Below are 57,671 nucleotides of genomic sequence, written 5' to 3'. Positions count from 1 at the left end.
TTCTTCCCACCATTGTTTTTCTACAGAATGTATCCAGCGCAATTGAAAGTCAGGCTCGACGAAATAGCAAACCTTGTCATTAGCACCGTCAACACCTGCGACGCGAACTTCCACCACAGGCTGACGGACAAAGAGATGCCACAGCATAAAAAAAACCAGCGCAGCAATGAGCACTGCGCCAGCTATTAGCCATAATGTCTTATTTTTAGTAACCATAACTGCTTATTTAGCGGCTTGTTCATCATAGTATTTTTTGGCGCCAGGATGGATAGGTGCAACCATGCCTTCACGAGCCGTTTCTAAGCTAATATCATTGGCCGCTTGGTGCGCTGTTTTTAAACCGTCTAAATTGTCAAATAACGCTTTGGTCAGCTTGTAACCATCAGATTCAGACAAATCAGAGCTAACCAATAATGCATTCATAATCGCTGCGGTTGGAATCGCGGCGTCATTGCCATAAGTGCCAGCAGGAATCTCAAAGGTTTTAAAGTAAGGCTTACTTGCAATGATTTCTTTTAGCTTGTCTTGATTAATGGTGATTAACTGTAAGTCCAAGCCCTGCTCTAGCTCCATCAATGAAGAGTTCGGTAGACCACTACTAAAGAAAGCTGCTTCAATTTTACCCGCTTTCATGCCATCCGCCGCTTCAGAAAAACCCAAATAATCGACAGTGATATCATCGTACGTGATACCGAAACCTTCTAATAACGTTCGAGCATTGACTTCTGTGCCAGAGCCTTGATCGCCCACAGCGATACGCTTACCACGTAAGTCTTCAATATTTTTGATGCCAGATTTTTTGGTGGTGACGATTTGCACCACATTAGGGTACAAGACCGCAATTTGTTGGATGTTGGTAATTGGCTTATCAAAGTTGTTTTTGCCTTCGATCGCGTCGGTGACCACATCACTGAGCGCCAATACCATGTCGACTTTACCTTGGGTCAACAGATTGACGTTTTCGACTGAAGCGCCGGTGGTTTGCGTCTTTGAGTTCACCCCAAAGGTTTTGACATAGACTTCTGATAATGAAGTACCAATGATGTTGTAAGGGCCAGATGCTCCGCCAGTAGCGATGGTAAGAAACTTGGTATCCAGCTTGTCGGCAGCAGTGTCAGTAGCAGCGCTATCTGTTGCCGTACTGTCAGTATTTTCTGAACTTGGTGATGAGCATGCGGTTAAGCCTAAAGTGGCGCTTAGCATCGCTGATAAAAATAACGGAGATTTTAGAGAGTTGAACATTGCATTCATCCTTGAAATAATCGATTTAATACCTCTAACGGCATCACTATATAAATATTAATGCGTTACAGACTTGTAATAGTATAGCAATTCCCACCATAAATAAACCAAAGCCTTTTATGTCTCAAAACCTTGTAGATAAAGCAACTTGAGTTAAAAATAGCGATTCGGAGTATTGATATTTGTTTAGTAAAGTTCTGCTATGCGAAACAAAGTTTCATTATTAAAGCTATTTAAACAAAAATTAAGCACAGTGTAAACCTTTATCATCGTCTTAATAGCATCAAGGTTATTTATTACGGAGTCAAAAAATGCTTACCAAGAATGAATAGGGCGTGTCTTCAGTTCACTCGATAGTCATCTAAATGGGTTAAAAATGGCTAAATCTTGCCAAACATCGTCAAATAGCTAGTTAGTATCCCGATATTGTCTGCATTATTTTGCTTGTTTGACGGCAATTTATCTCATTTTTACTACCATTTTTGAAATGAAGACACGCTTTAAACTATATTTCTGCATTTATTTTGTGTCTGTAATAGATAGTCTCTTAGGATTAACTGTACCTTAGAAAAACATTCTAAATAACTGAAAATCAACGAATAATAATTACTACCCTTATCGAAAGCGGCTACACTAGCAAGCTAGGATATGGTCAATACCATATAAGTTATATAAGCTGTCAGGCTCAATTAATCTACTATTGCGAGTACTTTCACTCGTCTTAATAGTCTCCAAGTTATATAGAACTGACTATCGTGCTATATTTTGAAACCATAGTTTAGAATCGAAAATAATGATATCTCTCTTATAAAAAAAGGATTGACCGATGAGCACCGAATTTACGCCGCAAGAAGGCTCTTGCTCTTGTTATAGCAACACTTATACGATTAACCATACTCCGATAGCTCGCTTTATTTGTCACTGCACTATCTGTCAGGACTATACGGGTAAGGCTTACAACGATGTTACGGTTTTGCTTAAGTCGGATGTCAGCGAACTGGATATCAATAAAACGCGTTTTCGTCGTTGGAAAATGCCACCGAATATCAGCCGCGGACTGTGTAAGCGCTGTCATAAGCCTAGTATAGAGATGGCTGTGGGCGGTGCTCTGGTTTTCATTCCTACCGATAATTACCCTAATGCAGCCGCTCTACCTGAGCCGACGATGCATCTGTTTTACAATCGCCGTGTTAAAGATGTGGACGACAATCTGCCTAAATATAACGGTGTTGTGCAAAGTCAGACAATGGCGGTTAAGGAGCTGGCTCAAGGAATGTATAAGAGAGTCACTAAGCGCTAGCAGTATCCGTTCAAAAAACTAGTTATCTTCCTTATTAAGTTTTTTTAGTTAAATACCTATTGTCAAACATCTGGAAACGTTTTATGACTTTAAAAGAAGAATACACTGTAAAACACTCTGCTGACATCGCTATCATTGGCGGCAGCGGTCTGTATCAAATGCAGGACTTAACGAATAAACGCAGCATTAGTGTCGCAACCCCTTATGGCAAACCTTCTGACGATATCGTCTTAGGGGAATTGAATGGTGTGACCGTTGCTTTTTTGACCCGTCATGGTCAAGGGCATAAATTTACACCTTCTAAAGTACCTTATCGCGCCAATATTTATGCGCTAAAAACTCTAGGCGTGCGCTATATCATTTCAGTATCAGCGGTGGGTTCATTGCAAGAAGAGCTTAAACCGTTAGACATGGTCGTCCCTGATCAAATGATCGACATGACTAAACATCGTGCCAGCACATTTTTTGGTAAAGGTGCAGTTGCGCATGTCTCGATGGCGGATCCTTTATGCCCGAAAGTCGCTGATATTCTGAATCGCGCTTACACTCAAGCGAATATCAATGAAGGGCAATGTCATGCACAATCGACTTATGTGTGTATCGAAGGCCCGCAATTCTCGACTCGTGCAGAGTCACACTGGTATCGCCAAATGAACGCTGACATCATCGGCATGACGAATATGCCAGAAGCCAAGCTGGCGCGGGAAGCTAGCATCGCTTACGCAACGCTCGCATTAGTGACAGATTTTGATTGTTGGCATCCGACTGAGGAAGCCGTTAGCGCTGATTATGCTATTCAAAATTTGATGAAAAACGCCGATAATGCGCAGCACGTTATTAAGCAAGCAGTCGCCCTACTCGCAGCAGAACAGCCCGACTCTATTGCTCATACGGCTTTAGCTCAAGCGTTAGTCACGCCAGTAGAGGCGATGAGCGATGAGACTAAGGCCAGACTTTTAGTATTATTACCTTAGCAGTACGCATTTATGGTCAACAAAAAAGCCATCAAACTATCGCCAACCTAATAGGGTCAACCAAATAGTTTGATGGCTTCTTAATATCATTTAGCTTTTAACCATCAAGCCAGCCTTCAGGTAAATACTGTAAATCTTCAGGCTCATCAATATCAGGCAAAGGCGCTAACAACGCTATAGACCAGCTCAATTCTACCAAGCGCTGTTGAGTAATCTTTGCTACGCTCGGCGTGCTCCATTGGATATCATTAAATAAACGAGCAGCAACTTGTTTAAAGCCAAACAGCACATAACCGCCATCAAAGGCTGGTATCATCACGCTATCCTGAGTGTCTAATCGCTGTGCAGCCCGTTGAATGATGATAGAACTAAGGCTAGGACAATCTGTGCCTATCAAAATCACTTGCTTAAAACGCGCTAATGCTTGTTGACTCGCCGTGAACATACGCAAACCCAAATCACCATCTGCTTGCTCTGACCATCGCAGCGAGTCAGGCAAACCAAGCGTTTGCCAGCATGGATCGCTTGGCGCAGGGCTGACACACAGCTCAATGCTAAAGCCCGTAGCCACAGCTTGCTCGATACTATGTAAAAGTAATTGCCGTGCCATTCTCGCTGCACCATCAATGCCAAGCGCAGGTTGCAAACGGGTCTTTGCCATGCCCTGTGCAGGGAATTTTGCAAAAATAATAATGCAGGTTTTTTGATTTTGAGTCATATTGAAATTTTTCTATTATTTATAATAACGCGCGTTAATGTTATCAGCCGACACGCCACGCCAATAATCAAAACGTAACTGCCACATTAAGACAATCGTCCGCCATGTGCCATACTGCTGCCAACGTCTTGCTGATGTGATGACTTTATTTTTCAGACAAGCAGGTTTAGCAATACCTTTTAGTTGCTTGCATAATTCAACATCTTCCATCAACGCTTGATTAGGATAGCCGCCCATTTGCGCAAATAAAGATTGACTGATAAAAATAGCTTGGTCGCCTGTAGCGATATGAGTTAAACGTGAGCGCCAATTAATCAGGGCACTGACCACCCAAAGCATCGGCTGACGACTATTTAGCTGCACATCAAAACGTCCCCAGTTTGCTAGTGTCATCGCCCTAGAAATACTATCGATAGCGTCAATTGGCAACCGCGTATCGGCATGTAAAAATAGCAAAACATCGCCAGTGGCTAATGCTGCACCCGCATTCATTTGCCGCGCACGCCCTGCTTTGGACGTAATAACTTGCCAATCAATTTTACACTCACTGCCAAGCACTAACTCATTAATAAAACTTCGAACGATGCCAATAGAATCATCGTTTGAGCCCCCATCGACCAAGATAACTTGCTGTGGCATTGGCTTTAGACTGTTAATATTGGCAAACAAATGAGGCAAATTATTCGCCTCATTTATTACTGGAATAATAATAGAAACCGTAGCTATAGCGGTCATAATTGGCAGTGCTCGCTGTTATGTTTTATCAGTATTATTTCTTATTCAGATTCCAATTATAGCTAGTATAGTCGATCTTAGTTTTGCCACTTTTTAAATCAGCGCTTTGCGATTTATTAAGCCCTAAAGATGAGCTATAACGAGCTAAGAATCCTTCCAAATCTTTGGTACCGCGCCAATTCGACTCAAAGTCTTCTTTATACCATTTAAAAATTGGCGATATCTCTAAGGTATTACCTTTGAGACGATTACGACTATTATCCGAGAGGAATTTACTCGTAACTTGCTCTAACTGTTTATCTAATTTACTACCTGTAAAAGCATCATCCAATAATGCTGGACAGCCAATACTCGCGCAGTTTACGGCAAAGTGAATACGTGGTTCGTTATAGCGTTTTGAGCCACGGATTAGATTGTGCTCGATGTCATCAAGCGAGCGCTTTTTGCCTAATAGCGTGACAAAATCTTGTTTCCATGGCGAGCCAAATATCCCACCGATATCTTTGATCGATTTGAGATTCGGATACTTAGTCAGTATCAACTCTACCGTGCCAGCATTGTAGACGTTAATCAAAAATGCCAACTGCTCATCTTTGCTCCAACCATTGAACTCTGATTGACTGACTTTGCTAGTTGCTGCCATGTAGCTATCAAGCTTGCTTTGATCCGCTTTCATACCGTTATAATTAACGACCGAGGCTTTACCACCATTGGTCATAGTGACATTTTTACTCAGCAAGCTATCCCAAGTACTATGATTAAAATCAGCATAACTTGCCATACTAGCCAATAGCACAGAAGTAGCTACTGCTGTCTTAATCAGTAAACGCTTGCTTGAAAAACTACCTGTACTCTTACTTATGTTATTAAAGATGTTCATAATTAACTCCGTTTAGATCGAGGATGTTTTTGCTATTGTCTGCCCTGCTGTCTCTTCTTCCAGCGCGCCACCGCAGCTACTTCCCTGTCCTGCTGTACAGCCATAGCAGTGATCTGCAATCGCAATATCATCGCCAGTAGGATTTTGCGTTAATAAATCGCTCAGATGCCGACGGGACTTGTTGGGTACTGGAATCTCTAACTGCTGGTTAAAGTCACAATCAAATAACTCTCCCAGCCAATTGACACTGATCGTCGAGCGGCACATGACTTCGGCTAAATTGCCAGCCACGTAATTGGCCTTGAGCAAGTCCATATAGGGATGGAATTGTTTTTTGGCCAATAGCACCGCACCAAAGCGCTGAATCGGCATATTGGTCAAAGCAAATAACTGATGAAATTCGATATCGAAATGTTCTTTTAGCTCACGTTTATAGTCCGCCTCTAGCTGTTGCTGATTGGGCGGTAGCGTGGCGCCTTGCGGGTTATAAACGAGGTTCAGCGTTAAGTTTGAGCCAGCTTTGCCATAACCTAAGGCATTGAGCTTATGCAGTCCCAATATACTGTCGTCAAACGCACCCTTGCCGCGCTGCTTATCGACGTTTTCTAATGAATAACAAGGCATTGATGCCACCACGTCGACTTCATTGTCTGCCAAAAACTGCGCCATATCCTCATAGCCTTCTGCCATCAGAATCGTTAAATTACAGCGATCAATCACTTTGACACCCAAAGCGCGCGCGGCGGTAACCAGATACTTAAAGTCTTCATGCATCTCAGGCGCGCCACCGGTTAAATCAAGCGTATCCATATCTTGTACTTTTAGTACGTCCAGTATCAGCTCGACCAGCTCACGCGACATCATCTCCGTACGATAAGGACTGGCTGCCACGTGGCAATGTACGCAGGACATATTGCACAAATAGCCCATGTTCACTTGTAGCGTAGTTAACTCACGACGTTTGATGGCTGGAAAGTCAGTAAATTCGAGTAGTTCAATGGTAGATTTCATAAAATTATAGAATCCGTGTTGTGATATTTACTCAACTGCTTAGAGTCTGTTTACTATTCTTCTAATCGATTTGCAGTTAATATCAAGTTTATCTAATCAATGATACCCTATTATGTCACTAGCATTTTTAATCATTGTGTATTCAATAAATATATCCAATCTTTATAAGCTATCGAAAATATGTTGAGAGAATAGCTCACAGTATTAGTGCCAGTCATAGTTGAATTCAAATTATTACGATACAAGGAAGCTGGGTGTAAGCGATACATGAGCACGCTTAGCGAGGATAACGGTGTGGCGGATTTATATGGATTTGACTATAGCTTAATTTGCATTGACGAAACGCTTATCAATATAGCGTTTAAGATACCAAACCCAGCGACCTTGCAAACTCACACTGCCCCAACTGGCAATGGCATACTTATCGCCACAAGATAATAAATACAAAGTACGATTTTTGGGCTGATAGCTTTGTAAGGGTTTATTTTGATCTACCATAAAAGTTAACAAATTATCTGCTGCGACTGCACCGCCATGTACGGCATGAACCCCTGAGTGCGCGACATCTTTATCCACGCGCGTTGCCACATCACCGACGGCGAATACATTATTATGAGAGACACTTTGCTGCAGCGCGTTTACTGCGATAAAGCCGTTGTCAACTGTGGCAATATCCGTACTGGCTGTACTGGCTGTCCACGCTGCACCAGTCACGCCAGTGGCAGCGATAACCGCATCCATTAAAAAGGATTGCTGCAATGACGCTCTCTCAGTAATCAATGTCCCATTCTGATAGGCGATGGCGCGCTCGTAGATAACTTCAATACCCAGACGATTAAGCTGCTTGATAACACGATGTCTAAACTTTTGATTAAAACCAGCCAATAGCACATCACCGCAGATTAAAAACACTTGATGATTCGGGTGAATACGCTGCAAGGCGACTTGGGCAGCCATAACCAGCTCGATTGCCGCTGCGCCAGCCCCGATAATAGCCAATTGATAATGTGCTGAGCGCTGAGCGGTAGCAAGCACTTGCGACCACTGATTCACAAAGCTATGTAACGGACGAATCGCAATGACACTATTAGTGTCAGCATTATTAGTGTCAGCATTATTTAACCAGTGCATATCCGTATCCGCGCCAGTGTTTAACGACACTACCTCATAGCTATGATCATAGTCGTCAGCGGTCATGACTCGCTGTGATTTGGCGTCTATCTTTACGATTGGCTGCTGAATGAAATGCACGCCAGCCTGCTTGCATTGTGCCGCAATATCTATACGGATATCATCTAGTATATAGTGCCCCGCCATCCAGCCAGGCAACATACCTGAATAGATCGACTGCGGTTGCTCGCTGATTAATGTGATATCCGCATTTATTAGAGGCGTCCCACGGAGTCGACGCAACAGACCAATATGCGCATGACCAGCACCTACCAAGAGCAACTTTTTTAAGGGCATTATTTTTATAGGTATATTTTTTATGGGCATTTTATCGCTCAATGTTTTTGATACTTTTAAATAGTTTTGACTGGTTTACTAGGGTGTACCAACGCTGGAAACTTAGGAAAGATAAAAACGCTATCGAAATTAAAACATAAGTTAAAAGCATTTAAAGCAAGACTATTGTACGATAACGACGCCGCAGTAAATAATATTGACCTGATAAGGCTTTATGATTAAATTGATGGTAGCAATCATTCATCCCAATTATAAAACCTGACTGGCTGCTTAATTTGTAAATAAGTCATATTGACCATGCATTTAGCACCCATCGCTCAATGCTTAAAAAATTTAGAAACAGTCTGTTTTCATTCTCTAACCATGCAAGGATTCTACGCTTATGAGTACCTCTGACCAGATCACCTCTTCTGACAATACCCACTATCTGAATCATACATTTTTTGAGCCGCGTGATAGTGATAAAAAAATTAAGGCCACTTTACTAATCGTCCACGGCATGTCAGAACACAGCGGTCGCTATGCAGACTTTGCTCAGTTTTTGGCTGATAATGGTATTGCAGTAGCAACCTACGATCAGCTCGGTCATGGTCAAACGGTAAAAACAAAGGCTGATTTGGGATTTTTTGGCAGTGAGCATCCAGTGCAGTCTTTATTACAAGACGTCATCGTTATGGCTGATAGCCTAAAATCGCGTCATCCCCATGTGCCGCACTTTGTTATGGGTCACTCTATGGGCTCGTTTATCGTCCGTAATGTACTCAAACATCACGCCCAAGACTTTGCTGGGGCCATCTTAATGGGCACTGCAGACGCCAACCCATTGACCAAAGTACTATTACCTATTAATAAACTATTGGCCAAAGCGGCACCAAAAAAACCAAATACTGTATTTGCTAAAGTAATGAACAAAGTACTGAATAGCAAACTTGATAACCGTATTTCTGACTCGCAGTTTGCGTGGATCAGTGAAAATCCCGCCAATATCGCCGCTTATGAAGCCGATCCACTCACCGGTTTTGACTTTACTAACAATGGTTTTATGACGCTATTCACCTTGATGACAACAGGTCTCCATAAAGGCTGGGCTGCGACGATTGCAAAAGACTTTCCCCTGTTCTTTGTCAGTGGCAAAAGTGATCCCATCGGTGATATGGGCAGCGGCATTCGCAACATTGTCAGTCGCCTAAAGAAACAAAACTTCAATAATGTGGAAGTAAAGCTCTACCCAAACATGCGCCATGAGCCCCTTCACGAGCAGGCGAACAAGGTGGTCTATCACGATATCTTAGAATGGATAGAGCGCAATAGCTCATCGTTCTAAATGGCATTACTTATTATCAATACAGACCTTTGCGCCCAACTTATTTGCTAAAAGTCGTCAAATTAGCGACAATGTGGCAGGCAATATTTTTAGTCGATTTTTGACGCTATCTTTAACTATAAGATTCATTTATTTACTTTTCATTCATCTTAGGAATTTTTATCCATGTCATTACAACAAACCATCGAACAAGCCTTTGAAAACCGCAACGAATACAGCCCATCTACTATGCCACAAGATGTGCGTGATGCTATCGAGCAAGTGCTTGAGCAGTTAGATAACGGTACACTGCGAGTTGCAGAAAAAAAGGATGGCGAGTGGGTCGTCAATCAGTGGGCAAAAAAAGCCGTCTTACTATCGTTCCGCTTAAACGATAATTACGTGCAAGCCGCTGGTGAGCACATACAGTTTTATGACAAGGTGCCAACTAAGTTTGCCAACTGGACCGAAGCACAGTTCAAAGAAGCTGGCGTACGCGTAGTGCCACCAGCCGTGGCCCGTAAAGGCTCATACATCGCAGCCGGTGCGGTATTGATGCCGTCGTATGTTAATATTGGCGCGTATGTCGATCAAGGCGCGATGGTAGATACGTGGGCGACCGTAGGTTCATGTGCTCAAATCGGCAAAAACGTGCATCTGTCAGGTGGTGTTGGTATCGGCGGTGTATTAGAGCCATTACAAGCCAATCCAACGATTATTGAGGACAACTGCTTTATCGGTGCGCGTTCTGAAATCGTTGAAGGCGTTATTGTTGAAGAAGGCTCAGTCATCTCGATGGGTGTATTTATCGGTCAGTCAACGCGTATTTATGATCGCGAAACGGGCGAGATTCATCGTGGCCGTGTACCAGCAGGCTCAGTTGTCGTACCAGGTAGCCTACCATCAGAAGATGGCACACACAGCTTATATGCAGCTATCATCGTCAAAAAAGTCGATGCACAAACCCGTGCTAAAACATCAGTAAATGAGTTATTACGTTTAGCCTAAATATGTACAGCGTATAATCATTTAGCACGTACAATCATTTAGCACGTACAATCATTGTTTTACATAAAGATGCTGGAGTCATCCTCCAGCATCTTTTTTGCAGCTTAATATAGGCTGTTGCGTTATAATCCATTTTTTTGGTTTGGCTTTATCCAAACGCAAAACTCCCATACCAGAACCTGCCTTTTTATTACGATTGATAAATGCTTAATCTCATTATCAATCTTTAACTGTATTTGACATATTATGAGTGAATCACTATTACGCACCGCCGCCATTCCTGTCACTGATCCTGAAGCGGGTCTACGTTTGACAGAAATCTTTTATTCTTTGCAAGGTGAAGCACTGACCTCAGGCTTGCCGACGATATTCGTACGCTTGACCGGCTGCCCGCTGCGCTGTGTTTATTGTGATACCGAATATGCCTTTACGGGCGGCGAACGTCAGTCGCTAGAAGCCATTATAGAGACCATCAAAAGCTATCCTTGCAAGCGTATTTGTCTGACGGGTGGCGAACCATTAGCACAGCCGAATGCCATTGAACTGATGAAGCGCTTACTGAGTGATGATTATGAAATCTCGCTTGAAACTGCAGGCGCGCTCACGGTAGAAAACGTACCGCCAGCAGTCAGTAAAGTGATGGATCTCAAAACGCCAAGCTCAGGCGAAGTCGATAAAAACCTATGGTCAAATCTGGACTATCTGACTCAGCATGATCAGCTTAAGTTCGTCATCATGAACCATGCCGATTATGAGTGGGCAAAAGCCATGTTGATCGAGCATAAGCTAAATGAATTGGTCAGCACCGTTTGGTTTTCTCCGATGTTTAATGTCGCAGACGATATTGACGAAGAGGCCAGCCCCGATGTGCCAGTATTGGCGCGCGAGTTGGCTGAATGGATATTGGCCGATGCCCTGCCCGTGCGCTTTCAATTACAACTGCACAAAATCATCTGGGCAGATGCCAAAGGCAAATAGAAAAGCACATAAAAAAGCAGGTAAAAACCGCTAAACGAACCGACATATAGCCGACGGTAAGGATTCAGGGATGGTCAAACTCATTTTACTCGGCTTGTTGGCGGGTGCGTTCTTTAGTTCCACTTTTATTTTAAACGAGCTGATGAGTGATGCAGGTGGTCACTGGTTTTGGTCAGCCAGTCTCCGCTATGTCTTTATGTGGCTGATTATCACCGCTATTATCGTTATGCAGCATGGTTTTAGTCGTATCAAAGAATTGGCGATTATCTTTCGTCAGCATTGGCGTTTTTGGTGTATCACTGGCAGTATTGGTTTTGGTATCTTTTACACGGGCATCTGTTATGCCGGTGATCATGTCGCCGGTTGGGTGGTGGCGGCGACATTTATGTTTACCGTGGTGACTAGCCTCCTCGTCCTACTGGCATTTGGGCAACGCTTTGACAAAAAATTCATTTTTTACGCCATGCTGGTATTCATCGGAGTGATACTGGTCAATGTCAGCGAAGGTCTGCGCGCTGCTGCGCTCGGAGGTATAAATGCCACCCCAATGGCAGAGATGCTACTGTATGGTGCGCTGCCTGCACTGATAGCCGCTTTTAGCTATCCAATCGGCAATCAGTTGGTCTGGCAGGTGTCTCACAACGCTCGCAAGCATAGCGCTGCGCAGCGCAAGGTCAGAGAAAACAGCCTTCTGCAAAGTACTATTGACACTCACAACCAACCACTCGTCACAGAAGCCTACGCTTTACCTGTCGATAGCACTCACTCAGCGGATGCTGATAGTTCTAGTATCAAAACCGACACTGATATTGACCCTGAAAAGCTAAAAGCCAAAACGGCGGCTGAAACGCACTCACCCTTACAAACCTTGATTGCTCGTATCCCCGCTATCGAAACGGTGCTGCTGCAAAATGCCTTTAATAAAGTATGGCTAATGACTCTAGGTAGTTTGCCATTTTGGCTGGTTTTAGGCATTATAGTGCGTCCTGAGTTACCCGAAAGCACACAGCTGTTCAATACTTTGCTCGTGGCTCTGTTAGCAGGGGTAGCAGCAACCAGTATTTTTTTATATGCGCGCGAACAAGCCGTCACCTCCAGTGAAGTGGCGGGCGTTGATTCTACCCAAGCCAGCGAGGTGATATTTGCCTTGATTGGCGGTATATTGTTGCTCAATAATGAGATACCTTCGGCACTGGGGTTGGTAGGTATTGGATTGATTATGTTGGGATTGGTACTATTTGCCAAAGATGGATGAGACCGAAATAACGCTATGATGAATAATTTTATTTTTCCTGATATTCTGCTGTATTTGCTCGATATGGTTGGCGTGATTGCTTGTGCTATCGCCGGTACTTTGCTCGCTCAGCATAAAGGCTTTGATATTGCTGGCTGTATCTTAGTTTCAATGGTCAATGCCATTGGCGGTGGTACGCTACGTGATATGGCGCTAGATCGCCATCCGCTATTTTGGATGTCCGATCTCAACTATGTGATTGTCATCACTATCACCTCCCTTGTCCTGCAAATCTTTTTTCATCTCTATCATAAGATTGATAACGCCCTCAAACTCTTCGATGCCATTGGGCTAGCAGCCTTTAGTGTCATCGGTTTTAAGATAGCATTGACCCAAGGTATGTCACCAGTGATTGCCATTATGATGGGCGTTTGGACAGCCATTATTGGCGGTATGCTGCGTGATATTATTTGTAATGAGATACCGTTGGTGCTGCAGCGCGAGATTTATATCTCTGCCAGTATCGCAGGCTCGGTCACTTATCTGCTGCTTGACAGTTTGGGCATGGATGCTGGATTAAATGAATTCGTGATGCTAGGCGTTATCTTTGCGGTGCGTATGTTAGCGCTGCGCTTTGATTGGCATCTTCCTTCTATTCGCTTGGTTAAATAAGACCAGTTTATAGGGTTTAAAAAGTAAGCGCTGTTGTATTGGGGTCTGTTGAACATTCAAATGTGGCACTGGCAGTGGCTATTTTTTAGACAATACGCAGTGAAATTTTTGAGGCCTAGTCATTCTAGGTTAGATAATTTCGCCATGTATTGGCAAAAAATAGCCCTGCCCTGAAAGTCTGGTACTAAAATCACCCCAAACGTTGTTGTAAACCTAGCTAAGGTCTCGACATTATCGTCGGTTTACGCCTGATTTGATAAAAGGTTTGGGACGATTTTAGCAATCAGCAGTCCTAATATTTGAATGTTCAACAGACCCTGATTTACAATGATTATATAATTATCATAAAAACTTACTGAGACTCGCTCATGTTGACTATCGCATTGGATCCTACGGAACTGATCACGACGTTCGACCCGCGTTCTTTGCTCTACTTGTTTGACATGATTGGCATTGTGGCCTGTAGTATTTCAGGGACGATACTGGCAAAACATAAAAAGTTCGACGTCTTTGGCTGTTTATTGGTGTCGATCGTCACTGCTATCGGCGGCGGCACCGTCCGTGATGTGATTTTGGATCGTCATCCGCTGTTTTGGATGGTAGATATGAGCTATCTGACCGTTATTACCTTCTGCTCATTAGCGACGCAAATATTTTTTCATCCCAACTCAAGGCGCGTCGATAGATTCCTCAAGCTCTCCGATACCATCGGTCTGTCTGCCTTTACCCTAATTGGTATCAAGGTTGCTGATAGCATGGGCACCAATGTACCCGTGGCATTATTACTTGGGGTGATTACGATTATTGTCGGCGGTATCATCCGCGATATGATCTGCAACGAGATTCCGCTGGTATTGCAGCAAGAGATTTATATCACGGCGGCTTTAACGGGCGGCATTCTCTACTTTGCCCTGCACAACCTAGGCGTGACTGATTGGGTTGCTGACATCTCTGCCATGATGACGATTTTTACGATAAGAATGCTCGCCATTCGCTACGATTGGCAGTTTCCTGCTCTTGAATGGAAATACTAAACCCTAGGGCGTGTCTTCAATTCACTCGATAGTCATCTAAATGGGCTAAAAATGGGTAAATATCGTCAAATAGCTTGTTAATATCCCGATATTATCTACGCTATTTTTCTTGTTTGACGGCAATTTATCTCATTTTTATCGCCATTTCTGAAATGAAGACACGCCCTAGAATGCAAATATTAAAAAAGCGTCAACTTTAAACTCAGTTGACGCCTTATTATTGTCTATTCGTAGTCTTATAATAAAGCAATATGCTTATTCACTGACCACAGCTAAATCCCTTACCATCAGCTGTAAGCTTTGTTTGCCGTTCCACTCGTTGATGTCTAGCTGAAACAATACGTGCACTTTTTCGGCACGATAATCCCATACCTCGCTATCGAAGTTAAAATAAATCGCTTCAATCGGATACTGCACATCAGGATAACGCAGTGATAATTTGAGGTGCTTGTCCTTTAGTATCTTAAAGCTCAATACTTCGAACACCCCATCAAATATCGGCGGTGCAAAGCCATGACCCCAAATACTGGCATTGGCCAAATGCTCAGCAAACCATAAGCTAAAGTCGCCTGCTTGCAAGGGGCCATCGGTGAATTTTTGCTCGGCAAAAACCTCATCCTCCATCTCTGCCATAACAGCATCGAAAGCCGTCACGAAGGCGTCAAAGTTGCGACGCTTCAAGGTTAGCCCAGCAGCCATCGCATGACCACCGAAATGGCTGATTAGATCAGGATAGCGTTCAGCAACTTGCTCAATCGCATCACGAATATGCACGCCAGCGATAGACCGCGCCGAACCTTTAATGGCATCGTCGTCACCTGTACGCTCTGTATCTGCTGGTGCAAAAACGATACTGGGCAAATAATGACTTTCTTTCAAACGTCCAGCGACGATACCGATAACGCCTTGATGCCAGTCATCTTGATATAAAACAATGCTGCGGGTTTGATTATTCACAGTCTCTTTATCAGTTTTAGACTGAATAAGGATTTCATCGCTCTCGTCAGTAGCAGTATTCTCATCGTTTTCATTTGCAACAGTAGCTAATGCTTGCACAATATTATCTGCTTGCGCGCGCATCTCGCCTTCTACGTGACGACGGGTACGGTTTAGCTGCTCAAGCTCTTGCGCCAAGCGCTGCGCCGTACTCCAGTCTTCGGTCAATAAACACTCGATACCAATGCGCATATTGTCCATACGTCCGGCAGCATTGATACGAGGTCCTAACACAAAACCAAAATCTTGCGCCTGCATTTTTTTGGGATCACGGCCCGCTTGCTCAAGCAATGCCAAGATACCCAGACAGCAGCGCCCTTGGCGGATAGCCGTCAGTCCATGATGCACCAAGATGCGATTGTTCTTATCAAGCACTCCAACGTCCGCAATCGTTCCGAGCGCCACCAAATCCAAATATTGGCTGACTTGCACGGTAGATTTATTGGCTTCACGGCGCAGCTTGGCTAAACGTCCGAGCACATAAAAAGCCACACCGACCCCTACGAGCGCTTTACTAGTAAAACTGCAATCGAGTTGATTGGGATTGACCACCGCTTCTGCAGGTGGTGTCTCTTTGGTCGTCAGATGATGATCCGTAATGATGACAGTGATGCCGTCGGCCTGCGCACGCGCCACGCCTTCATGACTTGAGATACCATTATCTACTGTGACGATCAACTCTGGCTGATACGTCTTAATGCCTAATTCGACAATTTCTGGCGTCAAACCATAGCCGTACTTAAAGCGATCAGGTACTAAAAAATCGACGACTGCACCCATTTTCGTGAGTGCACGCATCATCAGCGCGGTACTGGTCGCGCCATCACAATCAAAATCACCAACGATTAGGATACGCTGACCCCTATCAATAGCGACATCTAATAGCCGCACCGCCTCAGTGACACCGTGCAACATCTCAGCGGGCAGAAGACCAGAAAGCCCAGTCTCAAGCTCATCAGGCTGGGTAATACCGCGAGCGGCATACAAGCGAGCGAGCGTTAATGATTGGGCGGCAAGTGGTTGCAACGCGGTGGGCAGCTCGTCAGTGCGAGTGCTGGTATAACGGGGGGTTAAATTTAGCATGGTGCTATTCTACTGGCTTTGGCAGAGGGTCACAATGATAAAATTTAGCGGCTTGGTTTATCATTTTTTATTGCATTACATTGCAATAAATCATACTCTACTGCCTGCATAAACCAAGTTATCCATGCTTACCTGTCTAGCGCACATAACTGCGCATTTACAAAAACGGTGCATAGTGACCGTATTTTTCTGCATTTTGCTACAAAGCAATGATTGTATGCCGCTTATAAATCCATAAAATAGTAACCAACTGAGAGACTTGTTATCTATTGAGACTTTTAATCTGATTTTTTTATTTTAACTATTTATAAGGATGCGTTATGAAAACCACACCACTGGCTGAAAAACTACCAAATACCATCGATCCTAGCTTAGACTTGGAAAAAGTAAAGAAAGACTGCCAAAAGCTGGTCAAAAAACGTGCCAAATATTCTGCTGGTGTCGCCATCGTTCCTGTACCCTTCTTTGATGTCGCTGTGGATGCAGGCATGCTTACTCAGCTATTGCCAGAAATCAGTGAACGCTTTGGTTTGATTGAAGGCCGTCAATCAGCAGTTGATCTAGAGTCGCGCGCGATTCACTGGGGCGCGCTGAAAGATCGTACTGTCGATTTTGCAGGCTTAATGGCGACACGCGGTATCGTCAAAAAGACGGTACAAGGTTTCGGTGGTCGTATCGCTGCCAAGCAAGTGACGAAGTTCATCCCGCTGGGTGGTCAAATGGTTGCAGCCACCATGGGCTATATGATTTTCAAAAAAATCGCCAATGACCATATCAATGAGTGCTACAAGCTTGCAAAAGACATTCAGCAAAAGCAACACGGTAAGAATGTCTAACGCTATTAAACAATAGAAAATAGCTTTATAAAATAAACCCGCTAAGACTTATTGCCTTAGCGGGTTTTTTGTATTTGTTGATACTGTTATAAATGCATTCGGTATTTTTTCACTTTAAACGACGATATCCCTAATCTTGTTCCGCTATGTTGATTATCACACTGGCATTCTCAAAACCGCGCTCGATATGTACCTGCCCCGACCAATTGTCTGACAAGCTCATTACCTCGCCAAATACAATTTGCGATTGTTGATCCATTTTTAATAATTCTCTAAGTGGCTTATGCTGAGACGTCACTGGAATCAAGGTTTGCAAAATATCTGCTAAAACTGGCAAGTTGTGTCCTGCACTCGGCTGAATGCTAAAGCGCACACTTTTGGTATCGCAGCCACCCAGTTCGGCGGACACTTGCATATTATTTATATGCAGTTTTTCTTCGACCAGCTGGGTATAGTCATGAATATCAATGGTAGCAATGCGCTTCACACTAGGTGCATTGGCAAATATCCGCTTATCCGTTTCTTCTGACAATTGGCAGTTGTCCCGATAATACGTGCTTATTGGAACGCCTTTTATCCAATTAATATCGAAACTTATCGTTGGCTCTATCAGCTCACCATTGTCATAAGCCTCAGGATGTGAGCGATAGTTAGGCACAGCTGCATAATGTATGCGATTGCCCTTCACCTCGTACTCGACGATATGTTCACTAAACGGCGCGTACAGTAGCACTTCATGTTCGTTAATAACGCGATTATTCTTATCTAAGAGCAGATAATGCACCGCACTGTTGGTCGTTGCACTGCCACCCAAAGGGCCGGAAGACTCAATTTCTACTACTACATCCTCAACCCCATCGCGGTTAAAATCTTGCGTCATCAAAGACAATAAGCGCAGACTATAATCCATGCTTTGCTCAGTGCCATCGGCATCGTCATACTTATCGGAGCAATCATACTCAAGGTCAAGACTTGCCTTAGTTGCCTTATTTACCTCAGGATTTGGTTGTGGGGACGAGCAATGCTGCTCTACTAAGTCCACAATCAATGAATCCGGCAATACCACATCAGCGGCATGAGTAAACGAAACCGCACTTATAGAGAGCATATATAATACAGATAGGCGTAATAACATAGGATTACCCGTAGCAGCCAATTATTGTTAATCATACCCAAAACTTCAGGACAAGATATAGTAATGAACGGTTATTTAAAAATAAAACCTATCCAGATTAGCTATTTAAACCATTTATTATTTTAAAGAATTGGTGAATATTTATAAAAACCACGCAAGTCAGAGGTAAGGTGAGGTTTAAGATAATGGTTGATGGTGTCATTGATAAGTTTTGCTGATAATATACGACCTGCTTGGACAAAACACGTTTCGCCTAGCGATTATCCCTTGCTACCAATGTCAGTTTTATCAAACAGACACTTTAAAATCAATCAAGACCTTAAAGGACTAACCCATGAAAAAAATCTTAATTTCAACGGCTATGCTTGCTACCTTCGCCCTAGCGGGTTGCACAACGACTGACGGTATGAATACTAATGCTGGCAATGCGATTGGTACAGCAAATAATATCGGTATGAACGTATTTAAAGCAGCAGTTGATAATCAGTGCCGTAGTCAGATCGAAAAACAAAGTGCCTGGCGCATTGCCAGTGTAGCCATGACTGAAACACAAGAAGAAGCGATAAAAAGCAATGTCTGTGGCTGTGTCAGTGAGCAAGCACCGCAGCAAGTGACCCTTGTTGAATTGGGTAATGCAGCGATAGACACCCAATACCGCACACAGTTGGTGACCAGAGTCGTCGCCAAATCTCTACAAACCTGTTATGCAAATTTCACCAAATAAATTAAAACGCTTTGTATTTTTGGAGCTAACATAAGCTGGGTTAGCGATTGCTTAACTCAGCTTATTTATATAGATTATTAAAATATAGCCAGCCTTATATAAATCGGATAAGTTGTCAAAATCAGTCGACTATTAGCAGTACTTTTAGCTGAATTGCTGTTATCCTAGTTATTTTAAGCTGACTTTAAATGGTCATTACTTTTAACAGATATCAAGGATGATAGATGAAAAGACGTGCGTTTATAAAACTAGGTAGTCAAGTAACGGTGGCGGGTACTTTGTTGACCCAGCTAAGTGCTTGCTCATCAGACGATGACTCCACCAACTCGAATACCTTAGATAAAGTAGACGACTTGGGCTATCAAGGCGCATCACCCTTTGTACATGGCATCGCCAGCGGTGACCCTTTACAAGATAGAGTAATACTCTGGACGCGCATCACCAATGACGGTAGCATCAATGCTACCAGTATTCCTGTCAGCTATACGGTGGCTACCGATCCTGAGCTAAAAAACATCGTCACTCAAGGCCGAGCGTTGGCTACTTCAGAGTCTGATTTTACCGTCAAAGTCGATGCCAAGTCCCTAAAATCCGACACCACCTACTATTATATTTTTGAAGCCTTAGGCTACCTCTCTCCTACTGGTCGCACACGCACTATTCCACAGCCAGACTTGCCTGCGAGCGCAATAGACCGCGTGCGCTTGGCAGTGGTATCCTGCTCCAATTATGGCTTTGGCTACTTTAATGGCTATGCAGATATCGCTAAGCAAGCAGATATATCAGCTGTCCTGCATTTGGGTGATTATATTTACGAGTATCCAGAAGGCTTTTATCGTGACCAGTCACTGATCGAAGAGCGTCCGATAGAGCCCAAAAACGAAATTATTAGCTTAGAAGATTATCGTCGTCGCTATGCCTGCTATCGTACTGATATTGACTTGCAAGAATGCCACCGTCAACACCCCTTTATCGCCGTTTGGGACGATCATGAGATTGCAGACAACTCATGGAAAGGTGGTGCTGGATTCCATACTGAAAGCAAAGGCAGCTATATAGAACGTAAAATGTCAGCGGTTCGCGCCTATCACGAGTGGATGCCCATTCGTGACGATAGCAGCAATGAACTGGATAGCCAGCTGAGGATTTATCGACGCTTTGAGTTTGGTAAGTTGTTTGATCTAAATATGCTAGACACGCGTATATTTGGTCGAGAAAAGCTCGATGCGAAAGCCAGCAATGAGCCTGAACGTCAACTGTTGGGACTTGAGCAAGAAAACTGGCTCTATCTAAATATGAAAGAAGGCAAACGCCGCAAAGCGACATGGCAGATACTGGGACAACAAGTCATTCTAGCGCCCTTTAGAGGCACTTTTGCGACCAACTCTGGCGATATCTGGAATGGCTATGCGAGCGCACGTACTCGCTTGCTCGACTTTATCGAAGACAATCGTATCGACAATACCGTCGTATTAACTGGCGATTATCACGCCTCTTTTGCCTTTGATATATGCAAAGATCCGTTTGATGCAAGCCGTTATAATCCAACGACAGGCGAGGGCTCAATAGCGGTAGAGTTCGTCTGTCCGGCGCTGACCTCGTTACCTTTCCCTGAGACAGCAGGCATTGAGCTAAATCCACATCAGAAGTTCAACAATCAGACCGATCGTGGCTATATGCTACTCGATATCACTGAAGAGGCTTGTCAGTGTGAATGGTACTATACCGACACGCTGACTGAGCGTGATGACGGTACGCGCTTTGCCAAAGGGCTGTATACCCAGACGAAGACCAATCATTTGGTTGAGGGCAGTCAATCTCGTCCTATCGCCAATGTCGCGGCTTTAGCTGCTGCAAATAAAGCCGTCGGAGTGAAAATATAAGTATCGTTAAGTACTACAGATATTTAAAGCGTTAAAGTAATGTTCGTTGAGAATACAAAATAATAAAAAGGGTGCGTTATAAATAACGCACCCTTTTTGTTGCTGAGTCTTTGTATCGTTCACTCCTCTCAGCGTATTAGCTTGGCTTAGAACTTGTTTTTATCAACTGGACTCTGTGACAGCGCTGCTGTAAAGGGCAGTATTTTGCTGCGACTAAAATACTTAGAAGAGCCATCGATAATCTTGTCTACTTCTTTGATCAAATCATTAATAACGTCATCATAAACACCATGATATAGCTCAGTTTCGAATGCCGTAAAGGGGTGCTTACGTGATGCCGAGCTAACCTCTGTCACGCCTTGCTTACTATAAAAAATATCGACTCGACCATCACTGTTGAGTACACAATTTAATAATCCGCCCTCTAGCTCCATCTCTACTCGCTCAGGCATAAAAATATAATCGTCTACATTGATGAGTTCTTTTTCTACTTCTCTTTTAAAAAATGATTTGATATCAAACATGGATATATCCCTGACCTTAAAATTATAATATACGTTAGCACGCCTGATTTTATCGCCACTGTCCAGCATGTAATCTGCTGCTTGTTCGTTCGTGCTTTATGAGTCAATACTATAAGATGACGTGATATTTTTTAAGACAGGATATGTAAAACTGCGTTTGATGTTGGTAAAAATGAAATATTAGCTCTGGCTCCTCTATCCTATTGCAATAAAAAAGGGAGGCTGTACGTTAGGCAACTCCCCTTTTCTAATTATGAAACTATTCTATCTGGCTTAATCACACCCAACCCTTTTGACGAAACGACTTTAGTACTTTAATGAAGACAGCCATCTCATCAGGCGTGCCAAGCGTTAGCCGACTGAAACCCTCAATCGGTGGGAACTCGCGACCGACCACAATGCCATACTCGCGCATTCTGTCCATATAAATCTTCACCTCACCGTTGACCTCATGAAAAATAAAGTTAGCTTGTGAGGGCAGATAGCTCAGCCCCAACTCATCTAAAGTCGCTTCAACCATCTGCCGTGATTGATTGGTATTGTGCAAACTGCGGGCTAAAAAACCCTCATCGTCGAGGGTTGCTAGCACGGCAACGGCACCTGAAAGGTTGGTATTATCGATAGAAGTAAAGGCCTCGATAGCCGCAATCATAGATGGATTGGCAATGGCATAACCGACGCGCATGCCAGCCAGAGCACATAGCTTCGAAAAGGTACGAACGACAATTAGATTGGCTGTTAGCTGCTGCTTTACCCACTCGACGCCACTCTCAAAGCTTTGGTCGTTGACGTACTCTGAGTAGGCTTCGTCTAATAAGAAATAGTGGTTTGCAGGAGCGTTTGCTACCCAATGTTTAAAAGGCGCGGTTGAGGTAATGGTGGCAGTTGGATTGTTAGGGTTGCAAAGATAAAACAGGCTGATGCCATCAAAATCGTCGGCAGCTTTTTGCAAACCTTGAAAGTCAAAATCGTAGCTTTCGGGCTTCAACGGTACTTTGATGACGGGCACGTCAAGCGAGCTGGCATACAACTCAGCGTAAGCAAAAGTAGGATCAGGCACAATCACTTGGAAGCGCTTGCCGGTCTTAAATGCAAGATTTAATAGCATCTGCACCACGGTTCGGATGTTTTCGCTAGAGCCGTTGCCAAGTGACACTTCGCTTTCGATCACGCCATTTATCTTGGCAATTCGACTAATAAGCGCAGCGCGTTGATCATCTGGATAACGAAAACCGATGCGCAAAGAGTCGAGGATAGCTTGTTTGGCAGAGTCTGCCATGCCCAGTGAGTTTTCGTTAGAGTTCAGCTCTAATAATTGCTTGGTAAGCACTATAGTAATACGCCTAATTTATATCAACACCAAAATTACGATGTGCAGTATCAAACTTACTGCTCTACTATTTTGCATTGGTATGTCAGATGAATGGTAAGCTTTATACCGATAAGTATTAATATGGTAAGGCGCATTCAAGGTGAATACAAGTGCCCTACGCGCATCTTGTACGCCATGCATTAGACCCAGCCTTTTTCACGGAACAGCTTTAATACTTTAATAAATGCTGCCATCTCATCAGGCGTGCCAAGCGTTAGGCGGTTGAATCCGGTAACAGGGGGAAATTCACGCCCAACCTTTATGCCATTGTCTCGCATTCTATCGATGTATGTTTTTAAGTCACCCTTTATTTCATGAAAAATAAAATTGGTCTGTGAGGGTAAATAACGCAATCCCAGATCGTCTAACACGGTCTCAATCATCCGGCGCGATTGATTGGTATTGCGCAAGCTGAGTGCTAAAAATTCTGCATCATTTAACGTCGTAATGGCGGCGACCGCACCCGACAAGTTGGTATTGTCCATAGACATAAAGGCTTCGACAGTCTCAATAGCTTGCGGGTTAGAAACCGCGTAGCCCACTCGCATACCAGCTAAAGCACATAACTTTGAAAAAGTATGGATAACAATAAGATTGTCTGATAGCCCTTGTTTCACCCACTCAATCCCACTCTCAAAGCTTGGGTCTGACACATACTCCAAGTAAGCTTGATCTAATAAAAAGTAATGGTTATCTGGTGCATTACTTACCCAGGTTTTAAGCCTTGAAGTTGATGTAATGATGCCAGTTGGATTATTTGGATTGCAAATATAGAGCAGACTAATACCATCAAAATCGTCAGCTACTTTTTGTAATTCATCAAAATCATAATCATAGTTTTCAGTGGTTAACGGTATCTTGACCACAGGCACGCCAATGGAATTTGCATACATCTCTGCACAATCAAACGTTGGCACAGGAATCACCATTTGAAACTGCTTGCCCTCTTTTAGTGCTTTGTTTTGCAGCATCTGTAAGGTCGCTCGAATATTTTCAGTCGAGCCATTGCCTAAGGAGATTTGGTCTTTTGCCACACCATGGATGGTGGAAATTTTGCTAATGAGCGCCGCGCGTGGATTATCTGGATAACGAAAGCCCTCACCTAAAGACTCTATAATGGCTTGTTTGGCAGAATCTGCCATACCTAGTGAGTTTTCATTCGCATTTAATTCTAAGAATTTATTATTTTTCATGATGGATTATGTGCCTTAACGTCCGTTGTTATAAGTTCATATTGCTCATTGATATCATATTAAGTGGCATTTGGTATAAACACAAGTTTTGATATAACCAATTATTAGTTATAATTATATCGAAAAAAAAATCGAGTTTGTTTTGCTGATAAGAAAACCATAAAAAAGGTGAGCTGCACCGTTGGCAACTCACCTTTTTGTTAGATACAAACTGATATTAACGACAGTTCAAATAACCTATTAGATCAAATGCGCTTTTAACTCTAGCACTTTATCACGCGTTTTCGCGGCATCCTCAAATTTCAAGTCACGTGACATCTGCTTCATAAGCTTTTCAAGACGGTTGATTTCTTTCGCCAGCAAATCAGGACTGCGTAAAATGCTGATATCGACATCAGGCAGATTGCTCTTGATAGGAATCACTTGATTGTCATTGGCATTCTGATCGTCACCCGTATCGATTTTATCGGTGATACTACGGCGCGCACCTTTCGGTGTGATGTTATGCTCAAGGTTAAAGGCCACTTGTTTTTCACGGCGACGGTCGGTCTCGTCTATCGCCTTTTGCATACTGTTGGTAATGCGATCAGCATAAAGGATAGCCTTACCATTGATATGACGCGCAGCACGACCAATGGTCTGAATCAAGGCACGCTCAGAACGCAAGAAGCCTTCTTTGTCCGCATCAAATATTGCGACCAATGACACTTCTGGCATATCTAAACCTTCACGCAATAGGTTAATACCGACCAGTACATCATGCACGCCAGTCCGCAACTCATGAATGATTTGCATACGCTCGACAGTATCAATATCCGAATGCAGATAAGCAACTTTGACGTCGTATTCTTTTAGATAACTGGTCAAATCTTCTGACATGCGCTTGGTCAAGGTAGTTATCAGCACGCGCTCATCTTTTTCTCGACGCTTAGTAATCTCTGATAACACATCATCGACCTGCGTCAATACAGGGCGAATCTCAATCTCAGGATCAATCAAACCCGTTGGACGGACGACTTGTTCAACGACTTGCTCGCTGTGTTCAAGCTCATACAATGCAGGCGTAGCACTGACATAAATAGTCTTAGGCTTGATACGCTCCCACTCTTCAAACTTCATCGGGCGGTTGTTCATCGCGCTTGGCAGACGGAAACCATAATTGACCAAGTTTTCTTTACGTGATCTATCGCCTTTATACATTGCACCGATTTGCGAAACGGTGACGTGCGATTCATCAAGGAACAGCAGTGCGTCTTCTGGAATATAATCAAACAATGTAGGCGGTGCCTCACCCCATGGACGACCTGATAGATGCTGCGAATAGTTTTCGATACCGTTGCAATAGCCGAGCTGTTGAATCATCTCAAGATCATACTGGGTACGCTCTTTGAGACGCTGTGCTTCAATCAGCTTGTTATTTTCACGGAAATATTCTAGACGCGGCTCAAGCTCAGCGCGAATGGTATGACTGGCAGCTTCTAACTTGTTGCGCGGCGTCACATAATGCGATTTTGGATAGATAGTAATACGTGGCACGCTACGTACCGTCTTACCCGTCAAGGGATCAAACCACGTGATTTTCTCCACTTCATTGTCAAATAAATGCACACGTACCGCCAGTTGCTCAGACTCAGCAGGATAAATATCTAGCAGCTCGCCACGCAAGCGATACGTACCACGGCCAAAGTCTAACTCATTGCGCGTATATTGCATTTCAACGAGGCGTTTAATGGTAGCAGTACGATCGATTTTGTCACCGACGACGACGTGCAGCAGCATTTTTAGATAACTTTCTGGATCACCCAAACCATAAATGCACGATACTGAGGCGACGATAATCGCATCACGGCGCTCTAGGAGTGCTCGTGTCGCTGACAGGCGCATCTGATCGATGTGATCGTTAATGGCACTGTCTTTTTCGATAAAGGTATCACTTGCAGCAACATAGGCTTCCGGCTGATAATAATCGTAATAACTGACAAAATACTCAACCGCATTATTTGGAAAGAACGCTTTAAATTCGCCATAGAGCTGGGCGGCAAGGGTTTTATTGTGCGCCATAATAATGGTTGGACGTTGGCATTCAGCGATGACCTTTGCCATGGTATAAGTCTTACCAGAACCGGTCACACCGAGTAACAGCTGCTCATCCATCCCAGCATTGATACCATTAACAAGCTTGGCAATCGCTTGCGGTTGATCGCCTGCCGGCTCAAAGTCGGTGACCATCTCAAAGGCGCGGCTTGATATTTGCGTACCAGACGCATTGACACCACTGATTTCAGCTTCGCCTTGCAGCTGAGTGGCCAATTGGTTTAACTGACGCGACGAGCGCGGTTCAGGCATTCGCATAATGGCTTTCTTCTTCTTTAGGTTTATAACAATATGGGGTCTGATGAGCAGTTTTTAAAGGACAACCGTGAGTCTAGTCATTAGGCTAGGCTCGTATAGCCCGTCATAGAACAGCGCTGATAGAGATAGAATTTATGATGAGAAAAATTGCAAATTGTCATAAAAACCGCACACAGACTCTGATAAATTTACAAAGCTTTTCATGGTTAACAAAGTCATTACACGACCACCTAACAAAGCCTAACGCTTGAGGGTACCAACAGTGCCATGAGCTGCTATTATCGTTTATGAAATAACTCGTTAAGAACAAGCACTGTTGAAAATAAGTACAGCCCATAGACAAATTTTATTTATAGCAATCTGTCTTTTTTAACAATATGTCTTTTATAGTAATTGGACTATGGTTACTTTGAATCAACCAATCTAAACAGATGAATTAAACGGTGCTTGGATACCTTTCTAATAAAAAGAAAAGTAAACCCAATAAAATAAATCTAAATAATGGAGTAAAATATGAGAGAACGTTACGCAAGTGGAATAGACGACGCAACCGCAAAGAAAATGATCGACTTATTGAATGCTAATTTAGCAAATCTCATTGATTTGAGTATGGACAGTAAGCAATGTCACTGGAATCTTCAAGGTACTGGCTTTATCGGCGTGCATCAGCTACTTGATGATACCTATAGCCGCTTGACTGAAGCTTATGATACGATCGCTGAACGTATTGTTATCCTAGGCGGTAAGGCCAATGGTATCTCTAAGCGTGTGGTTGAAGACTCTATCTTAGAGACTTACCCTACTGATATCAGCGAAGTTGATCAGCATGTACGTGAGCTGACCAATCGTTATAAAACCATTGCAGCATCATTACGTGAAGGCATCGATACTGCAGGTGATGCAGGCGATGAAGATACTGCCGATCTACTAACAGAAGTTAGCCGTACTGTTGATAAAGATGCATGGTTCATTGGCGCTAATGCACCAAAAAAATAAATATTTTATAGTTTTGATTAATCTCAATACCGATTAGTTGAATCGCTATAGATAAAGTAAAAAAGAAAAGGTCACTCCATTGGGTGACCTTTTTTTATGCGTGACAAAATTAAGATTGGCGCTAAAATAGCTAAACTATCAATTAAAATACACCTTTGATAATCTCTTGCATTTGCGGTAATAACTCACCCAATTGCGCTTCTGTCTCACTGGTATCATCAGGCAAAGATTGCTTTAAAAAGGCTGCTGTAATTTGTGGCTGTTTAGCCAAGATACTTTGACCAATTACTGTGTCATAAAAGCCAATTTGAGCATCAACTTCCGCTTGCGTATAGTAATTTTTTGCTGCGTTAATATACGCTTGCGTTAACGTCTGCTTGTCAGTGGCGTTGCCTATACCATTGGTCATTATCTTGGCATATTGACCCAATACACTTTGAATTTGCTCTTGTAGCTCACGTTGGCGTTTGTTCAGTTTGCCACTGTCTTTTTGTTGAGTGCGCGTCTGTTGCGTATTAATAGCATCGATAGCCGCTTGTTGCCCGTTAACGATAGATTCTATTTGCTCATCAATATGCATCACTTGCATCAATTTAACGATAGACGTACCTGTTGGGGAGATATCATTATTCATGAAAGCGGTATTGTTAATAGAATCGCTATTGGCACTTACTATCTGCTGTTAAGCAGGCTCATTGTGAATAACTAACTCAGCGTTGGCCTGAGTCAGACTGACTACTGTAGTAATCATCATAACCGCCACACTTAATGAACGAACCATGATAGAACAGCCGACTTTACTTTCTACAATAGATTGCAGACTTAGTTTCATATTACTTCTCATTATGAGGCAACTTTATCGTTACTTTTGGGCAAACTGAGCACCTCAGCATTAGGCACTGACAATGTCAAAATGGCTTCTTGGAATAAGGGATCGGCACGGAACTGGCTTTCAATGTCTTCAAATTTTTGCGCGATTTCTTTTTCTTTTTGATTACCAGCGATATCTACTGCCGCCACCATAAATATTTTTTTTGGCCCTACCCACTCTAGATGCAAGTAAGACACACTATCAATATCTGGATGATTGAGCAGCTCGCTCAACGCATAGGAATGCATCCTATCGGATACTTTATAGCCGACCAAAAAGTCGCGGTTACGGCTGATTAAAAAGATAGCAACCACACCCAATAATAGGCCGACGACGATAGAACCTAGCGCATCCCAAAAGGGCTGTCCGGTATAAGCATGCATACCCATCGCAGCCGCAGCGACAAGCAAGCCAATCACAGCCGCTAAATCTTCAAAAAACACACCGCGCAAAGTGGGGTTAGACGTATCGACCACATAGCCGATGGCGCTGACATTGATCGCTTCACCATGCTTTTTGCTTTGCAAGTAAGCCTGTCCTAACGAAAAGCCTTCGAGTACAAAAGCTACTGCTAATATAATAAACCCAATCGTATAGTCGGTCTCACTCTCAGCCGCGTTCCACTCGGTAATACCGGTATAAATGGAGACAATAGAGCCTGCCATAAAAACACCAAAAGCGGCAATCATCGACCAGACATACGACTCTTTACCGTAGCCAAGCGGATGGCTTTTATCAGCAGGTTTGATGGCCTTTTTTTCGGCGACAATTAATAAAGTCCCATTACCTGCATCTGCCCAAGAATGCGCAGACTCTGCGATCATAGAGGCAGAACCCGTCATAAAGGCGGCTATGGTTTTGGCAATCGCAATGATGAGGTTGGCCCCAACAGCAATCAATACCGTCGTCAATGAGGCAGAATGTTGCTCATCTTTATCGGCTGCTGGCTTAGACACATCATCGAAGCCAGAACGAGAACTACCATCAGAATGGGTCTTATTAATGAGCGTACCAGTACCGCGAGCACGATTATGATGCGGTGCTGGCTGATCAGTAGTAGGACTATGTGAATTGGTTTTTGATGGCTTTAAACTCATAATAGTCTCAGTAAAATAGCGAATGGGTAACCATTGTCTCTATCCTAGTTTTTGCTTACAGTAAATGCTGTTCTAGTAAATACTTATGAAGCAACCGCAATGGCTAGCATAAAAGATAGCGCAGTCTTAGATAAACTATCAGTAACTTTTTAGTGAATCGCTGTTTACTTTAGATGACCAACACTATCTTAGCTCTTAATTTACAACCCTTGGCTAAGCGTTCTATTTGGCTTAATCTTCACGACTACTTGACAGCTCACCAATCATATCCTCTATATCACAGCTAGGACGGTGTGAGCTTTGCATACGTAGATTTTTACGCTCTAAGCCTGCATCAAAACGACACTGCTGCATCACATTTTTGATATCAAGCGGTGGCGCTGGCGTTGGCTTGCCATTGTCATCAATGGCGACCATCGTAAAGTAGCAGCTATTGGTATGACGAACCGTGCGCGCCCGTACATCTTCTGCTTCGACACGTATGCCTACTTCCATCGACGTTCTACCCACGTAGTTGACGCTCGCAGCAAAGGTCACTAGCTCACCCACATAGATTGGCTCACGAAACATCACTTGATCAACTGATAGGGTCACCACATAGTTACCGCTATAGCGACTGGCACAGGCATAAGCGACCTGATCGAGCATTTTGAGCAAATCACCACCATGGACATTGCCGATGAAATTTGCCATATCAGGGGTCATTAGCACCGTCATATATAGCTCATGATTTAAAGGGGCTTTTTTGGCAGTTGAGGTAGTATTGTACTGGGGCATAACATTCCTTACGGTTTTCTAAAATTTATTGGTCTTAAGTGACCAAACGGGTTTTGAGCACATGACTTAAGTATTTTTTTATAAAGATAACGATTCTCACAATCTATTATAATAGGTTGCATTATAGCAGTCTATTTTGAGTGTTTTATAAATAGGATTTAGGGATGCAAATAGCTGGTTATATTGGTGAGTACTTCAGAGGAATCAATCCATTGTACTGGACAGCTCTATATTGTCAGAGGTTAAGTATCATGAAATAATACTCCTAAAATTAAAGTAAGAGTTGTTCCCATAATCATTGAAGCATCAAACGATCGTTAATAAATCTATCAGAATAAACGAGCAACCCTATAATGAAACAGCACTTTCAAACCCTTTTAAATCAAGTGGGACTTACCGCTTTAGTGACAGCAGCATTACTATCTGGAACCGTACAAGCAGCAGATAATAATGGCCAACTAAAGAGCGCCGTTGATCAACAAGCCAAATTACTAATGAATGAGCATAATATTTCAGGAATGGCTTTTGGCGTTATTATCGATGGTAAATCACATTTATATTATTATGGTTTGGCTGATAAGAAAGCCAAAATACCTGTCTCAGAAAACACTGTTTTTGAGCTAGGCTCAATCAGTAAGACGTTTGCTGCTACCTTAGCCAGTTATTCAGAATTAAATGGCACACTTAAATTAGAAGATACGGCTGATAAATATATTCCCTACCTAAAAAACAGCACCATTGGCAATACTAAGCTTATAAACCTAGCCACCTATTCCGCTGGTGGTCTACCGCTACAAGTACCTGATGAGGTTAAAAATAATAAAGAGTTGCTCCGTTATTATAAATCTTGGCAGCCAGTCTTTCCGGTCAACTCAAAGCGTTTATATTCCAATGCCAGCATAGGATTGTTTGGTTATATATCGGCATTGAGCATGGACGCTGATTACACACAATTGATGGAAGAAAAAATACTACCGTCACTCAATATGCCCAACACCTTTATCAATGTGCCTAGTGACAAAATGGCGGATTATGCATTTGGTTATAACGCTGCTGGCGATGCTATCCGAGTCAATGCTGGCATGTTAGACGCTGAAGCCTATGGCATTAAATCCACCATTAAAGATATGACGCATTTTATGGCTGCTAATATGGGTCTTGTGCCGTTGGATAAAGATATTCAGCAAGCGTTAGACAATAATAGAAAGGGTTACTATCAGGCGAGCACTTTTACACAAGGGTTAGGATGGGAGATGTACCCTTATCCTACTCAGCTAGATACCTTACTCGAAGGTAACTCAATGGATGTGGTGCTAAAGCCTCAAGCCATTAAAATAGACAACCATCCAACGCCTATTTTAAACAATGTCTGGGTCAACAAAACAGGCGCTACTAATGGGTTTGGTGGCTATATCGCTTATATTCCTGCCGAAAAATCAGGCATTATCATTCTGGCAAATAAAAATTATCCCAATGCAGATAGGGTCAAAGCAGCGTATATGATTTTAGAGAATGCAATAACTCATTGAGCATGAGCCACCAGCTAAGTACGCTGATATTGTATCAACAGCTTGACCTATTAGCACATATAGACCGGATATCAAGCTTCAAGTCCTCACTCAGGATTTAAGCCTTCATCTGTAGTGACTGTATTTCAACTACTTTGATATGACCTTCTAAGACAGAACCTAAACTTTATCCTGCTTAATATATAGCGCTCTCTACCCAAGAAAACTCTTCCATGATACGCAGCCATTGATCGTCTAATCCTGCTTTTATCAATAATGGCTCACCGGTGACTGGATGACTAAGCGCTAAAGTCTGAGCATGCAACAGCATGCGCGTACAGTCGTATTGAGTACGAAAAAATCTGTTGTGCCGTCCGTCGCCGTGGCTAGTATCACCCACTATGTGATGAAATAAATGTCTCATGTGTCGACGCAGCTGATGCTTGCGACCAGTCTCAGGTGTTAAGCGCACTAGACTGTAGCGGCTCGTATCATGCTTTTTTGATACCGCAAATGGCAGCTCAATTTGAGCCAAACTCTGCCAGTGGGTCACCGCATCTTGAGCGGGTTTGTCCAAATTGGCAAATTTATCGGCAATGGCGTCGGGCTTAAAACTCAACGCATAATCAACAGTACCCTGCTCTGGCATAAAGCCACGCACCACGGCTAAGTATTGCTTAGAAACCTTATGCGCAGTAAAAGCCTCGGTAAGGCTACGCGCCACAGCTGAGCTCTTGGCGAACAACAACACGCCTGATGTCGGCTTGTCTAACCGATGCACCGGAAATACATGGCAACCTACTGCATCACGAGTGAGTTGCATGGCAAAGCGGGTCTCGCCTTTGTCCAGCCAACTGCGATGTACGAGTAAACCCGCCTCTTTATTAATCGCCACCAAAAACTCATCTTCATAGATAATCTCTATTAGATTAGCGGTTTGATTGACGGTGCTACCTTCGATATCTATGTTTTCGATGCTCATACTTTAGTTACTATTATTTTAAATAATGTAATTATATATCTACTGTCTTTTATATATACCCTTTTTATTTTATTGCCCTTGTAGTGACATAATAAATTCGGACTGTGTTTCAGAGAAATAGGCGGTATATGCTGGTTAGCTCAACCAATGAAAACGGTACGCCAGCCAAGCGACGATCGCACTCACTGAGCCAGTTAAAATGCCGCCCCACGCAAAATCTACTAACGCGGTATCTAAGGTAAAGCCTTTATACAAAGCTAAGTTGGTAAAGTCATAAGTGCCATATGCCATCAGTCCTATCAGACCACCCAGTAAGAAGATATGGCCGACCGATGCCTGTGCTTTGATTTGCGGATACAGAACCAATATACAAAGTGCCAATATATAAAACATATAAAACACGCCAGCGGCCATCATATTGGGCTCATCAGCCAATAGATGACCGATACGCGACTCATAAAAAGCCCCTTTCATGGTCGTAAGCCAAACTGCATCAACACCCAAAAATATGACAACAGCAGCCAGATAGATAAATACGTAAGCCATAATAATATCCTTTTATCAGGGTTGCTCAGCATTAGGCGCTTTTGCACCAATACGCAACCTCATGTCAAACAGTGCGTTAAGCGGATACCTTGTCTGCCGCTGGTAAATCAGAAAAATGTAGCGTGTCGATGTTATTTGGTTTGACCGCTGTTACTTGTACCACACCGATGGTACGCTCCAAAAAGCCGCCTTCACAGTAGCAGAAATAAAACTCCCACAAGCGAATAAAGGCTTCATCATAACCGAGTGCTTTGATTTCATTGCGCTGCGCCATAAAAGCTGTGCGCCAATCGCGTAATGTATAGGCATAATCAAAGCCATAATCATGCAACTGTTTGATGACCATATCGGTCTGCTCAGTAAACTGGGTATTGAGCTCTTGGTTTGAGAGCAGACAGCCACCAGGGAAAATATGGGTCTGGATAAAGTCGACCGAATCGATATAGTCTTGATAGTTCTGATCATTAAAGGTAATCGCTTGCAGCACCATCAACCCTGTTGGCTTAAGCAAGCTATTACACTTGGCAAAAAACGTCGGCAAGAATTCATGTCCGACCGCTTCAATCATCTCAATACTGACCAGCTTGTCATACTGCCCAGTCAGCTCACGATAATCCTGCTTGAGAAGGGTGATTTTATCAGACAGTCCGGCAGCTTCGACCCGCTGCTGTGCCTCGTTATACTGCGCATCTGAAATGGTCGTTGTCGTTATATGACAGCCGTAATGCTTGGCGGCATAAATAGCAAAGCCGCCCCAGCCAGTACCGATTTCAATGACATGATCGTCAGCGCTCAGCTGTAGACGCTGACAGATAAGCGCTAGCTTATGCTGCTGGGCATCGCTCAGTGTCGTATCAGGCGACTGATATACTGCCGATGAGTACATCATGGTATCGTCCAAAAACCGCTCATACATATCATTGCCCAAATCATAATGCGCTAAGATATTGGATTTTGAGCCAGATTTATCATTACTACGCAGTCGGTGCTTGGCTTTTTCAAAAGTTTTGCTGACCGCAGCGAAGCGGTTTTCTAACTGGTTAAGCACGGCTAAGTTGCGCGCTGCCAGTCGAATCAAGCCTGTCAGATCATCCGTATCCCACTCGCCATTGATATAACTATCTGCTAGGGCAATCGAACCACCAAATAACAATTGGCGATAGACGGCACTGTCATGAATCATCAATGTGACGTTTAAGGGATGGCGACCCACTGCTGAGCTGCTCATCGCCTCAGATGCCTTGATACCAAAGCTCTGGGTCTTAGGCGCTTGCTCATCGAATGCTTCGATCAATGTGAGGCTGCCAAACTGCACATGCTCCAACGCGCGAAAGATCAACTTTCGTGCCAAATTATTAATACTGTCATTGACTGGTCGCAATACGGTGCTGTCATTGACGGTTTTATTGATACGTGCGGTAAATCTTCCTAATGTCGAAGCTGGATTTCTATTGGTCGGTCGTGCTGACATCGTCTACTTATCCTTATCTAAAGGCCTTATGTTTGGACATTAGGCTCTTGAAGTCGCGTGGCTTAATTCTGAAACTTGATTTCAATTCTGTACTGAGTTTTACATTTATACCGAATGTTAACTTTGCACTGGCTAAATGATGTCTTTTTTATTAGCCGCTTGCTGCTGTTTGCTATCGGCTAGCTTTTCATCATAATTAATATAAGGCACTTTTTTAATCGCATAAAGCTTAAACGCATGCCAATAAATACGCGTTAGCGAGGTCATATTCATCAGCGGATTTTTGCGTAAGCTATCGCGAACCGTTGCCTCGGTCATCGGCACCCCAGACACCTTGATACCAGTCTTTAGCACCTCTCCCCGCTCGTCGCTAATATCGATGGCAATACGCACTTGTAAGCAGTTATCTGGCTGTTTTTTAACTTTAACCTGCCAGCGATAGAGCTGGTCGATAGGATTAAATGGTGAGACATGAAAGTCTTTATCATGGCAGAATTCGGTGTCCGTCCCATCTAATAAAAATCCGTAATAGTGACGTTTATTCCACGGCGTATTAGAGACCTCAGCCAGTAAATGCGTTGGCTGTTGCTGCTCATCAAAACCCAGATAAAAATTCACGGGGCTAAAATATATACCAGCATTGCGGCAGACAACCAAGCCCAGCATGTCACCACTTGGCGCGCTACCAGCATGGTTCATAAAAGCCTGACGCAGTCTTTGCTCAAGTTTTTGATAGCTACTGACGTTAGCTAATTTATTGTTGGCTACTCTATTATTAGCTTCTTCACCGTTTTTAGCATTTATATCAAGCGATTTTATGGCATCATTTGGATTATTACTTTCACTTAGGCTATTTGGCTCTTGCGACCTTAATCTTTGTGATATGCCTTGTAAATAATCATCAGGATAAAACTGCTGTAATGCCTTTTTTCCTGTGGAAAATAGTGGCAGCCCTTTTAGGCACTGACGTTTGCCATAGCCTGCTGTATCGACTTCAGGGAGCGCCTGCCCTGCTGCTAACGCGCTAATATTGACACCCCAATAGCGATACGGGTACACAAACTTATGCACATTTGGCAGTAGCCGACTGTGCCACGTATTCCCATGAAATAACTGGTGCGGCAAGCTGTCAGAGGTACAAGGTAACTCATGAGTTGACATTGCGTGAGACGGATGCACTGGGGTCATCATAATGCTCTCTTTTATTTCACTCATTACTATGCTGCTTGGTACTATGTTGCTCGGCTTTACGCCGACCAAATAAGCCACGTTTTTTCTTTTGCGGCGAGTCAGTAGCGGCAGACTGTAAACGGTGAACGTAATCAACCAATTCTTGATTGGTCGTTGCCGTCACTACCTGACGCTTTGTCAGTGTGCGCGACTGTTTATCGGCTTTTACTGGCAAGTCTTTATAACGAAACGGCGTGTGTGCGCTATCACTATCCGGCAAGTGACTTGGGTCGACTTCGTCTTTTATGTCAATATCATACCCAAGCGCTTGGCAAACTCTTAGACCACTGCGTACACCATCTTCATGAAAGCCATTGAACCAATACGCACCGCAAAAATGCGTATGCAAACCACTGCCAGAGATGCGTGACCATTGTGTCTGCGCCTCAATCATCGCCTTGTCGAAGATAGGATGGCTATAGTCAATACGCTTAATAACTTGTCTGTCATCAATACCTTTATCAACGGTTGCTGGATTGAGGGTGACCAAATAATTATGCTTTTTGGTCAGCCGCTGCAAGATATTCATATGATAAGTCAGTACTGGCTTTGAGGCAGCCTTTGCACGCTCAGATTTTGTAGGCTCAGTTTTGTCATCTATCAGATAGTTCCAGCTTGCCCATGCTAGAGGCTTGTTAGGCAACACTTGGGTGTCGGTGTGCAGCACAGCCGTATTTTTGCTAAAGTGAAAATGACCCAATACGTCAGCTTCATCAGCACTGGCATCTGCTAAAAGCTTGAGCGCGGTATCTGCATGACAAGCAAAGATAACGTCATCAAACACAAGGTGTTCAACCTTATCATCAGTGCGGCTCTTATCTTGAATGGTCAACGTCACCTTGTCGCCATCATCAGCACCCATACGAGTAACAGACTGCACCGGGCAATTTACCCTTACCTGGCCGCCTGCCTTGACAAAGCGTGGCAGCAATTTATTGACATATTGTTTAGAGCCGCCTTTGATGGTGAACCATTGCGGACGATTGACTACATCGAGCAGTCCATGATTATCAAAAAACTGGGCAAAAAATACCAATGGGAAATCTTGTACGTCATCCAGACTGGCTGACCAAATAGCAGACACCATAGGCAGCAGATAGTTATCGGTAAATAGCGACCCATAGCGTTTTTGCGCTAGATAATCGCCCAATGTTTGCGCAGTAAAACCGCTGACATCTTGCCCCTGTGCACGCGCCGCATCATAATCTTGGCGCAGCTGCTTGATATGCTTATTAAACTGTAGGATATCTTTGATAAATTGCCAAAACTTAGGATTGAGGACATTCTTGCGCTGCGATAATAAGGTATTGAGCGTGTGACCGTTATACTCAAAATGACGCGCGATATTTTTTACTGAAAAGCTCATATCCGTTGCTTGAAACGGCACTTGTAACTCATGGAGTAAGCGAAAAAAGTTGGGATAGGTACGCTCATTAAAGACAATAAAACCGGTGTCTATTGCGCTGTTTTCTACTTTACTGCTCTTTGCTTTTTTGCCATCTTGTAGCGCCACATCAATGGTATTTACATGCCCGCCAATATAATCACTGGCTTCAAATATCGTCACCTCATGCTCTGCGACCAAATAATGAGCACAAGTCAGTCCTGAGACCCCCGATCCGATGATAGCGATACGCTTTTTCGCGGGCGCATTAGCTGAATCTTTAAAGGCGTTGGGCTGTTTTTTATTGGTTGACACTGTATTCGTACTGGCACGCTTACGACGGTTAAGCAGCATAAAAGCATTCCTTTCTATATTTTTGTTTTTGCTATTATTTGGACGAGCGATATTTTATAAACACAAGGGCATTTCATTCATTTAATCGTTAGAGCATATCCTCTATCCAACTGAAACTCATCTCAAAGGGCTAACAATGAAGACATGCCCTAGGCTGTTATTTTTTACTCAGCTTACTACCCACTTGTTGCCAGACCAAATCTGGCAATGTACCCAGCACTTTTAATGGCAAGGTGAGTTTTTTAGGGAATTCGATAACATCATGGCCGCTGGCAATACCATCGCGTATCGCTTGGCTTGCCTGTTTTGGTGTTTGGATAAATGGCATGGGAAAATCATTTTGTTTGGTCATCGGCGTTTCGACAAAGCCGGGAACGACTAAGCTCACCGAGATATCCTGCGGAGCAAGACTAATCTGTAAGGTTTTCATAAGATAATGGATAGCGGCTTTTGAGCTACCATAGGCTTCGGCACGAGCAAAAGGCACGTAAGCAGAGGCTGAGCCGATACCGACCAAGCGACCTTTTGAAGCAATCAGCTTTGGCAACACCCCTTCGATGGCGTGCGATAACGTGCCCATATTGACTGACATGACTTTCATAAACACACTACTGTCAAAGTTTGGCATGTCTAAATACTCACACATGCCAGCACCGCAAATGGCCACATCAATCTGGCTAACCTTATCAAAGGCGGCAATGACTTTTTCTCGATCCATAAGATCCAAATCAATCGTCTCTGCCCCTAATGCTTTCAGCTCAGCCAGTGCTTCATCATCTCGTCCAACGGCATAGACATGATGACCGTCTAGCAGATAGTCTTTGGCCAGTTGCTTGCCAATACCTGAGGTCGCGCCAGTGATAAGTATGTGTTGTTTTTCGGGAGCGTTTGTCATCGTTAATATCCTTGTTAACCATTTTTATCATATAGAAATTGTGACGGGTATAAAGCACTTATAATTCGTTTTTTGTTTTTATTGAGAGTGAGTATTAGTAACATTTACATTAACTAAGTACATCACTTATTTATCAAATCTAAATAATTATAGTATAAGGCTGCGGCGCTATTGTTGTGACTTCGCAATCAATGACGCACAAGTCATGCTAGCAATATGACATATATTTGATCAAATAAAGGCTAAAACCCTCTGCAAAAGCGTCATTTTCTGTTACTGCCTCTATGAGACAGCGTAATAGCAGCATGCTACAATGCCAAAACTGGCAAGCTTTATACTGAGCGCTAACGACTTATTATTCAGTAATAGCCATGTATTATTCGGCGATGCCTGATATGAATAATAAAATGATGCTAAAAAACGCTTAAACTACCTTATAACGTGTCCTGATAATGCTTAAAACGTTATATAATTACCAGCAGATTTTCACCAACCCACTCCCATACGAAAAGGAGCTCTCATGAGCGAATTGCAATTGTCTGACCGTGTCAACAACATCAAACCATCCCCTACCTTAGCAATCACCAATAAAGCCAAAGAGCTAAAAGCCTCAGGCAAAGATATCATTGGTCTAGGTGCTGGCGAACCTGATTTTGATACGCCAGAACATGTCAAAAAAGCAGCAATCGATGCCATCAATGACGGCTTCACCAAGTACACTGCTGTCGATGGCACCCCAGAGCTCAAAAAAGCCATCATTGAGAAATTCAAGCGTGATAACGACATCAGCTATGAGCCAAATGAAATCTTGGTATCAGTCGGTGGTAAGCAGTCCTTCTTTAACCTTGCCCAAGCTTTTATCAATTCTGGTGATGAAGTCATCATTCCAGCACCGTACTGGGTCAGCTATCCTGACATGGTTATCATCGCAGAAGGCGTGCCAGTTATTGTTAAATGCCCAGCTGAGCAGGACTTCAAAATCACTCCAGAGCAATTAGAAGCTGCCATCACTGACAAAACCAAAATGCTGGTATTGAACAGTCCTTCTAACCCAACGGGCATGATTTATACGCTAGATGAGCTAAAAGCCATCGCTGAAGTGCTTAAAAAGCACCCACAAGTCTATGTGGCCTCTGACGACATGTACGAGCACATTCGCTGGACGGGTGATAAGTTCTACAATATCTTGAATGCTGCGCCTGAGCTTAAAGACCGCGCTATTATCCTAAACGGCGTATCAAAAGCATATGCGATGACGGGCTGGCGTATCGGCTATGCTGGTGGCCCTGCTAAATTGATCGGTGCGATGAAAAAAGTACAATCACAATCAACTTCATGCCCAACCTCTATCAGTCAAGTCGCTGCCGAAGCTGCTATCAGTGGTGATCAAAGCGTACTAGAGCCTATGATCGCAGCATTTGAAAAGCGTTGTGATTTGGTCGTTGACGGTCTAAACGCCATTAAAGGCATCACATGCCTACGTCCTGATGGCGCATTTTATGTCTATCCTGACATCAAACCACTCATCAAAGCCGCTGGTCTATCGTCATGTACTGAGTTCTCAGCATGGTTGTTAGAGAAAGTTGGCGTTGCGGTCGTTCCTGGCGATGCCTTCGGTCTGGGCGGTTATATGCGTATCTCTTACGCCACTGATGAAGCGACGCTAAAAGATGCGTTATCACGTATCGAAAAAGCGGTTGCTGATTTAGACGTTGCTGAATAACGGTTATTGTTAATTCACGGTAAAAAGTAATAAGTTTTAAAAATATTTCAATAAAAAAGACGCCCGCATAAATGATATGTGGGCGTCTTTTTATTGTGGCTTTAACAGCTATCGGTAATGAAAAACGTCTTAAAAACCGTCACCATCCTATTAAAAACCATTAATGTTGTTAATTATGCAAAAAAAGCTTGACGTATTTTTTATCTTTGCTAGAATACGCCCCACTTAGCAAGAACTCGTTAGAGACTTTCTAAGCTCGTTGTAAGCGATTAAACACTTACAGCTTATTCTCCAATAGCTCAGTTGGTAGAGCAACGGACTGTTAATCCGTGTGTCCCTGGTTCGAGCCCAGGTTGGAGAGCCATATTTTAGTAGTAAATTTTTTGAGTCATCTTTGATTCGATTATGGCATTTGCCAAGACCCTCATCACTTTGATGGGGGTTTTTTTGTGGTTGTTATTTATTGCTTTATGTTTTAGATATTACTAAAAATATTTTACTACCGACTCATGAAAACGACCGTCAGTACTTATAGTCAGTCCAATATTAAAAAGATACAGCTGGACTGGGATGAATTTTTTGCAGCCTCTGTCGGCATAGGCACAGCAAGCCAGAAAAATTCATACCAGTTCCGCGTTATTAAACAACGTATCCATTTATTTAATATTAACTATAACTAACGGCCGTATTTTAAATTATTATCGGTAACTATCTCTCGGTAAATATAAGGTAAATATCTCTCGGTAAATACAAGCAGTTACGGTAAGAAAATTGAAATATGCGCTTGCTCTTTATTTTCTTGGATGACGTTATCATAAGCTGAGAGTTGATGATCCGTGAAGCTATTGGTCAGATACCACATAGTTGTAAATATCGCCGTCAATAGCACTGCCATTACGGCAACGATGATCCATAGCGGTGTCTCACTGGTCAGTGTGTGCTTAATCTGATCAGGAATCGCCCAAAATGGCGAAAACTCGTTTTTATTACCACGCAAATGCTCAATCTCATCACCCAAACGCGAGATAAGATAGCGTATCTTTTCTGGCGCCTCTAAACGATACTTTCCTTGAAAGCCAAGCAACATCGCATAATGATAGACTTCTAACGCTGGCAGACGCCTCTCCCCTTGTTCGCGCAGACCATCTAAGCGCTCAAAGAACTCATTGCCAGCGATTTGCGAGCCAAACAAATCTAACTGTAAAGGGTTTAGCTCCCAAGCATCCTTTAACGTTTGAAACTCTGGCTCTTGCGACGTCATGATTGTCTCATCAATCAGCGCACAATAAGCGTACTTGGCTTCGTGAATATCTTCTGACAAAAAGCCCTTTTTACGAGCGTTCATTTCGAACTTATCTAAAAACTCGTATATTTTTTGACGGAACTTACGCGGTTCGGTACTAAAATAATGATTACGCAATAAGAAAACCAAGTAAAAGCCGTCATACATGATATCAACCAGCGACTGGCTGCTGATGCGTCTATCAAGGCCATTCGCTGATACTTTTGATGCCACCTCGCCTGAATCTAGCAATGAAGGCGCAGAACCCGTTGAATTGTTTGCTGACATGATCGTTCCTAATACTAATTATTTGAAATACAACTGAATAAAAGGGTTTGGTTAAAGATTATCCATAAGCAAAAATTGAGTGAGGTATTTTAGATATAAACATCAATTTCTCATAAACCCTTATTCATAACATTTCTCAGAAAAACTACTGCACGATGGCCATCAGCTCTATTTTTAAGTCATCAAAGCCGTTCGGTACATAAATACAGATAGACTCAGACTTAATCATCTCATCATACAGCTCACCGACCGGTTCGATAGTGAAGTAGCTAAAGCCTGGTCTTACCGGTATCGCACTAGGTACTTGGGTGACATGCGAGACTGGTGACCCCGGTAGTGCTGATAGTACCCGCTTCTCTACCGCGTCTGGCGTTGCCACTTTAAAGCGTCTTGGCACGATATCAATGAGCTCATGCATCGGTAGCGATGAGCTAACCGACAGATACAGCTGTGAGCTGCGAGTAATCTTGTCACTGCTCAGCTCCCCTGTGTAGTAAGACGGTTTATTTTGACGCAAAGGAATAGAGATAAAGTTGCTAGCAATCACCGTATTGAGCAGTTCGCGAATGATCAAAATGATACTGATAAAAGACTCATTGGCATTGTTATGCTGATAAGAGGGCAAATCACCTACTTTATATAATGAGCTAAAGGTCGCCAATTGACTGGCAACATTCAATAGCGCCTCATAAAGCCGTTCTGGATGTAGCTTGGCATTATTGTATAAATGGCTGAGCTGAGAGTATGCGGTATTTAGCGTATGCAAAAGCCAAAAAGACGCAATGTCTGATGAGCGAAACTCTAGCAAATCATTGTTAGATTGACGATGATGGTCATAGAGAGAGGTGGACTTGGTATTAATCATCGTCATCAAGCGATAGACTTGGTTGACCAATGCAGGATTACTGGTGATATGGACGCTAGGCACAATATAATCTTCGTCCACTTGGTAGACACCTTGGGTGGTACGCAGCAACTTAGCAACTAGCAAAGAGACGGTATCTTGACTGGGCGCTTGAGCAGAATGGCTCAGCTGCAAGCTTGGTGACAGTTGAATAACATCGATCATCGCTTCGGCAGCTTGACTGTACAGATCTTGTGCCTCGACCGTATTTCTCACATAGCGTGCTGGGTTATCGCTTTGCTCTGTCTGTATATTGCTACCGCCACTATGAACAATCTCAAGGCTCAAAAACACGAATATCTCATCGTCGTTACGGTGAGTATCAAGCGTGATTGGCTTTGGCAGCGCATCGGTACGTGGCGCTTGATAGATAGTACCGTCTGGTAGCACACCGTAGATGCTTTGGAAGCTTAATAAATTGCTCTCTAGTAATTGTTTATCAATTTGCACGTCTGCTATGCCATAAGCATAAGGGTGTATCAGTGTCATACTTAGTGCACGTTGCGAGTTATGATAGCTGTCTTGAATCTGAAAATGCTGGGGTCTTAAAAACAGTCCCTCTCCCCATAATACTCTATGTTTACTCAAGGCTATCTCCTACAAGCAGCTAACCAGCGGTTGCTGATAATATTTAAGTTTGGTGGTAAAGTCAGGCACTAACTCTGGATTGACGCCTTCTTTGATATTGATATCACAAGCGCCGATATTTAAAACCAGCGCTTGGTCAAAATCGATACTATCAAGTGGTATCAATACCTGCGAGCGTTTCTGCGTATGTCTCAGTCCAACTTTGATGGCAATAAACTGTGCATCCTGTGGAATACTTAGCTTAAGACTGGTGGCACGATTGGGAATGACGCTAACTTCTTTAGCAGCCCGCTCCTCTACCTCGGCGAATTGATTCTCTTCTTCTAAAAATCCAATATAAGCCGTACTCGCAGTGCCTTGTTTGGCACGTCCAGCATTGGCATTAGCCGCAGGAAGAATTTGCAGAGTAATACTTTGACGTTTTAGCTGTTCTTGCAAGGCTTTTTGCTCGTCATTCATTGACTCAAGCCGCTGTTGCTGTTGCTCTAGTTGCGCTTTTAGGTTTTGTAAATCTTCATTCATTGCCGTGCTTTTATGGCTAATAACGTCTTTCATGCTATCGATGACGGAAGCTTCGTTATTGCTACCTGACTTGCCAGCCAGTACAGACGCATTACTATCAGACTTACTAGCGCCACTGAGGCTACATCCTGATAGCGTGGTCGTTAATACCCAACCAAGAGCCACTGCCGCTATAGATAATTTCATACATTTGTCCATATTATTTCTGTATTTTGCTTTGTTATTGTCGTTATTGACTGGTCAAAATCTCTGCCATTTGCGGGCGACCAAGCACGCCTTTTTTGCGCAGCTCAACATGGCCCAAATCCATCATACGCCAGTCGCCACCCCACACTAGTCCAGCCGATTTTGCTACTTTACCATATAACTTGTAGCCCTGCATCGCCCATGGATCCTTTTCAGTAATCACAATTTTACCATTTCTAATAAAGGCGCTATCGCCTGCTAGACCAAACTGATGATAGCTCTTATAAGATCCTGCCTTGGTGACATTCGGGCCTTTTTTGAGCAAGCGTGCTTGCCTTCCCGGACTACGATAGCCCTCTAGCAGCACCATGTCATAACCATATTGATCACTCATCACCTTATAGACAGTCAACAGCCGTTGGACAAACTCAGAGTTCATCTTATTCCAATTACGGTCAGCATTTCTGATGTTAATGTGCCCATTGCTGATATGCGATGCCAAAATATCACCCGAGTAGCCCGTACTGTGGTCTTGGGTATTTAAATCAGACAGGTCAGGTTCAGGGAGCATTAAAGGCCTTTGTACTGGTGACGCGTCCGTCGCCACCTCCGGCCAATAGCCCTCGTCGGTTTGCGTGGCTTGATAGCTGGCAATCTCTGCTTCTAGCTCAGCGAAAAGCTCAGCAGGCGGCGCAGGCGGTGGTCGCAATCGCTCCCCGACCAGTAATTGACTGATTTGCGAGTTGGCAGTATTCAACGAATCATCTTGAGCATGATAAACCTCAAGAGAGTTATGCATAATCAGAAAATAACACCCCACTGTCGTCGTAAGAATGGCTAAAACAGATAAAGCAGGAACAATAGGAATGCTGTTAGGCGAGATACGTGGCAGAACTGGTAGCTTGAGCGTGGGGCGTTGAAGTTTGATCACCGAGACGCCTTGCCAAACAGTGCTCACCTTATCAAACAGTCGCTCATACAGCTGACGATCAAAAAGCATGATAATCACTGTAATGGAGACAAGCGTAAAAAGGATAACGACCAAATAAATCATAAGGAAAATAATGGCACAGTGAGGCATAAAGAAAAACAGCGGGCAAAATATTGGAAAATACTAATGTTCAGCCATCAGCATGTCGTAGCTGGCTATTATATAGACAGATGAGATATTTTTTTATAAAAAACCCAACTTAATTGTATTTTTTATTAACTGGCTATATTGACTAGTGATATAGCATGGCGATGAGCAAAAATCGAGAAGAAAAACCATCTTATGCTAATTAACCAAGCAAAGTAATGATACATGGTAGCGAGAAATCTTCAAATACCATAAACTACCTCTAATAAAATTATGTAGATAAGGGGTATGGCAAGTGGGCGTAAAAAAGCTAATAACTTACGGGCGCTATGCTCTTGCACTTTTTTTAGTCATTTATCTGTTATTGGTTTGGATGTACTTTAAAGATAATACGCTGCAACTTACCTCTGCAAGACTGCTGCTATGGTTTGTGATTATTCCAATAATTTTGTTTGGCTTTATCGTGTTTATTAGATGGCGACAAAAAAAATCAGAAGCAGAAGAACTAGCGCCAGCTCAGAAAATAAGCAAAAAAATAAAGACGCCACCTATCGATTCTTATCAATTGTTTATAGATAGCAGTATCTGTCTACCCGAAGGGATTGATTGGCCTGAAATCATAGACAATGATAACGATCTCACGGTATTGAGTGAAGCGCTATCAGACTTTGACGGCTTACCAATATTAACCAAGCCGATTGAGGGTGTGATCACCGAACAAACAGCGCTCTACGCTTACGATAATGAGCTAGATAACGAGGCATATCCTGAAGACGCGGCTGAAAGCCTAAATGAGCTAACCTTGCGTCTATGGGCATTGATTGATAATCAACTTACCGCAAGTGATGATGCACTAAGTGTACTGGCTCAGCATTTTGAGCGCATTATGCAACAAAATATCCATGAGCCAAACTCAGCGCTGAATATCCATCCAGAATGGCAGCAACACTACATCGCGAGCACAACAGAAGACTCCTCTGCAGAGGATAGCCTTCCCGTTATCTCATTGTCTACGCTGTCTGTTTATTTGTCTATTCCTGAGCTGGCTGATGCTAATTATCTGGTTGAAAGGCTAAAACAGCAATTGGCAACCTATGGTATTCCCGAGCAGCTACTCACTATTCAGACCATCATCGCTGATAAAAATCCTCGTCATACAGACTCTTTTCATAATAGCCATGACGGTGCTGATAGCGAGACCTATCAGCCGCTGCAATTTATTCACGGGCAACTTATTGCTCTGACCAAAGCTGCGACCCCCGAGATTTGTCTTTTTATCACCGTCGACTCACAGATTAATGAGCAATGGCTTGAAGCAAACTTATACGTAGACAACGCCTCCAATCTCTTGCCTACCGAAGCCGGTATATTGCTGATTTTCTATAACAAAGCCGCCAAAGACCTTCTCGATCTAGATCACAAGGTACGTTTTTCCATGACTGAAATTGGCGAGGCGCTACCCAATGATGCCAGTAGTATGGCCGCTGAGGTGACGCAGCAGGCTTATAGCAATACTCGCCAGCATTATTTAGCAAATTTGAAAACGATAAAACAGCTGTTACTAGATAATTCATTTGCTCTATTAGATCGCCATGACGACAAAACCAAGGCAGAAGAAAAAAAGTCAGCGCAGGCCATTGACAATAAAACAACAATGACAGATGCGTTAAGCGAAAATAGCATCACCCTCTTGTCAGACATTAATCCATCAACACAACCTTACGACTTATCCCTACTTATGACATTTATCGATGAATTTATAGCGCAAGGGGCGCTAGTAAATGACCACCATTTAGGGCATTATATGCCTCTGAACTCATGGTTACAGCCTTTTTTAAGTCTCGCACTGTTGGTCAGCGCTACCAAAGAACAGCCACAGGAGTCTGACATTAAACTCCTTATTACCCAACATAAGCACCGCTGTATGTTGTGGCTTGCAGAGCCCAACCAAACACTTTAGCCACTTTTAGTTCAGTTAATATTGCTCGTTTTATCGCTTATATCAGTCATTGTTTATGATGAAATGATGACTCTCTATTATTTCAAGATCACATTAGGTAGCAGGCATGTTCTCAAGGTTTTTTCATCTCATCTACAATCCAAGAGTGTTATTGGTCTTAGCTATCATAGTCGCTCTGGTCTTACTCTATGATTATGTCGCGCTACAAACCTTCTTCGTCATTATCGGTGTCTCCATAACCTGTCTGCTACTAGCGTGGTTTGGCTACTACTGGTGGAAAAAGCGTAAAAAGGCGGCCGCTGAGCTCGCAGATTTAGTAGAAGACAATAACGATGAAGGCGCTAATAGTGCCAATAGTAGTGCTGCTAAAGACGAGAATGCACAAGAAGTACAGGCCTTACGTCAGCAAATGCAAGACGCTATTAAGACCATTCGCAAGTCTAAAATTGGCGATCAAACTGGCAAAGCTGCACTGTACGAGTTGCCATGGTATATGGTCATTGGTAACCCAGCAGCGGGTAAAAGCTCGGCGGTACTTCACTCTGGGCTAAAATTCCCGTTTATGGAAAAAACCAACAAGCTGTCGGTACAAGGTGTCGGCGGTACTCGTAACTGTGATTGGTTTTTTTCTACTGAAGGCATCCTACTCGATACCGCAGGACGCTACTCTGCCTACGAAGATGACCGCTCAGAATGGCTATCGTTTTTAAACCTATTGAAGAAGAACCGCCCCAAAGCGCCTATCAACGGTATTATTATCGCCGTTAGTATCGCTGAGCTTACCAAAAATGACCCCAGTTACGCACTAGACTTGGCCAAAAACCTGCGTAGCCGTGTGCAAGATTTAACAGAGCAATTAGAAGTTTATGCCCCCGTTTATGTGGTCTTCACAAAAATGGATTTGGTATCAGGCTTCCGTGACTTTTTTAATGATTACGAGCAAGAAGAGCGCGGGCAAGTATGGGGCGCGACGATTCCCTATCCCGAAGACCCTGATAGCATCAATATCAGCGATGTGTTTGAAGAGCATTTTGGCGTGCTGGTTAACGGTCTAAAAGATCTTAGCACCACTAAGTTGTCTTTGCGTCACCAACGTACGGTATCTCCGAGTCTGATGACTTTTCCCATGGAGTTCCAATCATTACGGCCGATGATTAGAACGCTGATGCACGCCTTATTCGAAGACAACCCTTTTCAGTTTAAGCCCATACTACGCGGATTTTACTTCACCAGTGCCTTACAAGAAGGGCAAGTCAGCAGTCAAATGACCTTACAAATGGTGCAAAATTACGACTTGCAACCACCTGCAGTGCCTTTAAGTGCTCAGCAAGAAGCCGCCGACAAGCCTTACTTCTTGCATGATTTATTTTCTAAAGTCATCTTAAAAGACAAGCATTTGGTCAAACAACATAAAAACCGCAACAAGCGTAGCCATCGCGCGCTAGCCACCCTAGCCTCTGTGGTGGTGCTATGTACAGCAGTTGGTTTATGGACTTGGTCTTATGCCAATAACAAGCAATTGACTGAACGCGTAGAAGCTGACTTGCAGCAAGTCGCGCTGATGCAAAAAAATGCTAATGGTGATTTGCAGTCGCAACTTGAGTCGCTTACTATCCTGCAAAGCCGAATAGAGCAACTCGAAGGCTACGACGAGGATCGTCCGTTGTCGCTGAGCTTTGGGTTATATCAAGGAGATAAGCTCAAGAAAAAACTGCTATCTGAATATTATAATGGTGTAGGCATTATCGTGTTAGCGCCTACCAAACAGAACATTGAAAGGTTTTTGACCGACGTCAATACGAATGCGGCAGATCTAAAAGTGCAGGAGGCAGCAACCTCAGCAGTCGAATCCGAAACCGTGAGCAACGACGCTTATATACAATCTGACCCTACCGACGTAGAGGATGCTTATAATGCGCTGAAAGCTTATCTGATGCTGGGCAATCATGAGCACTTAGAAACCAGCCATTTGAGCGATCAGATGACACGTTTTTGGCGCACTTGGCTTGAGTCCAACCGTGCTGATATGCCGCGTGACAAGATGATTCGTCAGGCTGAGCGCATCTTAAGCTTTACGCTTGCTCATGTCGACGACCCCGCCTTTCCATTGATTCAAAATGACTTGGGACTGGTGGATAAAACCCGTACGACGTTGTCTAAAGCCAGTAAAGGCCAGCCTGCCCGTGAGCGTGTCTATTCTGAAATTAAAATGCGCTCCTCTGCTCGCTTTCCATCGGTGACTGTCGCACAAATCACCCAAGACAGTGCCAATGAAGTACTGCTAGGCAGTTATGTGATCTCCGGTACCTTTACCAAGCAAGCATGGGAATCGTTCGTGAGTGATGAGATCGATAAAGCTGCTACCAATAGAGTGGTTGCCGACGATTGGGTACTTGCGACCAGTAGCAAAGATGATTTGACGCTGACAGGCAGCCCTGAGCAAATCCGTCAATATCTGGTCAATCGCTACAAACAAGAGTACATCATTGAGTGGAAGCGCTTTTTATCACAGGTCTATATCCGTGATAGTAAAGGCTTTGACGATCATGCGCTCTTATTAAATCAGCTGTCTAACGCCACCGAATCACCGCTAAAAACACTATTTGAGACGGTAGATCGTCAGACCCAGTGGGACAATAAAGCCGCAAACCAACCCGCAGCGAATGGCTCCAACTCTCGGCGCTCATTTGTCAATTGGTTCAAGCAAACGATCCTGCGTCAAAGCCCAGCTGAGCTTCGTCAAGCAGAAGCGGCGATGAATAATGGCAGTAATAACAGTACCAATGAAGCGGCAGCCGTCCCTGCCAGTACCGGCATGGTAGCGCAGGAGTTCTCCTCAATACACAACCTAGTCACCCCAAGAGAAGACAATCAAGACTTATCGCTATTGGATAACTATTTGGCAAGCTTAGGAGATATTAGAACGCGGTTCAATAACATAGCCCGTAGCGATGATATCGGTCCTGATGCCTTGTTATTTGCTTCGCAAACGCTCAGCACTGAAGGTTCAGAGATGACCAAGTCCTTGCAGATCTTAGATGAGCAAATACTTAGCCAAGCCAACTCTGAAATAAAACAGCTGGTACGTCCATTGCTAAGCGAGCCGCTAACTCGCTCATTTACGATGCTCCTCACCCCGACTAAGGCTGAGATTAATAAAGTCTGGCAAGCACAAGTATACAAGCCCTTTTTGGATAACTTGGGCAATAAATATCCATTTACCGCCAATGCTAACTTGGAGGCAACCCCTGCTGAAATTGGACAGTTCTTTGGGGAAGATGGCTATGTCGCCAAGTTCGTTAACGAAACCTTATCGCCTTTTATCATCCGCCGAGGCGACCAAATCTCAAGTAAAATTTGGAATGGTGCAGGCTTAGGTCTGAATCCTAAGTTCGTCGCTGATTTTGGCAGATATTTTGTCAACTATACTGGTGGCAATGCTGGAAGCACGTCAGGTGCGAGTGGTGGCAGTGCCACTGCCAATCAAACCACATTCCAAATCATGCCTTTACCGGTTAGCGGTTTGACCGAATATACGATCGTCGTTGATGGACAGCAGCTGCGTTATCGTATGGGTACGCAAGCATGGACGACGTTTGTATGGCCAAATCCAAGTAGCCAACCAGGAGCCAGCATCAGAGCCAAAAACTACGATGGCAGGGATTACACCATATTTGAGGAAGCTGGTAGCTTTGGCGTTGAAAGGCTGATTAATAGCGCCCGCCGCACTGAGCTTGGCGACAATATCTTTGAGATGGCATGGTCAGGTGATGGCATCACTATTCCGGTACGTTTTAGAATCATCAGTGGTAGCAGTAGCACAGCCAGTCAAGGGCGCTCTAACAACCCCTTTACTGGTATGAAGCTCCCTAACGAGGTGATTGCCCTTGGGGTCACACGTACGGCAAGACCTGTTACGGATAATAGCGCAGCGGCTAATACCCCTAATAACAATAATGCTCGTGAATCAACTGGTCAAAATACTGAGCAAACGAGCACAGCCCCTCCAGTAGCAGGCGTGTTGAACTTGGCTCCTAGTACAGACGCCAATACAGATGCTAATACCAGTGCTATCACGAGTAACGTTCAGAACACCGAGGACAATAGTGGCAATGGCGCACAAACTGCCTCGTCTCCAACTACGGCTACCTCTGAACCGCGGGAGCCAACGCCATGACTCCTGAATCACTACCCCTAGTTTATTTTGGCAAATTACCAGCTCGTGGAGACTTTATCAGGGCGCGCGCTCATATCGCTGAGACCAATGCGATTGATCAATGGGTCAGTCAAGCCTTGGCGATATCAGAAAACTTATTCAGTGACGCGAGTGACTCGTTGATAGACAGCCCACCGACGAACAACATTGCTTTTTTGAACTTTAGTCACGTAGATACGGTATCTAACGAGATTATTACTGGCGTCCTGCTTCCTAGCCATGACAGTAGCCATAGAAACTATCCGCTTATCGGTTTTGGTGTGCTTCATCTCGATAAACCAAAAAGCTGGATGAACTATCTTCCCGTTAAGTCGTTAACGCTGTGGAATGAGACTTATGAAGTCCTGAGCGTGGCCAAGTCTAAAACCGATAGCGCTGAGGTTATGGCGGGTCTGAACGACGGTCAGCTTACCGTCAATAAAAACGCCAGTACCCACTATTACGATTTTATCAATACCACCACATTGCACGACATCGCGATATTGATGAACATCAGTAAATCACAACTGATACAACAAATCATAGCCACAGGCTTGTTATTCTTACCGACTTATAGCAAAGGCTTTAGCGGTCTGAATAAAGCCATATACTGGACTCTGACCTCTGACAGAGAAAACGCCATACATATGGCGACTTTTTGGCATGATCTTATTAGCGGTTTTTATCAGCCACACCAGCTCTATCTGAATACGTATCTGTACCGAGTTTCGAGCTGCTACCGCCTACTACTGAGCTTTACCAAGCCGGACGGTCGCATGCTTAGCCAGCTGGCAAGTAGTGAGGACAGTCATCCCGATGATTGGGTAATCATTGCTCATAGTGACTGGACACAAAGCTATATCGATGAAGATATCGGCTTAACTCGGTTTAACAAAATATTGTTGCAAGATGACCTTTATCTGTACGATACTAGACAACTGTTTAAAAAAACCTTCTTGGCACAGTAGCTATTCGATAATTGGTCGTTAACAAGCATGCTCTCAATAACAGTAAGATTAAAAAAGGTATTTTTATGCTAGCCCAAGTCTCAACCACAATACCTAAATTAACACATCGTAAAAAAAGCCTATTATTCGCAGCTGTTACTTTGTCTATGAGTGCTGCGGTGTTTGCGGCTCATAATGATGCTCATATTAATAATAGCCCTGAAGATGTGCCCGTGGTCATTAAAGGTGTCGTGGCTACCAGCTCGGATAAGCAGCAACTCCTTGAAAAGCTAAAGGCGCAATACCCTAACAAGCCCGTCAGAGATGAGATCGAAGTGCGTTCTAACATTAGCATACCGACCAACTGGCAACAGGTAGCGACCGCTATTATCGATAGTGATATCTCCAATATCCGTCAGGGTCGTATTGATATTCATGGGACTACCATTAGCTTGCATGGCAAGGTGAGCAGCATTGAGCAAAAGCAAGCCATCCAAAACCGGATACACACGCGCCTCACCGATCTTTACCAATTAGAAAATCAATTGGTCGTCGTAGAAGGTGAGCAGCGACTTATCGATGACACCTTGGGCAACCGTATTGTCGAGTTTGAATCCGGCAGCGCGAAGTTGACCTCAATGGGACTGGGTATTCTAGACGATATGGCAGGCGTCCTGCAGCGAGTTGGCGATAAACCAGTGACCATCATTGGACATACTGATAATGTGGGCAACCCAAGTGCCAATCTGGTCTTATCTAACAAGCGTGCCGAAGCAGTTAAGCAATACCTCATCGGTCGTAACATTGATGCGGCCCGTCTAAGTACCGCTGGTAAAGGTGACGCTGATCCTATCGCGAGTAATGACAATGAAGAAGGACGCACTCGTAACCGCCGGATCGAATTCAACCTTGGTGAATAACGCTGCTATATACGTTGATTATGGCAGCTAAGCACTAATGCTTATGATGCCGTCTCTGACACAAGAGGGACTACCCCTATGTTACGCTTGACCAACACCGTGCTTCCGATGCACCCTGATAGGCTGTATGCGATTGAAAGCAATAGCCAAGCCCCTTACGCCAGTGCTCGACAAGATATGGCGGCTCACCGAGCGTGGCTTCAGAAACTGACTCATGCTCATGAGGAAGCACACATCATCGCTCAGCTGAACCCGAACGGCTGTCACCAGCAAGAGCAGCACGGTATTGATACCTATCTATTACACGTCTATATCCATGAGCGCCATCATCCCCCTTTCACACCGTTGACGGCTTTAATCGGTAGTGCATTAACCTTGAGCTTTGATACGCCGAGCGGATTGACCTATCGTCATCTCTATATCACAGCCATTCGTCAATTGGATCATGATGGCAGTTATGGCTATTACCGTCTGCTGGCACAGCCGATTACCTATCGCTTGCATCAGCATCTACACAGTCAAATAGACACCAATTTATCTGTTCTCACTATGGTCTCAGAGCGCCTTAGCACACTAGATGTGGACGTGGTCGATGACAGCAGCAACGGTGAAAATGATACGAACTGGATACCCGCTCGTATGACTCAGTGGCAAATGAGTCATTGGTCACATATTTGTGAGCGCCTCGCGCGTCAAGGGCTGACGGCTTATCTGCGCCATGAGCAAACGGACGATCACAGCCTGCCAAAGCTCATTATCACCTCCGCCCATCCCAGCGATAGCGATGGCGTCAGCCTAAATATTGGCGCATTACGCTATCAACAAATATTACACGACCGTGTCCATGCCCCTGTCTTGGCCATCAGTGAGCAGGTCATCACCCAACCAAACTCAGTAACGATGCAGCGCTTCAATGCAGCAAATGTCGCACACCCAACCCAGTCAGCCGATATTGCGACGAGCAATAATGGGGATAAAGAAAACAATCAAACGAGTAGTCATTCACTCACTTTAGATAGCCCAGCCGCCTTTGCACCAGTAACCGATACTGAAACTATAGATGAGGCAAGCATAGTCGCTCACAGCCATCAAAGCAGATATAGCGTCTATCACGCCCTCGCCCATGCCACGGATTTGAATGTTGCTGATACTTTTATGCTTGTCGATCACAGTGCGCTCAATCAACACTACCGTGCTACCCATATCGTGCATCTGGCTCGCAATAGTCTAGCGCATGTCACAGGGCTGACCCAAAGCTCACGCCACCAACAGCGTCATGCGTCAACATTAGCAGCTGGCATTCACTTAACCCAGCTGAGCCTCATTACCGCTGATACCCCGTGGGTCGGATCGCTTTATAGTAGGCGATCTCTACCGCCGATGACAGGTATCACCGAAGCGCAAAGCGATATCGATAGCCGCAATCATATGACGCCCACGCGCAGCTATTTACTGGATAGTCCATCTCAGCCTATCAATCGCCTTGAGGCACAAGCTGGCGCTAACTATGGCACACACTTCACCCATCGAGCGGACGACCAAACCCTGATGCAGTCTATCGGGGATAGCGAGCATCTGATTAATACGGGTAGCTTATTATCATCAAGTCGCCCTAGCCTATTTGCCACGGATAACGAACAAGCAGTCGAAAGCGGTTATCGCAACACGGGTAACGGTTTATCGGAATGGATCACTGATCACCGTACAGAAAAAGCGTACTCTCAGCTAAAAGTAGACAGTGCTGGGATATCTGCCAGTCTAAAAATGGGGGTTATCAATCCATCAGAAACCACCAAACGTCAAGGTATCAATGCGGCTACTAACGCTCAAATCAATATAAAATCAGGCGAAGCCCTCGTCCTTTCCACTCAACCGCAAACTCATACGCAATCTGGACAACATAACTATCAGCAGCATACACCGACTCTGACCCAGACTGCTCTTGGTGGTCATCACTTAACTGAACGTTTAACGCAACTGGCAACAGGTCTTGGACATAACGTCAAAGATCATAACGCGATTAAGACGCAACTTGAGACTATCGCAGAAGAACAACAAACCAATACCCATCAAACAATGCCATTCGCGCTGATAGATAGCGCAGCTGACATAAGCTATGTGAGCGACGATACCATTATTCATAGAACTATGGGCGAGATGATTAGCACTACTCAGCAAGATATGAGTATTAGTAGTGGCGATAGTCATCATCAAGTCAGTAGCGAATCACTCAATATCATAGCCGATGGTCAGTTTAGTATGACAAATAGCAAGGACAATATTACTCTGTCTGCACATACAGGCAAGCTTGAAGCCACGGCTAAGCAGGATATAAACATCGCCTCCTCGACTAAAGCCGTTGAAGTGGTAGCGACGAATAAAATTACGCTAACGGCTGGTGGAGCTAGTATCACGCTTGATGGTGGTGATATTACGATAGCGGCAAAGCAGTTTACGGAGAAGGCTGGTAAGCATAGTAAGGCTGGTGGGGGGATTGATAGTAGTTATTTATCGCGGCTACCTTTTGATAAGTTAGTAGAAAAAGAGTTCTTTGATGAGCAGATTCAGTTGGTTGACCCAATGGGTAATCCATTGCCTGATATGAAATATCTATTAACGGGTAAAAATGTAAATATAAAATCAGAATCAGATATTGAGGGTAAGACGCCTCGTATAGATTCGGGAGATCAGGAAGATGAACTGAAGATGCAACTAGTCTGGTCTACTTTTTTAAATAATAATAAATAGGGTGAAGGCATGGTTACTAAAGCGAAAACCAATACAACTATAAATAGCTGTACACCGAAAGCTTGTACCTGCGAAGAGTTATGGTCTGTCTCTCAGCAGTTTTGCCTAGAGCGTATGAGCGAAAAGGTCTCAAATAACACTTACAACTTCGTGGACAGTTATAGTGTAAGAGCACGACGTATTGCAGGTACATATGCTAGGTTTTATTTAGAAACTGAAAAGAATGGAGATCCACGTAAAAAAGGTCGTTTTTATTGGATGGCTTTAGGTGCGTTCGCTAGTAAAACGGTAGCTTGCACTTTGGAGCATTGGACTCTTACAGTAACTAAACACGGTATTGCAGTCACTGCTAGTGATTGGTTTGGACAAGGTAACTTTTGGCTGTTCCAAGATATTGCGGGATGGCATCATTACTATAGTAGTTATGGGTCTAAAGTTTTCTTTAACTGTATAAGTAAACGACATTCAAATAACCTCGTTCCACAAATAAAAACGGCAATAAATAAAGCCGATTGGGCAGCAAAATCTTTGCCTAAGATTAATTATTTAAAGACCAACGAACATATTCAAGCAGGGTTTGCTGAAGTTAGAAAGTTCGAAGAACTTCCTTCAAGTGATAAAGTTAAATCACAAAGAGCTCAAGCTCAATATCAAAATGTACTCATTATCGCTCAACATGAACAAGGAAAAGTCCTTCAACCCTTAATTTATGAACAATGGCGGCATAAGCGTGAGATTAATGCAATGGAATTAGCAGGTGGACTAGCACCTGAGGTTAAGCTATTTTTCTCAAATACTTGTAATGTACCGCAAGTCACGGTGTACCCAACGTATCGTTATCGTGGCAGTCATCCTGAAAATAAAGACGACCCTAAATATGACAAGTATGTCTCTAAACCAGAATCAGATATTTTATTGTATAGTTATGAAAGCCGTATGAATTGGATTAGAAAAGCAGCAGAGAAATTTCATGGGTTAATGCAAACAGAAGAGAGTTACATGTTAAGCCAACTCCAAACGATGGCAGGCTGGTATCATAAACCTGATAAATTTTATCCATTCAACTAAAAGAAAAACACGATGCGATACTATCTACAACTTGCTTACGTTTTGTTTTTAAGCTTCTTTATAACAGCTTGTAATGCCCAAGATAAGGTAACCCCTATAATGCCTGATAAACCTTTAGAAATTTCATTAAACATGACTGCTAAAGAGTTATACGATGCCAACCCTGAGTATAAAGCTTTTCAAGAAGCGGACGCTCAACCTATGGGCGTTACTTTTCAAGGTTATGATTTTCCAAGATATAAAGAACCTACTGTCATTATTAAATATCCTAATGGTGAGTTAAGTATTGACGGTGTTATGTCAGTCTTGGCTTACGACGATAACAAACAAGCAAATTACAAACTCTCGAAAGTCAATCTTGGCTTTTTATTCAACCATAAAGTAAGCGGTATATCAGACGAAGATGCCTATCAGAAAATGATGGCTTTCTTTAAAGAACTACAAGATAAAGGTTGGACTTATGCTAAAAGTTTAAGTGAACCTCGTTTAAGCCCTAA

Annotated in this window: 48 protein-coding genes and 1 tRNA gene (1 of these 49 running past the window's edge); 22 read left to right on the top strand and 27 right to left on the bottom strand. The window is 43.6% G+C overall.

Going from position 1 to position 57,671, the window contains the following annotated elements:
* On the bottom strand, nt 1–216 hold the 5' end (the start) of the coding sequence (locus HQR03_RS10645) for a DUF1850 domain-containing protein (RefSeq protein WP_025650976.1). The gene continues 342 nt to the left of window position 1, outside the view; the window shows 216 of its 558 coding nt (coding positions 1–216); the start codon lies at nt 214–216; the stop codon falls past the left edge of the window.
* Between the two features lie 6 nt (nt 217–222).
* Entirely contained in the window at nt 223–1,242 is a 1,020-nt protein-coding gene (locus tag HQR03_RS10640; protein WP_173240156.1) for a TAXI family TRAP transporter solute-binding subunit, read from the bottom strand.
* Between the two features lie 826 nt (nt 1,243–2,068).
* Here HQR03_RS10640 and HQR03_RS10635 point away from each other — a divergent pair.
* The gene (locus HQR03_RS10635) at nt 2,069–2,542 is read left to right on the top strand and encodes a GFA family protein (RefSeq protein ID WP_173240155.1); all 474 of its coding nucleotides are present in this window, start codon (nt 2,069–2,071) and stop codon (nt 2,540–2,542) included.
* Nucleotides 2,543–2,625: 83 nt separating this feature from the next.
* Nucleotides 2,626–3,516 (top strand): S-methyl-5'-thioadenosine phosphorylase, encoded by an 891-nt coding sequence (gene mtnP / locus HQR03_RS10630; RefSeq protein WP_173240154.1) that lies wholly within the window; start codon nt 2,626–2,628, stop codon nt 3,514–3,516.
* A 97-nt stretch (nt 3,517–3,613) separates the two neighbouring features.
* On the opposite strand, the gene HQR03_RS10625 is transcribed toward mtnP, so the two are convergent.
* From HQR03_RS10625 to HQR03_RS10605, 5 genes are all read right to left on the bottom strand, one after another.
* Nucleotides 3,614–4,234 carry a TIGR04282 family arsenosugar biosynthesis glycosyltransferase gene (locus HQR03_RS10625; protein ID WP_173240153.1) on the bottom strand — a complete coding sequence of 207 codons (621 nt, stop codon included), beginning with the start codon at nt 4,232–4,234 and terminating at the stop codon, nt 3,614–3,616.
* Nucleotides 4,235–4,249: 15 nt separating this feature from the next.
* Nucleotides 4,250–4,969 carry a TIGR04283 family arsenosugar biosynthesis glycosyltransferase gene (locus tag HQR03_RS10620; RefSeq protein ID WP_173240152.1) on the bottom strand — a complete coding sequence of 240 codons (720 nt, stop codon included), beginning with the start codon at nt 4,967–4,969 and terminating at the stop codon, nt 4,250–4,252.
* Nucleotides 4,970–5,003: 34 nt separating this feature from the next.
* A complete protein-coding gene (locus tag HQR03_RS10615; RefSeq protein ID WP_173240151.1) occupies nt 5,004–5,849 on the bottom strand; it encodes a DUF547 domain-containing protein in 846 nt (281 codons plus the stop codon).
* Between the two features lie 12 nt (nt 5,850–5,861).
* Nucleotides 5,862–6,860: an arsenosugar biosynthesis radical SAM (seleno)protein ArsS gene (arsS, locus tag HQR03_RS10610; RefSeq protein WP_173240150.1), complete on the bottom strand. Its 999-nt coding sequence runs from the start codon at nt 6,858–6,860 to the stop codon at nt 5,862–5,864.
* A gap of 324 nt (nt 6,861–7,184) precedes the next feature.
* The gene (locus HQR03_RS10605) at nt 7,185–8,327 is read right to left on the bottom strand and encodes an FAD-dependent oxidoreductase (RefSeq protein WP_173240149.1); all 1,143 of its coding nucleotides are present in this window, start codon (nt 8,325–8,327) and stop codon (nt 7,185–7,187) included.
* Nucleotides 8,328–8,709: 382 nt separating this feature from the next.
* Between HQR03_RS10605 and HQR03_RS10600 the strand changes: the two genes are divergently transcribed.
* The 6 genes from HQR03_RS10600 to HQR03_RS10575 all read left to right on the top strand — a co-directional run bounded on the left by HQR03_RS10600 (nt 8,710) and on the right by HQR03_RS10575 (nt 14,556).
* A complete protein-coding gene (locus tag HQR03_RS10600; RefSeq protein WP_173240148.1) occupies nt 8,710–9,651 on the top strand; it encodes an alpha/beta fold hydrolase in 942 nt (313 codons plus the stop codon).
* A gap of 165 nt (nt 9,652–9,816) precedes the next feature.
* Nucleotides 9,817–10,638, top strand: a complete 822-nt coding sequence (gene dapD / locus HQR03_RS10595) for a 2,3,4,5-tetrahydropyridine-2,6-dicarboxylate N-succinyltransferase (protein ID WP_025650967.1) — start codon at nt 9,817–9,819, stop codon at nt 10,636–10,638.
* Nucleotides 10,639–10,884: 246 nt separating this feature from the next.
* Nucleotides 10,885–11,616: a 7-carboxy-7-deazaguanine synthase QueE gene (queE, locus tag HQR03_RS10590; protein ID WP_025650966.1), complete on the top strand. Its 732-nt coding sequence runs from the start codon at nt 10,885–10,887 to the stop codon at nt 11,614–11,616.
* Between the two features lie 70 nt (nt 11,617–11,686).
* On the top strand, nt 11,687–12,871 hold the full coding sequence (locus tag HQR03_RS10585) for a multidrug resistance efflux transporter family protein (RefSeq protein WP_101211495.1): 1,185 nt from the start codon (nt 11,687–11,689) through the stop codon (nt 12,869–12,871).
* A 15-nt stretch (nt 12,872–12,886) separates the two neighbouring features.
* Nucleotides 12,887–13,522, top strand: coding sequence for a trimeric intracellular cation channel family protein (locus tag HQR03_RS10580; protein WP_101211494.1), 636 nt, complete (start codon nt 12,887–12,889; stop codon nt 13,520–13,522).
* 368 nt (nt 13,523–13,890) lie between these two features.
* Nucleotides 13,891–14,556 (top strand): trimeric intracellular cation channel family protein, encoded by a 666-nt coding sequence (locus tag HQR03_RS10575; RefSeq protein WP_173240147.1) that lies wholly within the window; start codon nt 13,891–13,893, stop codon nt 14,554–14,556.
* A gap of 255 nt (nt 14,557–14,811) precedes the next feature.
* Here HQR03_RS10575 and recJ read toward each other — a convergent pair whose 3' ends face one another.
* Nucleotides 14,812–16,635 (bottom strand): single-stranded-DNA-specific exonuclease RecJ, encoded by a 1,824-nt coding sequence (recJ, locus tag HQR03_RS10570; RefSeq protein WP_025650962.1) that lies wholly within the window; start codon nt 16,633–16,635, stop codon nt 14,812–14,814.
* 320 nt (nt 16,636–16,955) lie between these two features.
* Here recJ and HQR03_RS10565 point away from each other — a divergent pair, with 320 nt between their 5' ends.
* Nucleotides 16,956–17,471, top strand: coding sequence for a hypothetical protein (locus HQR03_RS10565; RefSeq protein WP_025650961.1), 516 nt, complete (start codon nt 16,956–16,958; stop codon nt 17,469–17,471).
* Between the two features lie 130 nt (nt 17,472–17,601).
* Here HQR03_RS10565 and HQR03_RS10560 read toward each other — a convergent pair whose 3' ends face one another.
* A complete protein-coding gene (locus HQR03_RS10560) occupies nt 17,602–18,606 on the bottom strand; it encodes a hypothetical protein (protein WP_173240146.1) in 1,005 nt (334 codons plus the stop codon).
* Nucleotides 18,607–18,940: 334 nt separating this feature from the next.
* Between HQR03_RS10560 and HQR03_RS10555 the strand changes: the two genes are divergently transcribed.
* Nucleotides 18,941–19,330, top strand: a complete 390-nt coding sequence (locus HQR03_RS10555; protein ID WP_173240145.1) for a hypothetical protein — start codon at nt 18,941–18,943, stop codon at nt 19,328–19,330.
* A 224-nt stretch (nt 19,331–19,554) separates the two neighbouring features.
* On the top strand, nt 19,555–21,213 hold the full coding sequence (locus HQR03_RS10550) for an alkaline phosphatase D family protein (protein ID WP_173240144.1): 1,659 nt from the start codon (nt 19,555–19,557) through the stop codon (nt 21,211–21,213).
* A gap of 146 nt (nt 21,214–21,359) precedes the next feature.
* Here HQR03_RS10550 and HQR03_RS10545 read toward each other — a convergent pair whose 3' ends face one another.
* The 4 genes from HQR03_RS10545 to uvrB form a co-directional block, all read right to left on the bottom strand.
* A complete protein-coding gene (locus tag HQR03_RS10545; RefSeq protein WP_173240143.1) occupies nt 21,360–21,737 on the bottom strand; it encodes a hypothetical protein in 378 nt (125 codons plus the stop codon).
* 277 nt (nt 21,738–22,014) lie between these two features.
* Complete coding sequence (locus HQR03_RS10540; RefSeq protein WP_173240142.1) at nt 22,015–23,067, bottom strand: pyridoxal phosphate-dependent aminotransferase; 1,053 nt, start codon at nt 23,065–23,067, stop codon at nt 22,015–22,017.
* 182 nt (nt 23,068–23,249) lie between these two features.
* Nucleotides 23,250–24,302, bottom strand: a complete 1,053-nt coding sequence (locus tag HQR03_RS10535; RefSeq protein WP_025652099.1) for a pyridoxal phosphate-dependent aminotransferase — start codon at nt 24,300–24,302, stop codon at nt 23,250–23,252.
* A gap of 240 nt (nt 24,303–24,542) precedes the next feature.
* The gene (uvrB, locus tag HQR03_RS10530) at nt 24,543–26,654 is read right to left on the bottom strand and encodes an excinuclease ABC subunit UvrB (protein ID WP_173240141.1); all 2,112 of its coding nucleotides are present in this window, start codon (nt 26,652–26,654) and stop codon (nt 24,543–24,545) included.
* A 513-nt stretch (nt 26,655–27,167) separates the two neighbouring features.
* Here uvrB and dps point away from each other — a divergent pair.
* Nucleotides 27,168–27,650 carry a DNA starvation/stationary phase protection protein Dps gene (dps, locus tag HQR03_RS10525; protein WP_173240140.1) on the top strand — a complete coding sequence of 161 codons (483 nt, stop codon included), beginning with the start codon at nt 27,168–27,170 and terminating at the stop codon, nt 27,648–27,650.
* Between the two features lie 142 nt (nt 27,651–27,792).
* Here the strand turns inward: dps and HQR03_RS10520 are convergent, their stop codons facing one another.
* From HQR03_RS10520 to HQR03_RS10505, 4 genes are all read right to left on the bottom strand, one after another.
* Nucleotides 27,793–28,284 carry a DUF2059 domain-containing protein gene (locus HQR03_RS10520; protein ID WP_173240139.1) on the bottom strand — a complete coding sequence of 164 codons (492 nt, stop codon included), beginning with the start codon at nt 28,282–28,284 and terminating at the stop codon, nt 27,793–27,795.
* Between the two features lie 48 nt (nt 28,285–28,332).
* Complete coding sequence (locus HQR03_RS10515; protein WP_173240138.1) at nt 28,333–28,482, bottom strand: hypothetical protein; 150 nt, start codon at nt 28,480–28,482, stop codon at nt 28,333–28,335.
* A gap of 11 nt (nt 28,483–28,493) precedes the next feature.
* Nucleotides 28,494–29,618, bottom strand: coding sequence for a cation diffusion facilitator family transporter (locus HQR03_RS10510; protein WP_025652094.1), 1,125 nt, complete (start codon nt 29,616–29,618; stop codon nt 28,494–28,496).
* 231 nt (nt 29,619–29,849) lie between these two features.
* Entirely contained in the window at nt 29,850–30,395 is a 546-nt protein-coding gene (locus HQR03_RS10505; protein ID WP_025652093.1) for an acyl-CoA thioesterase, read from the bottom strand.
* 353 nt (nt 30,396–30,748) lie between these two features.
* On the opposite strand from HQR03_RS10505, the gene ampC reads away from it, so the two are divergent.
* Nucleotides 30,749–31,924, top strand: a complete 1,176-nt coding sequence (gene ampC / locus HQR03_RS10500) for a class C beta-lactamase (protein ID WP_173240137.1) — start codon at nt 30,749–30,751, stop codon at nt 31,922–31,924.
* A 175-nt stretch (nt 31,925–32,099) separates the two neighbouring features.
* Here ampC and truC read toward each other — a convergent pair whose 3' ends face one another.
* The 6 genes from truC to HQR03_RS10470 form a co-directional block, all read right to left on the bottom strand.
* On the bottom strand, nt 32,100–32,885 hold the full coding sequence (gene truC / locus HQR03_RS10495) for a tRNA pseudouridine(65) synthase TruC (RefSeq protein ID WP_173240136.1): 786 nt from the start codon (nt 32,883–32,885) through the stop codon (nt 32,100–32,102).
* Nucleotides 32,886–33,020: 135 nt separating this feature from the next.
* Nucleotides 33,021–33,431 (bottom strand): DUF2177 family protein, encoded by a 411-nt coding sequence (locus tag HQR03_RS10490; RefSeq protein ID WP_025652090.1) that lies wholly within the window; start codon nt 33,429–33,431, stop codon nt 33,021–33,023.
* Between the two features lie 76 nt (nt 33,432–33,507).
* Entirely contained in the window at nt 33,508–34,902 is a 1,395-nt protein-coding gene (locus HQR03_RS10485; RefSeq protein WP_173240135.1) for an SAM-dependent methyltransferase, read from the bottom strand.
* Nucleotides 34,903–35,034: 132 nt separating this feature from the next.
* Nucleotides 35,035–36,117 carry a DUF1365 domain-containing protein gene (locus HQR03_RS10480; RefSeq protein WP_173240134.1) on the bottom strand — a complete coding sequence of 361 codons (1,083 nt, stop codon included), beginning with the start codon at nt 36,115–36,117 and terminating at the stop codon, nt 35,035–35,037.
* On the bottom strand, nt 36,110–37,870 hold the full coding sequence (locus HQR03_RS10475; protein WP_173240133.1) for an NAD(P)/FAD-dependent oxidoreductase: 1,761 nt from the start codon (nt 37,868–37,870) through the stop codon (nt 36,110–36,112). Before HQR03_RS10475 ends, HQR03_RS10480 begins: the two co-directional genes overlap by 8 nt.
* A 157-nt stretch (nt 37,871–38,027) precedes the next feature.
* Nucleotides 38,028–38,765, bottom strand: a complete 738-nt coding sequence (locus HQR03_RS10470; RefSeq protein WP_025652086.1) for an SDR family NAD(P)-dependent oxidoreductase — start codon at nt 38,763–38,765, stop codon at nt 38,028–38,030.
* A gap of 520 nt (nt 38,766–39,285) precedes the next feature.
* Here HQR03_RS10470 and HQR03_RS10465 point away from each other — a divergent pair.
* Both HQR03_RS10465 and HQR03_RS10460 read left to right on the top strand, forming a co-directional pair.
* Nucleotides 39,286–40,488 (top strand): pyridoxal phosphate-dependent aminotransferase, encoded by a 1,203-nt coding sequence (locus HQR03_RS10465; RefSeq protein WP_173240132.1) that lies wholly within the window; start codon nt 39,286–39,288, stop codon nt 40,486–40,488.
* A 288-nt stretch (nt 40,489–40,776) separates the two neighbouring features.
* Nucleotides 40,777–40,852, top strand: a tRNA-Asn gene (locus HQR03_RS10460).
* A 393-nt stretch (nt 40,853–41,245) separates the two neighbouring features.
* Here the strand turns inward: HQR03_RS10460 and icmH are convergent.
* From icmH to HQR03_RS10440, 4 genes are all read right to left on the bottom strand, one after another.
* Entirely contained in the window at nt 41,246–42,058 is an 813-nt protein-coding gene (gene icmH, locus HQR03_RS10455) for a type IVB secretion system protein IcmH/DotU (RefSeq protein ID WP_025652084.1), read from the bottom strand.
* A 145-nt stretch (nt 42,059–42,203) separates the two neighbouring features.
* A complete protein-coding gene (gene tssK, locus HQR03_RS10450) occupies nt 42,204–43,550 on the bottom strand; it encodes a type VI secretion system baseplate subunit TssK (protein WP_173240131.1) in 1,347 nt (448 codons plus the stop codon).
* Nucleotides 43,551–43,559: 9 nt separating this feature from the next.
* Nucleotides 43,560–44,258 carry a hypothetical protein gene (locus HQR03_RS10445; protein ID WP_025652082.1) on the bottom strand — a complete coding sequence of 233 codons (699 nt, stop codon included), beginning with the start codon at nt 44,256–44,258 and terminating at the stop codon, nt 43,560–43,562.
* Nucleotides 44,259–44,301: 43 nt separating this feature from the next.
* Nucleotides 44,302–45,258 carry a M15 family metallopeptidase gene (locus HQR03_RS10440; RefSeq protein ID WP_244952024.1) on the bottom strand — a complete coding sequence of 319 codons (957 nt, stop codon included), beginning with the start codon at nt 45,256–45,258 and terminating at the stop codon, nt 44,302–44,304.
* A gap of 373 nt (nt 45,259–45,631) precedes the next feature.
* On the opposite strand from HQR03_RS10440, the gene HQR03_RS10435 reads away from it, so the two are divergent.
* From HQR03_RS10435 to HQR03_RS10405, 7 genes are all read left to right on the top strand, one after another.
* A complete protein-coding gene (locus HQR03_RS10435) occupies nt 45,632–47,296 on the top strand; it encodes a hypothetical protein (protein WP_173240130.1) in 1,665 nt (554 codons plus the stop codon).
* Nucleotides 47,297–47,402: 106 nt separating this feature from the next.
* A complete protein-coding gene (gene tssM / locus HQR03_RS10430) occupies nt 47,403–51,473 on the top strand; it encodes a type VI secretion system membrane subunit TssM (RefSeq protein ID WP_173240129.1) in 4,071 nt (1,356 codons plus the stop codon).
* Nucleotides 51,470–52,459 carry a type VI secretion system-associated protein TagF gene (gene tagF / locus HQR03_RS10425; RefSeq protein WP_173240128.1) on the top strand — a complete coding sequence of 330 codons (990 nt, stop codon included), beginning with the start codon at nt 51,470–51,472 and terminating at the stop codon, nt 52,457–52,459. Before tssM ends, tagF begins: the two co-directional genes overlap by 4 nt.
* 65 nt (nt 52,460–52,524) lie before the next feature.
* Entirely contained in the window at nt 52,525–53,358 is an 834-nt protein-coding gene (locus tag HQR03_RS10420) for an OmpA family protein (protein WP_173240127.1), read from the top strand.
* Nucleotides 53,359–53,436: 78 nt separating this feature from the next.
* Nucleotides 53,437–56,106 carry a DUF2345 domain-containing protein gene (locus HQR03_RS10415; RefSeq protein WP_173240126.1) on the top strand — a complete coding sequence of 890 codons (2,670 nt, stop codon included), beginning with the start codon at nt 53,437–53,439 and terminating at the stop codon, nt 56,104–56,106.
* A 9-nt stretch (nt 56,107–56,115) separates the two neighbouring features.
* Nucleotides 56,116–57,174 (top strand): DUF2515 family protein, encoded by a 1,059-nt coding sequence (locus HQR03_RS10410; RefSeq protein ID WP_173240125.1) that lies wholly within the window; start codon nt 56,116–56,118, stop codon nt 57,172–57,174.
* Between the two features lie 99 nt (nt 57,175–57,273).
* Nucleotides 57,274–57,671, top strand: a 398-nt coding sequence (locus HQR03_RS10405; protein ID WP_173240124.1) for a hypothetical protein, incomplete at its 3' end; no start/stop codon positions are given.

Source organism: Psychrobacter okhotskensis (assembly GCF_013248965.1).
Taxonomy (GTDB): domain Bacteria; phylum Pseudomonadota; class Gammaproteobacteria; order Pseudomonadales; family Moraxellaceae; genus Psychrobacter; species Psychrobacter okhotskensis.
Note: the sequence above shows the minus strand (reverse complement) of the source record. Positions and strands in the feature narration are given on the sequence as shown.

Excerpts from the sequence above, each read along its gene's own strand:
- dapD (WP_025650967.1), top strand. The coding sequence starts at position 9,817 with ATGTCATTACAACAAACCATCGAACAAGCCTTTGAAAACCGCAACGAA.
- ampC (WP_173240137.1), top strand. The coding sequence starts at position 30,749 with ATGAAACAGCACTTTCAAACCCTTTTAAATCAAGTGGGACTTACCGCT.
- truC (WP_173240136.1), bottom strand. The coding sequence starts at position 32,885 with ATGAGCATCGAAAACATAGATATCGAAGGTAGCACCGTCAATCAAACC.
- HQR03_RS10600 (WP_173240148.1), top strand. The coding sequence starts at position 8,710 with ATGAGTACCTCTGACCAGATCACCTCTTCTGACAATACCCACTATCTG.
- dps (WP_173240140.1), top strand. The coding sequence starts at position 27,168 with ATGAGAGAACGTTACGCAAGTGGAATAGACGACGCAACCGCAAAGAAA.
- HQR03_RS10620 (WP_173240152.1), bottom strand. The coding sequence starts at position 4,969 with ATGACCGCTATAGCTACGGTTTCTATTATTATTCCAGTAATAAATGAG.
- HQR03_RS10535 (WP_025652099.1), bottom strand. The coding sequence starts at position 24,302 with ATGAAAAATAATAAATTCTTAGAATTAAATGCGAATGAAAACTCACTA.
- HQR03_RS10485 (WP_173240135.1), bottom strand. The coding sequence starts at position 34,902 with ATGTCAGCACGACCGACCAATAGAAATCCAGCTTCGACATTAGGAAGA.
- HQR03_RS10420 (WP_173240127.1), top strand. The coding sequence starts at position 52,525 with ATGCTAGCCCAAGTCTCAACCACAATACCTAAATTAACACATCGTAAA.
- HQR03_RS10515 (WP_173240138.1), bottom strand. The coding sequence starts at position 28,482 with ATGAAACTAAGTCTGCAATCTATTGTAGAAAGTAAAGTCGGCTGTTCT.
- HQR03_RS10580 (WP_101211494.1), top strand. The coding sequence starts at position 12,887 with ATGATGAATAATTTTATTTTTCCTGATATTCTGCTGTATTTGCTCGAT.
- arsS (WP_173240150.1), bottom strand. The coding sequence starts at position 6,860 with ATGAAATCTACCATTGAACTACTCGAATTTACTGACTTTCCAGCCATC.
- HQR03_RS10510 (WP_025652094.1), bottom strand. The coding sequence starts at position 29,618 with ATGAGTTTAAAGCCATCAAAAACCAATTCACATAGTCCTACTACTGAT.
- HQR03_RS10465 (WP_173240132.1), top strand. The coding sequence starts at position 39,286 with ATGAGCGAATTGCAATTGTCTGACCGTGTCAACAACATCAAACCATCC.
- uvrB (WP_173240141.1), bottom strand. The coding sequence starts at position 26,654 with ATGCGAATGCCTGAACCGCGCTCGTCGCGTCAGTTAAACCAATTGGCC.
- tssM (WP_173240129.1), top strand. The coding sequence starts at position 47,403 with ATGTTCTCAAGGTTTTTTCATCTCATCTACAATCCAAGAGTGTTATTG.
- HQR03_RS10555 (WP_173240145.1), top strand. The coding sequence starts at position 18,941 with ATGAAAAAAATCTTAATTTCAACGGCTATGCTTGCTACCTTCGCCCTA.
- HQR03_RS10565 (WP_025650961.1), top strand. The coding sequence starts at position 16,956 with ATGAAAACCACACCACTGGCTGAAAAACTACCAAATACCATCGATCCT.
- HQR03_RS10475 (WP_173240133.1), bottom strand. The coding sequence starts at position 37,870 with ATGCTGCTTAACCGTCGTAAGCGTGCCAGTACGAATACAGTGTCAACC.
- HQR03_RS10585 (WP_101211495.1), top strand. The coding sequence starts at position 11,687 with ATGGTCAAACTCATTTTACTCGGCTTGTTGGCGGGTGCGTTCTTTAGT.
- queE (WP_025650966.1), top strand. The coding sequence starts at position 10,885 with ATGAGTGAATCACTATTACGCACCGCCGCCATTCCTGTCACTGATCCT.
- HQR03_RS10640 (WP_173240156.1), bottom strand. The coding sequence starts at position 1,242 with ATGTTCAACTCTCTAAAATCTCCGTTATTTTTATCAGCGATGCTAAGC.
- tagF (WP_173240128.1), top strand. The coding sequence starts at position 51,470 with ATGACTCCTGAATCACTACCCCTAGTTTATTTTGGCAAATTACCAGCT.
- HQR03_RS10445 (WP_025652082.1), bottom strand. The coding sequence starts at position 44,258 with ATGAAATTATCTATAGCGGCAGTGGCTCTTGGTTGGGTATTAACGACC.
- HQR03_RS10615 (WP_173240151.1), bottom strand. The coding sequence starts at position 5,849 with ATGAACATCTTTAATAACATAAGTAAGAGTACAGGTAGTTTTTCAAGC.
- HQR03_RS10470 (WP_025652086.1), bottom strand. The coding sequence starts at position 38,765 with ATGACAAACGCTCCCGAAAAACAACACATACTTATCACTGGCGCGACC.
- HQR03_RS10415 (WP_173240126.1), top strand. The coding sequence starts at position 53,437 with ATGTTACGCTTGACCAACACCGTGCTTCCGATGCACCCTGATAGGCTG.
- HQR03_RS10505 (WP_025652093.1), bottom strand. The coding sequence starts at position 30,395 with ATGCCCCAGTACAATACTACCTCAACTGCCAAAAAAGCCCCTTTAAAT.
- mtnP (WP_173240154.1), top strand. The coding sequence starts at position 2,626 with ATGACTTTAAAAGAAGAATACACTGTAAAACACTCTGCTGACATCGCT.
- HQR03_RS10550 (WP_173240144.1), top strand. The coding sequence starts at position 19,555 with ATGAAAAGACGTGCGTTTATAAAACTAGGTAGTCAAGTAACGGTGGCG.
- HQR03_RS10625 (WP_173240153.1), bottom strand. The coding sequence starts at position 4,234 with ATGACTCAAAATCAAAAAACCTGCATTATTATTTTTGCAAAATTCCCT.
- HQR03_RS10560 (WP_173240146.1), bottom strand. The coding sequence starts at position 18,606 with ATGTTATTACGCCTATCTGTATTATATATGCTCTCTATAAGTGCGGTT.
- HQR03_RS10520 (WP_173240139.1), bottom strand. The coding sequence starts at position 28,284 with ATGAATAATGATATCTCCCCAACAGGTACGTCTATCGTTAAATTGATG.
- HQR03_RS10410 (WP_173240125.1), top strand. The coding sequence starts at position 56,116 with ATGGTTACTAAAGCGAAAACCAATACAACTATAAATAGCTGTACACCG.
- HQR03_RS10635 (WP_173240155.1), top strand. The coding sequence starts at position 2,069 with ATGAGCACCGAATTTACGCCGCAAGAAGGCTCTTGCTCTTGTTATAGC.
- HQR03_RS10545 (WP_173240143.1), bottom strand. The coding sequence starts at position 21,737 with ATGTTTGATATCAAATCATTTTTTAAAAGAGAAGTAGAAAAAGAACTC.
- icmH (WP_025652084.1), bottom strand. The coding sequence starts at position 42,058 with ATGTCAGCAAACAATTCAACGGGTTCTGCGCCTTCATTGCTAGATTCA.
- HQR03_RS10575 (WP_173240147.1), top strand. The coding sequence starts at position 13,891 with ATGTTGACTATCGCATTGGATCCTACGGAACTGATCACGACGTTCGAC.
- HQR03_RS10480 (WP_173240134.1), bottom strand. The coding sequence starts at position 36,117 with ATGAGTGAAATAAAAGAGAGCATTATGATGACCCCAGTGCATCCGTCT.
- HQR03_RS10605 (WP_173240149.1), bottom strand. The coding sequence starts at position 8,327 with ATGCCCTTAAAAAAGTTGCTCTTGGTAGGTGCTGGTCATGCGCATATT.
- recJ (WP_025650962.1), bottom strand. The coding sequence starts at position 16,635 with ATGCTAAATTTAACCCCCCGTTATACCAGCACTCGCACTGACGAGCTG.
- HQR03_RS10490 (WP_025652090.1), bottom strand. The coding sequence starts at position 33,431 with ATGGCTTACGTATTTATCTATCTGGCTGCTGTTGTCATATTTTTGGGT.
- HQR03_RS10440 (WP_244952024.1), bottom strand. The coding sequence starts at position 45,258 with ATGCTTTTTGATCGTCAGCTGTATGAGCGACTGTTTGATAAGGTGAGC.